General features: G+C 70.3%; 37 protein-coding genes (1 of these 37 running past the window's edge). 25 read left to right on the top strand and 12 right to left on the bottom strand.

Going from position 1 to position 43,688, the window contains the following annotated elements; genetic code table 11:
• Both DI005_RS27410 and DI005_RS27415 read left to right on the top strand, forming a co-directional pair.
• Positions 1-298 carry the 3' portion of a cupin domain-containing protein gene (locus DI005_RS27410; protein WP_112275752.1) on the top strand. The gene continues 158 nt to the left of window position 1, outside the view, so only the last 298 of its 456 coding nucleotides appear in the window; its start codon lies off the left edge, out of view; its stop codon occupies positions 296-298.
• Positions 286-696 (top strand): DUF1304 family protein, encoded by a 411-nt coding sequence (locus tag DI005_RS27415; RefSeq protein ID WP_233520329.1) that lies wholly within the window; start codon positions 286-288, stop codon positions 694-696. Before DI005_RS27410 ends, DI005_RS27415 begins: the two co-directional genes overlap by 13 nt.
• Positions 697-800: 104 nt before the next feature.
• On the opposite strand, the gene DI005_RS27420 is transcribed toward DI005_RS27415, so the two are convergent.
• The gene (locus DI005_RS27420; protein ID WP_113644069.1) at positions 801-2,231 is read right to left on the bottom strand and encodes a Na+/H+ antiporter NhaC family protein; all 1,431 of its coding nucleotides are present in this window, start codon (positions 2,229-2,231) and stop codon (positions 801-803) included.
• Between the two features lie 140 nt (positions 2,232-2,371).
• On the opposite strand from DI005_RS27420, the gene DI005_RS27425 reads away from it, so the two are divergent.
• A complete protein-coding gene (locus tag DI005_RS27425; RefSeq protein ID WP_113644070.1) occupies positions 2,372-3,814 on the top strand; it encodes an amidohydrolase family protein in 1,443 nt (480 codons plus the stop codon).
• Between the two features lie 103 nt (positions 3,815-3,917).
• Here the strand turns inward: DI005_RS27425 and DI005_RS27430 are convergent, their stop codons facing one another.
• Positions 3,918-5,594: a bifunctional 3'-5' exonuclease/DNA polymerase gene (locus tag DI005_RS27430; protein ID WP_112275758.1), complete on the bottom strand. Its 1,677-nt coding sequence runs from the start codon at positions 5,592-5,594 to the stop codon at positions 3,918-3,920.
• A gap of 95 nt (positions 5,595-5,689) precedes the next feature.
• On the opposite strand from DI005_RS27430, the gene DI005_RS27435 reads away from it, so the two are divergent.
• Positions 5,690-7,315 carry an acyl-CoA synthetase gene (locus tag DI005_RS27435; RefSeq protein ID WP_113644071.1) on the top strand — a complete coding sequence of 542 codons (1,626 nt, stop codon included), beginning with the start codon at positions 5,690-5,692 and terminating at the stop codon, positions 7,313-7,315.
• Positions 7,316-7,334: 19 nt separating this feature from the next.
• Here DI005_RS27435 and DI005_RS27440 read toward each other — a convergent pair whose 3' ends face one another.
• On the bottom strand, positions 7,335-8,186 hold the full coding sequence (locus DI005_RS27440; protein WP_112275761.1) for a hypothetical protein: 852 nt from the start codon (positions 8,184-8,186) through the stop codon (positions 7,335-7,337).
• A 221-nt stretch (positions 8,187-8,407) separates the two neighbouring features.
• On the opposite strand from DI005_RS27440, the gene DI005_RS27445 reads away from it, so the two are divergent.
• The 5 genes from DI005_RS27445 to DI005_RS27465 all read left to right on the top strand — a co-directional run bounded on the left by DI005_RS27445 (position 8,408) and on the right by DI005_RS27465 (position 13,725).
• Positions 8,408-9,595 carry a S8 family peptidase gene (locus DI005_RS27445; protein WP_113644072.1) on the top strand — a complete coding sequence of 396 codons (1,188 nt, stop codon included), beginning with the start codon at positions 8,408-8,410 and terminating at the stop codon, positions 9,593-9,595.
• 84 nt (positions 9,596-9,679) lie between these two features.
• Positions 9,680-10,432: an SDR family oxidoreductase gene (locus DI005_RS27450; protein ID WP_112275765.1), complete on the top strand. Its 753-nt coding sequence runs from the start codon at positions 9,680-9,682 to the stop codon at positions 10,430-10,432.
• Between the two features lies 1 nt (position 10,433).
• Positions 10,434-11,096, top strand: coding sequence for a histidine phosphatase family protein (locus tag DI005_RS27455; protein ID WP_112275767.1), 663 nt, complete (start codon positions 10,434-10,436; stop codon positions 11,094-11,096).
• A 9-nt stretch (positions 11,097-11,105) separates the two neighbouring features.
• Positions 11,106-12,041, top strand: coding sequence for an SMP-30/gluconolactonase/LRE family protein (locus DI005_RS27460; RefSeq protein WP_113644073.1), 936 nt, complete (start codon positions 11,106-11,108; stop codon positions 12,039-12,041).
• A 151-nt stretch (positions 12,042-12,192) separates the two neighbouring features.
• Positions 12,193-13,725 (top strand): DHA2 family efflux MFS transporter permease subunit, encoded by a 1,533-nt coding sequence (locus DI005_RS27465; RefSeq protein WP_113644074.1) that lies wholly within the window; start codon positions 12,193-12,195, stop codon positions 13,723-13,725.
• Between the two features lie 116 nt (positions 13,726-13,841).
• Here the strand turns inward: DI005_RS27465 and DI005_RS27470 are convergent, their stop codons facing one another.
• Both DI005_RS27470 and DI005_RS27475 read right to left on the bottom strand, forming a co-directional pair.
• Entirely contained in the window at positions 13,842-14,468 is a 627-nt protein-coding gene (locus DI005_RS27470) for a TetR/AcrR family transcriptional regulator (protein WP_113644075.1), read from the bottom strand.
• A 13-nt stretch (positions 14,469-14,481) separates the two neighbouring features.
• Positions 14,482-16,191: a GMC oxidoreductase gene (locus DI005_RS27475; RefSeq protein ID WP_113644076.1), complete on the bottom strand. Its 1,710-nt coding sequence runs from the start codon at positions 16,189-16,191 to the stop codon at positions 14,482-14,484.
• Between the two features lie 125 nt (positions 16,192-16,316).
• Between DI005_RS27475 and DI005_RS27480 the strand changes: the two genes are divergently transcribed.
• From DI005_RS27480 to DI005_RS27510, 7 genes are all read left to right on the top strand, one after another.
• On the top strand, positions 16,317-17,087 hold the full coding sequence (locus DI005_RS27480) for an ABC transporter ATP-binding protein (protein WP_113644077.1): 771 nt from the start codon (positions 16,317-16,319) through the stop codon (positions 17,085-17,087).
• Between the two features lie 3 nt (positions 17,088-17,090).
• Positions 17,091-18,971 (top strand): FtsX-like permease family protein, encoded by a 1,881-nt coding sequence (locus DI005_RS27485; RefSeq protein ID WP_113644078.1) that lies wholly within the window; start codon positions 17,091-17,093, stop codon positions 18,969-18,971.
• 131 nt (positions 18,972-19,102) lie between these two features.
• Complete coding sequence (locus DI005_RS27490; RefSeq protein WP_228714141.1) at positions 19,103-20,032, top strand: LysR family transcriptional regulator; 930 nt, start codon at positions 19,103-19,105, stop codon at positions 20,030-20,032.
• Between the two features lie 130 nt (positions 20,033-20,162).
• Positions 20,163-21,677: an APC family permease gene (locus DI005_RS27495; protein WP_233520330.1), complete on the top strand. Its 1,515-nt coding sequence runs from the start codon at positions 20,163-20,165 to the stop codon at positions 21,675-21,677.
• Between the two features lie 55 nt (positions 21,678-21,732).
• Positions 21,733-22,761 (top strand): aminotransferase class IV, encoded by a 1,029-nt coding sequence (locus tag DI005_RS27500; RefSeq protein WP_112275778.1) that lies wholly within the window; start codon positions 21,733-21,735, stop codon positions 22,759-22,761.
• 277 nt (positions 22,762-23,038) lie between these two features.
• Entirely contained in the window at positions 23,039-23,863 is an 825-nt protein-coding gene (locus tag DI005_RS27505) for a siderophore-interacting protein (protein WP_113644079.1), read from the top strand.
• Between the two features lie 11 nt (positions 23,864-23,874).
• Positions 23,875-25,107: a serine hydrolase gene (locus DI005_RS27510; protein WP_113644080.1), complete on the top strand. Its 1,233-nt coding sequence runs from the start codon at positions 23,875-23,877 to the stop codon at positions 25,105-25,107.
• On the opposite strand, the gene DI005_RS27515 is transcribed toward DI005_RS27510, so the two are convergent.
• Positions 25,104-25,523: a Rid family hydrolase gene (locus DI005_RS27515; protein WP_113644081.1), complete on the bottom strand. Its 420-nt coding sequence runs from the start codon at positions 25,521-25,523 to the stop codon at positions 25,104-25,106. The two genes, DI005_RS27510 and DI005_RS27515, sit on opposite strands and share 4 nt — an antisense overlap.
• A gap of 90 nt (positions 25,524-25,613) precedes the next feature.
• Here DI005_RS27515 and DI005_RS27520 point away from each other — a divergent pair, with 90 nt between their 5' ends.
• Positions 25,614-26,114: a MarR family winged helix-turn-helix transcriptional regulator gene (locus DI005_RS27520; protein WP_112268210.1), complete on the top strand. Its 501-nt coding sequence runs from the start codon at positions 25,614-25,616 to the stop codon at positions 26,112-26,114.
• 150 nt (positions 26,115-26,264) lie between these two features.
• Here the strand turns inward: DI005_RS27520 and DI005_RS27525 are convergent, their stop codons facing one another.
• Genes DI005_RS27525 through DI005_RS27540 form a run of 4 tightly spaced genes read right to left on the bottom strand, consistent with a single transcriptional unit; the run spans position 26,265 to position 31,050 of the window.
• The gene (locus DI005_RS27525; RefSeq protein WP_113644082.1) at positions 26,265-27,260 is read right to left on the bottom strand and encodes a TIGR03842 family LLM class F420-dependent oxidoreductase; all 996 of its coding nucleotides are present in this window, start codon (positions 27,258-27,260) and stop codon (positions 26,265-26,267) included.
• A gap of 11 nt (positions 27,261-27,271) precedes the next feature.
• Complete coding sequence (gene hydA, locus DI005_RS27530; RefSeq protein ID WP_113644083.1) at positions 27,272-28,657, bottom strand: dihydropyrimidinase; 1,386 nt, start codon at positions 28,655-28,657, stop codon at positions 27,272-27,274.
• Between the two features lie 13 nt (positions 28,658-28,670).
• On the bottom strand, positions 28,671-29,513 hold the full coding sequence (locus tag DI005_RS27535) for a nitrilase-related carbon-nitrogen hydrolase (RefSeq protein WP_112268204.1): 843 nt from the start codon (positions 29,511-29,513) through the stop codon (positions 28,671-28,673).
• Positions 29,464-31,050, bottom strand: coding sequence for an NCS1 family nucleobase:cation symporter-1 (locus DI005_RS27540; protein WP_113644084.1), 1,587 nt, complete (start codon positions 31,048-31,050; stop codon positions 29,464-29,466). The genes DI005_RS27535 and DI005_RS27540 overlap by 50 nt, the downstream gene beginning before the upstream one ends.
• 148 nt (positions 31,051-31,198) lie before the next feature.
• Here DI005_RS27540 and DI005_RS27545 point away from each other — a divergent pair, with 148 nt between their 5' ends.
• Positions 31,199-33,448 (top strand): tetratricopeptide repeat protein, encoded by a 2,250-nt coding sequence (locus DI005_RS27545; RefSeq protein ID WP_113644085.1) that lies wholly within the window; start codon positions 31,199-31,201, stop codon positions 33,446-33,448.
• A gap of 20 nt (positions 33,449-33,468) precedes the next feature.
• Here the strand turns inward: DI005_RS27545 and DI005_RS27550 are convergent, their stop codons facing one another.
• Together DI005_RS27550 and DI005_RS27555 are read right to left on the bottom strand one after the other, a co-directional pair.
• Positions 33,469-33,846, bottom strand: a complete 378-nt coding sequence (locus tag DI005_RS27550) for an SSI family serine proteinase inhibitor (protein ID WP_112268198.1) — start codon at positions 33,844-33,846, stop codon at positions 33,469-33,471.
• A gap of 35 nt (positions 33,847-33,881) precedes the next feature.
• Entirely contained in the window at positions 33,882-35,528 is a 1,647-nt protein-coding gene (locus tag DI005_RS27555) for a PucR family transcriptional regulator (protein WP_113644086.1), read from the bottom strand.
• A 114-nt stretch (positions 35,529-35,642) separates the two neighbouring features.
• On the opposite strand from DI005_RS27555, the gene DI005_RS27560 reads away from it, so the two are divergent.
• From DI005_RS27560 to DI005_RS27590, 7 genes are all read left to right on the top strand, one after another.
• Positions 35,643-36,938: an aspartate aminotransferase family protein gene (locus DI005_RS27560; protein WP_112268194.1), complete on the top strand. Its 1,296-nt coding sequence runs from the start codon at positions 35,643-35,645 to the stop codon at positions 36,936-36,938.
• Between the two features lie 17 nt (positions 36,939-36,955).
• On the top strand, positions 36,956-38,452 hold the full coding sequence (locus tag DI005_RS27565) for a CoA-acylating methylmalonate-semialdehyde dehydrogenase (RefSeq protein WP_113644087.1): 1,497 nt from the start codon (positions 36,956-36,958) through the stop codon (positions 38,450-38,452).
• A 58-nt stretch (positions 38,453-38,510) separates the two neighbouring features.
• The gene (gene hrcA / locus DI005_RS27570; RefSeq protein ID WP_112268190.1) at positions 38,511-39,536 is read left to right on the top strand and encodes a heat-inducible transcriptional repressor HrcA; all 1,026 of its coding nucleotides are present in this window, start codon (positions 38,511-38,513) and stop codon (positions 39,534-39,536) included.
• A 213-nt stretch (positions 39,537-39,749) separates the two neighbouring features.
• Complete coding sequence (dnaJ, locus tag DI005_RS27575; protein WP_112268188.1) at positions 39,750-40,910, top strand: molecular chaperone DnaJ; 1,161 nt, start codon at positions 39,750-39,752, stop codon at positions 40,908-40,910.
• Positions 40,907-41,659 (top strand): 16S rRNA (uracil(1498)-N(3))-methyltransferase, encoded by a 753-nt coding sequence (locus DI005_RS27580; RefSeq protein ID WP_112268187.1) that lies wholly within the window; start codon positions 40,907-40,909, stop codon positions 41,657-41,659. The genes dnaJ and DI005_RS27580 overlap by 4 nt, the downstream gene beginning before the upstream one ends.
• A gap of 457 nt (positions 41,660-42,116) precedes the next feature.
• Positions 42,117-42,485 (top strand): histidine triad nucleotide-binding protein, encoded by a 369-nt coding sequence (locus DI005_RS27585; protein ID WP_112268185.1) that lies wholly within the window; start codon positions 42,117-42,119, stop codon positions 42,483-42,485.
• Positions 42,486-42,578: 93 nt separating this feature from the next.
• Positions 42,579-43,625, top strand: a complete 1,047-nt coding sequence (locus DI005_RS27590; RefSeq protein WP_112268183.1) for a PhoH family protein — start codon at positions 42,579-42,581, stop codon at positions 43,623-43,625.
• Positions 43,626-43,688: the final 63 nt, after the last annotated feature.

Raw genomic sequence — 43,688 nt, forward strand, 5'->3', positions numbered from 1 at the left:
ACCCTGGCTCGTCACCCACTACGTCCTGCACGGGCGCATGGGCGTGTTCGTGGACGGCGAGATCCACGACCTCGGCCCGGGCGCCTCCGTCACCATCCCCGCGGGCACGCCGCACACCTTCACCGTGCACACGCCGTCGGTGCGCTTCCTCGCGCTCAGCACGGGCGACGCCATGGGCCGCTTCTTCCGCGACGTCCACGAGACCGTGCCGCGTAACACCCCGCTGGAGAAGGCCGCTGAGCTGCTGGGCGACGTCGTCGCCCGCCACGGCGTGACGCTGGCGGAGTGGTCGCCGTGAACGTCGTCGCGCAGGTCTTCGCGGGGCTCGCCGCGTTCGTGCACGTCCTCGTGTTCGTGTGGGAGGCCCTGCTGTTCCGCCGCCCCTCGGTGCACAGGGGCATCTTCCGGGTCCCCGGCGAGGACGTGCCCGCCGTGCTGCTGTGGTCGTTCGGCGTCGGCTTCTACAACCTCTTCCTCGCCTCGGGCACGGTCCTCGGGCTGGTGCTGCTGAACACCGGCGACGAGGCTGTCGGCCGCGCCCTGGTGTTCTACACCTGCGGGTTCATGGCGCTCTCCGGCGTCGTGCTGTTCGCCGCCGACCGGATGGCGCTCGGCAGGCCGAGGGGAGCGGGGCTGAGCGGCGTCGCCGGACAACTCGGGCCACCGCTCGTCGTCTTCGCGACGGCGTTCCTCTAGTGCCCGCCGCCGGAAGTCTGTTGCTTTCGTCGGTGGATCGAGGTTAACGCAGCCAGCGGGAAGCTGGGCCACCGAATTATGTGGCGAGCTTCCGGCGGGGGGCACTAGGAGAGCAGAGCGAGCTGGATGACGTACACGGCCAGCGAGGCGGCCAGCAGGATCCAGCCGCAGTAGATCATCCGCTTGAGCGCCGTTGACCTCGCGAACGCCATCGGCGAGATCATGTTGGGTCCTGGGAACGGACCGAAGGTATCGGCCTGGCAGGAGCACAGCAGCACCACCGCCCACGCCTGCACCGGCACGCCCAGCGCCTCCGCCGTGGGGCCGAACACGCGGTCGATCACGATCACCTGCGCCGCCGACGCGCCGGAGATGCCGAGCCAGCCGATCAGGGCCACCACGATGAGGAAACCCAGCACGCCGAGCGCCTTGAGATCCGAGCCGAACCGCTCCAGCAGCACGTCGTACGGCTTGAGCTCCTCGACCACGGTGAGTAGCGCCGCCAGCATCCAGAACAGCAGGAACATGTCGACGAGCCGGCCGCAGCCCTCGTAGATCGCCTTGAGGATGGCGTTGACGGGCATGCGGGCCGCGACTCCGGTGACCACCGCCATCACGATGAGGGCGACGACGGCGAACGACGTGCCCGCGCGCGTGACGACGCCGTAGGCCACCAGCACCGCGAAGGTCAGCAGGAAGGCGATCGTGCTCCGGCGCGCACTCGGCGGCAGAGCCGTGTCCTGGTCACCGATCTCGCGCTCGTCGTAGTAGTCCTCCGCCGACACGGGGTGCCGCTGGCACCAGCGGATCACCACGAAACCGACCGCGAAGCACACGATCGTCAGCGGGCCGCCCGCGGTGAGCACGTACTCGGGGTAGCTCACGCCGGAGTACTCACGGATGGCGACCATGGAGCCCACGAACGGAGCGACGAACATGCCGCACGCGCCCCCGATGAACATCATCAGCGCGGTGCTGGAGCGGGTGAAGCCCAGCCGGGCCGCGATCGGGATCACGATCGGCGCCGCGATCGCGAACGCGCCGATGAGCGTGCCCAGCGCGATCACCAGGACTCCGGAGGCGATCATGATGCTCAGCTGGGCGCGGACGGGGGTGTCCACACCGAACCGGTCCACGATCATGCGCACCAGGTACGTCGCGCCGCGCGTGCGGGTGAGCACCTCGCCCAGCCCGGCGCCGAGCATGATGATCAGTCCGATCTCGACGATGTCCGAGCCGAGCGCGCCCCCGAGCATGCTTGCCGCGTCGATCGGATCGCTGTGCAGCAGCAGGAAACCCGACACCAGCGCGGCGACGCTGGCGAGCATGATGTCGAGGCCGATGAGCACGAGGATCGCGTAGATCGCGATCGGCGCGAGACCCCACAGCGTCGGTCCGTCCACAGTGAACCCGACCACCAGGCTCATTCCGAGCGAGAGCACGGTCAGCGCGATCTGGGTCGCTCTGCGTGCAGGCGAGACCCGTTCCCCGCTCTCGGGTCGCGGCGGCGCCGCCTGCTGCTGGACGTCGGACATGGGGCGGTCTCCCTCGGTTGGTTCGTTGGCGGGGACGTTAGCTGGCTAAAGTTGCGTCTGCAAGAAGCTACGCAACAGATATTGCATTCGGGTTTCCGGCTGCCGTAGCGTCACCTCGACGCCACAGGAGGGAATCCCGCATGACCCGCACGCTCGACCTGATCGTCCGCAGCGCCCACGTCGTCGACGCCGAAGGGGAGCAGGGGGTGGCCGATGTCGGCGTCGCGGACGGCGTCATCACGGCCGTCGAGCCGGAGCTGCCCGCCACCGCCACCCGTGAGCTCGACGCCGACGGGCTCGTACTGCTGCCGGGCGTGGTGGACAGCCACGTGCACCTCACCGACCTCGCTGGCAGCGACCCGGCAGGCCGCTCACCCGCGCACGAGCGGCTGGCGCGGGCGGGCGTGACCACGGCGGTGGAGTTCTTCGATTTCCGCACCGTGCTGGACCAGTGGCACGCGTCCGCCGCCGGGCTCACCATCCTCGGCCTGCAGGGCCTGCCCGCCTACAGCGACGGCACGCCGGCAGGCCGCGTTCGCGACGACGTCGGCGCGGCGCTTCGCGACGGTGCCGTCGGGATCAAGCTGCTCGGCGGGCACTTCCCGAGCACCCCGGACGCCTCCGCGCGCGCGATCGCGGAGGGCGCCGCCGCGGGCTGCTACGTCGCGTTCCACGCGGGCACCACCGCACACGGCAGCAACCTCGACGGCATGCGCGAGGCGCTGCGGCTCGCCGACGGCAGGCCCCTGCATCTCGCGCACACCAACGCCTACCTGCGCGGCGCGGTCACCGAACTCGTCGAGGAGAACCAGATCGCGCTCGCCCTGTTGCGGGAACATCCCGAGGTGGTCAGCGAGGCACACCTGGCGCCGCTCAACCTGTGCCTCGGCGCGCTCGACGGGGATCGATTCACCGACCACATCGTGGTCAACTGCCTGCGAATGGGCGGCTACTCCACGGACAGGGCCGGGCTGTTGCGGGCCTTCGCCGATGGCTTCGCGCACTGCCTGCGGCAGGAGGCCGGGCAGGCGGTTCCGGTCACGGGCGACGCGGGACGCGAGGTGTGGGAGAGCGACCCCGCTCGCGCGTCGCTGTGCTTCCCGGTGAACCGGCGGCTCTCCGGGTTCATGCAGAGTTGCGCGCGCCGGGACGCGAGCGGGACGCTGCGCTTCGACGGCACCGGTGACTTCGTGGTGGACGCCATCTCCTCCGACGGCGGTTACTGGCGCAACCTCGTGCTGGACCAGGGGCTCGCGCTCGTCCAGTTCGGTGCGCTGAGCCTGCCGCAGCTGGCCCACAAGACGAGCCGCGCGCCCGCCGCGTTGTTCGGCCTGCCCGGCAAGGGCCGGATCGCGCCGGGCTTCGATGCCGACCTCGTCGCCGTCGACAGTGGACGGAGGTCGGTGCGGCTGACCGTCGCGGGCGGCCAGGTGATCTTCGACGGCGAGCGTGTGGTCGGCACCGGCGGCACGGTGCTCACCACCGAGCACGGCACGGCAGCGCTGCGGGCCCGCCGCATCCCGCACCGCGTAATCGACCTCGCGGACAGCGACTTCCTCACGCGCGGCACACCCGTCGCCTGACCGCAGTGAAGGCCACCATGCCTGCGCTCAACGCAGTGAAGGTGGCCTTGCCTGCGTTCAACGCAGTGAAGGTGGCCTTCACTGCGGTCGGGGCGGGAAACGGCTACTTGGCGTCGGAGTAGGCGTCCACGATCGCCGCGGGCATGGGGAAGCGCACCGGGCAGGACTGGCCGAACACCCGGGCCGTGGTCTCCGCGACCGCGTCGGCCAGGCACGTTCGTACCTGCTCGGCCAGCCCGGCCGGGGCGTGCACCAGCACCTCGTCGTGCTGGAAGAACACCAGGTGCGCGGGCTCGGGAAGGCGCTGGCGCAGGGTGGCCAGCAGCACCGCCGTCCAGTCCGCCGCGCTCGCCTGCACGACGAAGTTGCGCGTGAACCGGCCCCAGTCGCGCGCGGCCCTGCGGGCCTGCTCCTCGTTCGCCGTGCCGCCCGTCAGCGTTCGCCACGCCGCCGAAGGCGGGGGCGAGGTCCGGCCCAGCCGGGACCGGACGATCTCGCCGCGCTCCCCGGCCAGCGCCGCGTGCTCCACATAGGACACCGCGGCCGGAAACCGTTGGCGCAGCAGGGCCAGCAGCGACGCCGCCTCGCCCGCGGTGCCGCCGTACATCGCCGAGAGCATCGCGATCTTGGCCCGGCCGCGGTTCTCGCCGTCGGCGCCCCTGCCGGGGAACATCGCCTCCGCGAGGCTGGTGTAGAGGTCGGCCGAGGCGGAGACGTCGGCGAGCTGCCGGTCGCCGGACAGCGCCGCGAGTATGCGCGGCTCCAGCTGCGCGGCATCGGCGACGACCAGTTTCCAGCCAGGGTCCGCGCGCACGCACGAGCGCAGCACGCGCGGGATCTGCAGCGCGGCTCCGCCCCGGCTGGCCCAGCGCCCCGACACCACGCCGCCGACGACGTACACCGGCCGGAACCGGTCGCCGTGCACCCACTGCTCGAGCCACGCCCACCCGTGCGCCGAGTGCAGCCGAGCCAGCTCCTTGTACTCCAGCAGCGGCGCCACGGCGGGATGCTCGACGTCCCGCAGCACATGGGCTCTCGCCGACGGGATCGAGATCCCGGCCCGGCCGAAAGCGCGCACGACACTGCCGGGGTGGTCGGGGTTGAGCGCCCGCCCGCCGAACGCGTCCTGGACCCGCTCGGCGAGTTCGGCCAGCTTGCGGGGCCGCTGCCCGTTCGGCACGCGCGGGCCGAGCAGCTCGGTGAGCAGCGCGTCGTGCAGGTCGGCGCGCCACGGCAGCCCATCGGCCGACATCTCCGCGGCCGCGAGCGCGCTGGCCGACTCCGCGGCCACGAGCAGGCGGATCCGCTCGGGGTGGGGGAGCAGGCCGATCCGGCGCTGCTGTTCGGCGAGCACCACCTCCATCGCGTCGAGCGCGCTGACCCCGGGTGGCAACCCGGAGCCGCGCGGGTCGAACAGCGTCGGCTGCTCGTCGAGGCCGGGGTGGGCCGCCCTCGGCTCGGCGGGAGGCTCGAGCCCTCGGGCCCTAGCGTAGGCGGCGGCGAGGCTGCGGGACTGCTCGTGGCGGCCCTCGTGGGCCAGCAGGATTCCCTCGATCAGGGAAAGATCATGACAGCGGCGCACCCGGACACCGCCCTCAAGCAGCACCGGGTAGTCGTGCTCGACCGACGCGAACACCCAGCGCGGGCGTAGCTCCCGCTCCCAGCGGGCGGCGTGTTCCACCAGCTCACCGGGGGAGAGCCGGGGCGGGGCGGGAAGTTCTCCTTCGAGCGCGCGCACGGCATGGACACCCTCCGCTTCCCGCGCGACGATCAGCTGCACGGTCCGATTCTGCGTGCGGGCACCGACAGGTTACGGTCGACGGTCGTAGCTACTAGCCGGTAGGTTGTGCTCGTCGAGCTCGAGGAGGTGCCCTGATGAGAAGGCCGCCCACCGTGGCCGAGTTGGTCGGCCGTATTTCGGAAACGGCTCGCAGCGTCGAAGTGCTGTGGCGCGCGGGACTCGTCCCGATCCCGAGGGTCGACGAGGGCATCCGCTCGCTGTTCGCCACGCGCCGTTACGGCCCGCTCGCCGGCGCCGTGCGCATCGCGGCCCACCGGGACCCGCTGGCCGTCGGCATCGTCGACGAGCGAGGCCCGCTCACGTTCTCCCAGCTCGACCAGCAGTCCAACGCGCTCGCTCGCGCGTGGTCCGAGCGCGGCGTGCGGCCGGGCTCGGCCATCGCAGCGCTCTGCCGCGACCACCGCGGCCTCGTCGTCACCATGCTCGCCGCTGGCAAGCTCGGCGCGCCGCTGCTGCTGATGAACACCGGCTTCGCCAAACCGCAGCTCACCGACGTCGCCGCCCGCGAGAAGGTGGAGGTGCTGGTCTACGACGAGGAGTTCACCGCGCTGCTCGACGGCATCGAGGGCGTCGACCGCTACCTCGCGTGGACCGACTCCGACCTGGCTGGCCACCAGGTCCCCGTGCTTGAGGAGATCATCGCGAGCACCGACGACCGGCCGCCGCCCGCGCCGGAGAAGCCGGGCGGGCTGGTGCTGCTCACCAGCGGCACCACGGGCACCCCGAAGGGCGCGCCGCGGCCCAGGATCTCTCCGCTGCACTCGGCGCAGTTCCTCGACCGCATCCCGCTGCGGGTCGGCGAGGCGACGTTCATGGGCGCGCCGCTGTTCCACGGCACCGGCATCTCGCAGTTCATCCTGTCCCTCGCGCTCGGCTGCAAGGTGGTGCTGCGGCGCAGGTTCAACGCCGAGGAGACGTTGCGCCAGGTCGCCGAGCACAAGTGCACGGCGGTCGTACTGGTGCCGACGATGCTGCAGCGCATCATCGACCTCGGTCCAGAGGTCATCGGCAGGTACGACACCTCCAGCGTGCGGATCATCTTCGTCGCGGGCTCGGCGCTGCCGCCGGACGTGGGCAACCGCGCCACCGAGATCTTCGGCCCGGTGATCCACAACCTCTACGGCTCCACCGAGGTCGCCGTGGCCACCGTGGCCACGCCCGAGGATTGGCGCAAGGCGCCGGGCACGGTCGGCAGGCCCCCGGTCGGCTGCCGCGTCGCGCTCTACGACGAGCAGGGCAATCGCATCACGAAGCCGCACGTCACCGGGCGCGTGTTCGTCGGCAGCGGGCTCGCGTTCGAGGGCTACACCGACGGAAGGCACAAGGAGATCATCGACGGCCTGCTCTCCAGTGGCGACGTCGGGCACTTCGACGAGGACGGTCTGCTGTTCATCGACGGCCGCGACGACGAGATGATCGTCTCCGGTGGCGAGAACGTGTATCCGGTCGAGGTGGAGAACCTGCTGGTCGAGCACGAGAACGTGGCCGAGGCGGCTGTGATCGGCGTGCCCGACGAGGAGTACGGGCAGCGGCTCAAGGCGTTCGTGGTGCTCACGAAGGGTGCCTCGCTGGACGCCGACGCGGTGCGCGACTTCGTCAAGCGGAACCTGGCCCGCTACAAGGTGCCCCGCGACGTCGAGTTCCTCGACGAGCTGCCCCGCAACGCCACGGGCAAGCTGCTGCGGGGTGAGCTGAGCTGAGCGTGCCCGACGAAAGTCGCTAGGCCCAGCCGATCCCGAAGATGCCGGGGCCGAAGTCCAGCGCGATGGCGTGCACGCTGTTGCCCTCGTCGACCTTGAGCGGGCGGGACTCGGGCTCGTCGGCGTCCTCGGGGCGGGCGTACTGCCAGCATTGCGAGGGCGTGGAGCCCATTCCGAAATGCACCTCCAGCAGGTACTCCGGAATGGGGTGCCAGAACTCGCGGAAATGCGCTTTGCGACATTCCGGTCCGGGTGCGTGGTCGTAACGCAGTGCGTATTCGACGAGGTAGGTCTCGCCGGTGTCGATGGGGTGGCCGAAGAGCAGCTCGGCGAGGGTGAGCCCCGCGTCGGCGTCCACCTCGACCCTGCCGATGCTGCAGTTGCGCAGGGGTCGCAGGTTCGGGGCGCGCTCGCCGGAGCCGTCCTGGCGGTAGGCGAGAAGCCAGCGGTCCTGCCCATCGGCTCCGGCCTTGAATACCGCGGTGGCCGTCACCGCGCTCTGTCCGCCGTCAGCGGAGATCTCGCACCGGTCGTGCAGGCCGACCAGGGTGATGCCGGAGTGCGCGTCGAGGGTCAGCGGGCGTGCGGTGTCCTCGGCGCGCCTGCGGGAGGACGACGTGCCTCGCGGCCGGGGCGGTGGCAGGAGGCCGAGCAGTGCCCCCGAGGGCAGCTCTAGGATCTGCTCGAGCGCGCGGACCGCGGAAATCGAGCTCTGCCGCTCTGGCTGCCGTTTTCCGGACTGCCAGTAGCTCAATGCGGTGACACTCACCGAAATGCCGTGTTCCTGCAGCCGTGCCTGAATACGGTCGAGCCCGAGCCCGCTCGTCGAAATGGCCCCTCTCAGGGCCGACGAGAATGCGGTGCCACCCAATTTCCGGCTCGCCCCCCGACGATAGTGGCCATAACGATATGGACAAGGTTAGCAGCGCTCTGTAACGACCGAGTGCTGGCTGCGCAGGGTGACCGTACACCCTAATGGTCTACCCACGTGTGGGCCAAACGGCCTACAACTGGTAACTGTGAATTATTGCCCAACTGCATCCCACCCAGTTTGCATGGCTCACGTACTGCTGGGGACGAGGAAGGAAGCCAATGGGCAACTCACGGAAGCTACGGCGAAGCCTCACCACGGGAGCGGTGCTCGCGGGCATCACGGGCGTGGTCGCCGTCAACATGGGAGCGGCACAGGCGGCCCCGGCCGAGGGCGCGATCCTGTCGGCCGACACGTCGAACGCGGTCTCGGACAGCTACATCGTGGTCCTGAAGGACAACGTCGTCACTTCCACCGTCTCGGCACTGGCGAACTCCCTCGCCGGTGCCTACGGCGCCGACGTCACGCGCACCTTCGGCAGCGCCCTCGACGGCTTCTCCATCAAGGCGACCGAGGCCGAGGCCAAGCGGCTCGCCGCCGACAGCGACGTCGCCTACGTCGTGCAGAACCAGCGGATCCACACGCAGCAGACGGCCTCGTGGGGGCTCGACCGCATCGACCAGACCGACCTCCCGCTGGACGACGCCTACAACGTCACCAACAAGGCCGACAACGTCACCGCGTACGTCATCGACACCGGTGTGACCGCCGACCACCCCGACTTCGGCGGGCGGGTCACCGGCGGCGCCGACTTCATCGACAACGACGACGACCCGACCGACGAGAACGGCCACGGCACCCACGTCGCGGGCACGATCGGCGGCGAGACCTACGGCGTGGCCAAGGGCGTCCAGATCGTCCCGGTCCGTGTGCTCGACGCCAACGGCAGCGGCACCACCGAGCAGGTCGTCGCCGGAATCGACTGGGTCGCGCAGAACGCGAGCGGACCGTCCGTCGCCAACATGAGCCTCGGCGGCACCGCCGACCAGGCGCTCGACGACGCCGTGCGCGGCGCCATCTCCGCGGGCGTCACGTTCGGCATCGCGGCGGGCAACGAGGGCCAGGACGCCGGCAACACCTCGCCCGCCAGGGTCACCGAGGGCATCACGGTCGCCGCGAGCGACAACCAGGACGCCCAGGCCGACTTCTCCAACTTCGGCGAGGTCGTCGACCTGTACGCCCCGGGCGTGGACATCACCTCGGCCTGGCACGACGGCGGCGAGAACACCATCAGCGGCACCTCCATGGCGACGCCGCACGTGGTCGGCGCGGCCGCGCTGTATCTCTCGGGCAACCCGGAGGCCACCCCTGCCGACGTCGAAAGCGCGCTGACCTCGGCCGCCACGCCTGACAAGATCACCAACCCGAGCGCGGGCACGCCGAACCGCCTGCTCTTCGTTGGCGAGTGACCCGGAGGAACGCCTGACGAACGGTGGCCCGGCGCGAGCTTCGCGCCGGGCCACCGTTGTGTTACCAGGCGGTAGGGTCAGCGCATGGTCTACCGGAAGAACATCGTGATCACCGGCGCCAGCGCGGGCCTCGGTGAGGGCATGGCCAGGCGGTTCGCCGCCGACGGCAGGAACCTCGCGCTGTGCGCGCGGCGCACCGAACGGCTCGACGCGCTCGCCGGGGAGCTGACCGCCGCCCACCCCGGCATCCGGGTGGTCACCCGCCAGCTCGACGTCAACGACCACGACCGCGTCTTCACGGTGTTCCGCGAGTTCCGCGACGAGCTCGGCTCCCTCGACCGCGTGATCGTCAACGCCGGGCTCGGCAAGGGCCAGCCCATCGGCAGCGGTCATTTCGCCGCGAACCGGCAGACCGTGGAGACCAACCTCGTCGCCGCGCTGGCCCAGTGCGAGGCGGCGCTGGAGACCTTCCGCGAGCAGCGCGCGGGTCACCTCGTCGTGGTGTCGTCGTTCAGCGCGCTGCGGGGTATGCCGCGCAACCTCACCGCCTACGCCGCGTCGAAGGCCGGCGTCGCGACACTCGCCGACGGCATCAGGGCCGACGTGCACGGCACGCCGATCGCCGTCACGACGCTGCTGCCCGGCTACATCGCCTCCGAGATGACGGGCAGGGCCGGCCGGACGCCGCTGCTCGCGAGCGCGGAGCGCGGCGGCGACGCGCTGGTCAAGGCCATCGAGAGCGAGAAGGCGAAGGCGTACGTGCCGACTCTGCCCTGGGCGCCGCTCAGCGTGGTGGTGCGGGTGCTGCCGGCCGGGCTGTTGCGGAGGTTCACCTGACATGGGCGCCATCTACCTGGTGAGGCACGGGCAGGCGTCCTTCGGCGCCGCCGACTACGACGTGCTCTCCGAGCGCGGTCACGAGCAGTCGCGGCTGGCGGGCGCCGAGCTCGGCAGGCGGGGCGTCCGCGCCGACGAGGCGTGGTGCGGCACCCTCTCGCGGCAGCGCGCGACCGCGGCCGAGGCGCTCGCCGGGTTCGCGCCCGGTGTGGTCGCCAAGGAGGACCCGCGCTGGAACGAGTACGACCACGTCGACATCGCCGCCCATCACGGCGGGGGAGCGGCCCAGGACAGCGCCGACCCGAGGGCGTACCAGGCCGCGCTGGAGTCCGCGCTCGCCGCGTGGACCGCCGCGGGCGCCGACAGCGGCGCTGACGAGACGTGGCCCGGCTTCCTCGCGCGGGTGCGCGGCGCCTTCGAGGAGCTGGCCGCACGGGTGGGCAGCGGCGAGCAGGCGGTGGTCTTCACCTCCGGCGGCGTGATCGCCACACTCTGCGGGCTGCTCACCGGTGACCCGGCGGAAGGGCTGATCACGTTCAACCGGGTGGTGGTGAACGCCGGCATCACGAAGTTCGTCACCGGCCGGTCGGGAACGACCCTGCTGTCGTTCAACGAGCACGGGCACTTCGAGGGTGAGGCCAGGAAGCTACTCAGCTACCGCTAGGAGGACGGCATGGCGCGGTTCGGCAAGGTCGAGCTCATCCAGGTCAACGGACGTGGCCCCGAGGACGTGCTGGTGGACGCCGACGGCGGTGTCTACACCGGACTCGACGACGGCCGCATCATCCGCGTGGGTCCCGGCGGCAGGCGGATCGACGCCGTCGCCGACACCGGCGGGCGGCCGCTGGGACTGGAGTTCCTCGGCGACGAGAGCGAGCTGCTCGTCTGCGACGCGCGCAAGGGCGTGCTCGCGGTGTCGGTCGCGGACGGCTCCGTCCGCACTCTGGTGGGCGAGGTCGAGGGCGAGCCCATGCTGTTCTGCAACAACGCGGCCGTGGCCGGCGACGGCACGATCTACTTCACCGACAGCTCCACGGTGTACCCGATCGAGAAGTGGCGCGACGATCTCATCGAGCAGACCGGCACCGGCCGGCTCTTCCGCCGCACGCCGGACGGCGCGGTGGAGCGGATCGCCGACGGGCTGCAGTTCGCCAACGGCGTGGCACTCGCGCCAGACGAGTCGTTCGTGACGGTGGCCGAGACCGGGGCGTTCCGGTTGCGCCGAATTTGGCTGGCCGGACCGAAAACGGGCACGGAGGACATTTTTCTCGACGACGTTACCGGATATCCGGACAACATCTCCACGGGCAGCGACGGCCTGATCTGGGTGACGCAGGCGAGCCCGAAGGTGGCCTCGCTCGATCGCGTCCGGAAGCTGCCCTCGCCCGCGAGGGCGGTGGTACGCAAGCTCCCCACCTGGCTGCAGCCGTCGCCGACGCGCACGTGCGGCGTGCTCGGAGTGTCCGCCCTCGGCGAAATCGTGCACCGGCTCGAAGGCGAGATCGAGGGCTTCCACATGCTCACCGGGGTGCGGGAGCGCGCCGGTCAGCTGTACTTCGGCAGCCTCGTGCTGCGATGCCTCGCGGTCACGCGCGTGCCCCGGAAGTGATGCCGGAAGTGATCCCGGACACGCCTTGACGCGTTGTAGACCGAATTCCGGCACGGGTACGATTGTCCACTGAAGTGGGGGAAATTCTTCTTGGCGCCTCTTGTTTTTGGTGCCTTTTTCACGAGAAACGGTTTTGATGACGACTTCGGAAATGAGTGCCGGTGACAGACCGTCGCCGGCCGATGACAAGCTCGACCGGGGTGTACTGAAGATCGCGAGCGTCGTGGTCGTGGGCGCCATCATGGCGATCCTCGACACGACCGTCGTCAACGTCGCGCTGCAGCAGCTGACGCTGGAGTTCGAGACGTCGTTCGACACCATCCAGTGGGTCGCGACGGGGTACATGCTGGCGCTCGCCACGGTGATCCCGGTGACGGGCTGGGCGGCCGACCGGTTCGGCACCAAACGCCTCTACATGCTCGCGATCGTGTTGTTCCTCGTCGGCTCCGTGGTGGCGGGCATGGCGTGGAGCATCGAGTCGCTGATCGCCTTCCGGGTGGTCCAGGGTCTCGGCGGCGGCATGCTGATGCCGGCGGGCATGACGATCATGACGAGGGCGGCGGGCCCGCAGCGCGTCGGCCGTGTCATGGCGGTGCTCGGGGTGCCGATGCTGCTCGGCCCGATCGCGGGCCCGATCCTCGGCGGCTGGCTGGTCGACTCGGTGAGCTGGCGCTGGATCTTCTACATCAACGTGCCGATCGGTGCGGTCGCGTTGTACCTCGCATGGCGCCTGCTGCCGAAGGACGAGCCGCAGCCAGCGGGCCGGTTCGACTTCCCGGGCATGCTGATGCTCTCGCCCGGCCTGGCCCTGCTGATCTACGGCGTGTCCGACATCCCGGCCGCCGGTGGGATCGGCGAGACGAGCGTGTGGCTGCCGATGTCGCTCGGCGTCGTGCTGATCGCCGGGTTCATCGTCCGCGCGCTGCGCGTGGAGAACCCGCTCGTGAACCTGAAGCTCTTCCGCGACCGGACGTTCTCCATCGCGGCGATCACGATGTCGCTGTTCGCGATCGCGTTCTTCGGGGCGATGCTGCTGCTGCCGACGTACTTCATCCTCGTGCGCGGCGAGACGGCACTGCGGGCCGGACTGCTGCTGGCGCCGCAGGGGCTCGGCGCGATGGTGATGATGCCGATCGCGGGCAGGCTCGCCGACCGCACGGGCGCGGGCAAGATCGTGCTGCCGGGCCTCGTGGTGATCCTCGCCGGGCTCGCCGTGTGGGCGCAGGCCGCCGCCGACACGCCGTACTGGCTGCTGATGGTGTCGCTGTTCGTGCTGGGCCTCGGCATGGGCTCGTCGATGATGCCGATCATGTCGGCAGCGCTGCAGACGCTGAGGAAGAAGGACGTGGCGCAGGCGTCGAGTGCGCTGAACATCATCCAGCAGACGGCCGGTGCCGTCGGCGCCGCGGTGATGTCGATCATCCTCGCCGCGCTGCTGGCCGGGAAGTTCGGTGTGGAGACCAGCCAGGGTCAGCTCGCGGCGACGGCGGCGCTGCAGAACCCGCAGACGCACGACGCCGCAGCGGTGCTGGCGGCCGACTCGTTCGCGTCGACGTTCGTGTGGTCGCTGCTGCTGGTGGCGCTCTGCATCATCCCGGCGCTGTTCCTGCCGAAGCGCCCGCCCGCCGCCCCGCCGGTCGGCGACGACGAGGGTGCCCCCACCCCGCCGATGCTCGCCCACTGACCCGAAGCCCACTCGCGTTACCGGCCCCCAAGGCCACCTTTGTTGCACTCAACGCAACAAAGGTGGCCTTGGGGGCCGTTTCTCGAGGCTTGCCCCTGGGTGCTGTCGGGCGGCGGCTATCGCGGGGCGGGGCTGATCTGGGGGAGTACGTCGGTCACCAGGGTCAGCAGCTGGGTGCTCAGCAGCTTGTGGACCTGCTCGCGGCTCAGCGTGCCGCGCACGAGCCATTCGCGTCCCGCGGCCTTCACCATGCCGCCGTAGGCGCGCACCAGCGCGTTGAGCTGTTCCCAGCGCGGGTCGTCCTCGGCGAAGCCCATCGCCTCGAGTACGCGGTCGGCGGAGCGACGGTCGGCCTCGTCGACGATCTGCTCCACCTCCAGGTCCCGTCCGATGCCCTCGGGCGTGATTGCGGCGAGCCACATCTTCTCCTGTTTGCTCACCATGTCGAGGAACCATTCGACCGCGGCATCGGTCCGTTCCTCTACGGAACCGGACGGTAACTGTGCCACCGCGACATGCGGCACGGTGAGTGCCCTTTTGACAACTGCCAGATAAAGTTCGCGCTTCGTCCCGAAATAGTGGTTTATCAGACCACGCGCGACGCCGGCCCTGGCTGCGATGTCCGATGTAGACACCTCGGCATACGGCCGTTCACCGAACAACTGCGCCGCGCACTTGAAGATCTGTTCCCTGCGCTCGTCCGGCTCGAGCCGTCGCCATTTGGGTGCCGATTCCGCGGTCATGTTGTGCAGTTTCTCACGCCGGTTCCGATTTCGCCGGAAAGAGCGGCAGCCGCAGTGCGCCAGGCGCGGAATCGGGCACGACCGGGTGTTTCGGTGCCACCGGAGCGACTCGTCGGTAGCTTTCCCCGAGCGGGGGCCGCGGATCCTCCTCGCCCTTGTTCGGCCACATCGCCACGGCCCGCTCCGCCTGTGCGGTGATGGTCAGCGACGGGTTCACGCCGAGGTTGGCCGTGATCGTGGAGCCGTCCACCACGTGCAGGCCCTCGTAGCCGTACAGCCGCTGGTACGGGTCCACGACGCCGGTCTCGGGGGAGTCGCCGATCGCGCAACCGCCGATGAAGTGCCCGGTGAGCGGGATGTTCGCCAGGTCGTTCCAGCCGCCGCCGGGCAGGCCGCCGATCTTGTCGGCGACCCGGCGCGTGACCTCGTGTCCCGCCGGGATCCACGTCGGGTTCGGCTCGCCGATGCCCTGCTTCGTCTTCAGCCGCCTGCCGAAGAGGCCCCGCTTGGTGTAGGTCGTCACGGAGTTGTCGAGGGTCTGCATCACCAGCAGCGCGATGGTCTGCTCCGACCAGCGCCTCGGGTTGTGCAGCGCGGGCAGCGACCTCCGGTGCTTCCACATCTGCCTGAGCCCGAGCACCCAGCGCCGCTTGCCGGGCACGGGGTCGGTGAGCACCGCACCGAGCAGGCCGAGGAGGTTGCTGCCCTTGCCGTAGCGCACGGGCTCGACGTGTGTCACCTCGTCGGGATGGATCGAGGACGTGATCGCTACGCCGCGGTGGTACTCCGTGTCCTTGCGCGTGGTGCGGGCGGCGAGGATCGCCTCGGAGTTGGTGCGCGCGAGCACCCCGACCCTCGGCGAGAGCCGGGGCAGCACGCCCCGGTCGCGCATCTTGTGCAGCAGCCGCTGGGTGCCGAGCGCCGCGGCGGAGAAGATCACCTGCTCTGCCGTGAACGTCCGGCGCCGCCAGGGGCGTCCGGTGTGGACGGTGGCTACCGAGTACCCGCCACCGGGCAGGGGCCGGACCTCGGTGACCGTGGTCATCGGGTGCACGCGCGCGCCCGCCTGCTCGGCGAGGTAGAGGTAGTTCTTCACCATCGTGTTCTTCGCGCCGTGGCGGCACCCGGTCATGCACTCGCCGCAGTGGGTGCACGTCCGCCGCTGCGGTCCCACGCCGCCGAAGAACGGGTCGGGCACGCGCACGCCCGGCTTCGTGCCCTCCTCGCCGAAGTACACGCCGACGGGCGTCGGGCCGTACGTGTGGCCGATGCCCATGTCCTCGGCGACCGCGCGCATCACCTCGTCCGCGGGCGAGGTGAGCGGGTAGCGGGTCACGCCGAGCATGCGCTTGGCCTGGTCGTAGTACGGCGCGAGCTCGGCCTTCCAGTCCGTGATGTGCGCCCACTGCCGGTCGGCGTAGAAGGCGTCCGGCGGCTCATAGAGCGTGTTGGCGTAGACGAGCGAGCCACCGCCAACGCCGGCGCCGGTGAGCACGAGCGCGTCCTTGAGCGGGGTCATCCGCAGGATGCCGGTGCAGCCGAGCGCCGGCGCGAAGACATAGTCCCGCAGCCGCCACGACGTCTTCGGCAGTTCCTCGTCGGCGAACCGCCTGCCCATCTCGAGCACGCCGACCCGGTAGCCCTTCTCCGTCAGGCGCAGTGCGCTGACGGAGCCGCCGAAGCCGGAGCCGATGACCAGGACGTCGTAGTCGAACTGCGTCATGCGGACACGTTGACCGCTTGTTGGCAATGTGTCAAGAGGAGTCACTCCCACGGTAGGGCGGCCCCTACCCAGATCCGGGGGCGGACACCGCTGACCCGGGCGCTCGCCGACGGTGAGATGGAGCCATGACAGCACCCGCAGGGACCCGGTGGCAGCAGACGGCGGGCCGCACGCCCGCCGCCGTCGAGCTACGAGGCGTGAGCAGGCACTACGGGGGCAAGCACGCCCAGGTCCGCGCGCTCGACGACGTGAGTGTCGCGTTCGCGCAGGGCTCGTGGACGGCCGTGATGGGCCCGTCCGGCTCGGGCAAGTCGACGCTGCTGCACTGTGCGGCCGGGCTCGAACGCGTGAGCGCGGGGCAGGTGCTGCTCGGCGAGCACGACCTCACCGCCGCCGACGACGCGGAGCTGACGGCGTTGCGGCGCAGTGAGATCGGCTTCGTCTTCCAGAGCTTCAACCTCATCGCCTCGCTCACCGCCGAGCAGAACGTGACGCTGCCGCTCAAGCTCGCCGGGCAGCGGGTCTCGGCCAAGGCGGTGCGACAGGTCCTCGCGAGCGTCGGGCTCGATGAACGCAGGCGGCACCGGCCCCGCGAGCTTTCCGGCGGCCAGCAGCAGCGCGTCGCGATCGCCCGCGCCATGGTGACCCGGCCCCGCGTGCTCTTCGCCGACGAGCCCACCGGCGCGCTCGACTCGACCTCCGCCCGCCAGGTGCTGCGCCTGCTGCGGGAAATGGTCGACGGCGTGGGCCAGACCATCGTCATGGTCACCCACGACCCGGCCGCGGCCGCGAGCGCGGACTCCGTGATGTTCCTGTCCGACGGCCGCATCGTCGACCACGCGCACGCGCCCAGCGCGGCAGAGGTGGCCGAGCGCCTCGCGCGGCTGGAGGGCTGAGCCGTGCTGCGGTTGTCCTGGAGCACCTTCCGCGAACGCTGGCAGCTCTTCATCGGCGCGATCGTCACCGTGTGCCTCGGCGTGGCGCTGGTGCAGTCCTCACTCCTGATCCTCGTCACGGCGGCGACGTCCGGGCTCGTCGAGGCGATCGCGCTGCTCGCGATCACCCTGGGCGTCTCGACGTTCCTCGCCGTCTTCATCGTCAGCTCCACCTTCGCGTTCACCGTCGCCCAGCGCAGGCGCGACCTCGCGCTCCTGCGGCTCGTCGGGGCGGGCCGGGGGCAGGTGCGCAGGCTCCTGCTGTCGGAGGCGCTGCTGCTCGGCGTGCTCGGCACGGCGTCGGGCGTGCCGCTCGGCCTCGTCGCGATGGACGTGCAGACGTCGCTGCTGACCTCGCTCGGGTTCGTGCCGCCGGACTTCGCGGCGCGCTGGCGGGACTGGATTCTCGGCGTCTCGGCCGGCGTCGGGGTGGGCGTCGCGCTGGCCGGTGTGCTGGCCGCCTCCCGCAGGGCGGGCAGGGTCCGCCCGCTCGGCGCGCTGCGCGACACCGGCGAGGGAGCCAGGGTGATGACCGGGGCCCGGTGGTTCTTCGGACTGCTGTTCCTCGCGGGCACGGTCGCGCTCGTGACCGTCTCCGCGTTCGTCGGCCCGGAGGGCGCCATCCCGCTCACGATCAACGCGGCACTTACCGCCTCTGTGGCGCTCAGCGCGTTGAGTCCCCTGGTGGTGCCGCTCGTGGGCCGCCTGCTCGGGCTCCTGCTGCGCGGCAGCACGCTGGGCACGCTGGCCCAGGCCAACCTCCGCGACGGCGTGCGGCGCAGTGCCTCCACAGCGGCGCCGCTGCTCGTGCTCGTCGCATTGCTCGTCGGCCAGACCGGGGTGCTCGCCTCGATCGACCGGGCCAGCGAGCACGAGCAGCGCCGCGACCTCGCCGGCGACCTCGTGGTCACCTCGACCGGGCCGGGCGCGGCCGGGTTGGAGTCGGTGCCCGGCGTCGCCGTGGCCGCCGAGCGGCTGCGGGTGCCGATGACGGTCACCACGCGCACCGTCGACGACGGCGAAGTCGAGACCGAGACCGAGGACTTCGACGCCGCGGTGGTCGACCCGGCGGCCTACGCGCAGACGTACCGCCGCGCGCCCGAGGCCGGGTCGCTCGCCGACCTGCGTGGCGACACCGTGGCGGTCGGCTCCGGCCGCTACCCGCTCGGTGCCGAGCTGGAGGCGGGAATCGGCGGGCGCACGGTCACCCTGCGCGTGGCCGCGGTCCTGCCGCAGACCATGGGCGGCGGCGAGGAGATCCTGCTGCCACCGGGCCTGGTGCCGGATCCGGTCGCCTCGGCGGCCACGGCGGAGACGATCGTGCGGGTGGAGCCCGGCGCCGACACAAGCGATGTCGCCGAGGCGATCGGGGCGCGCGGGCTCGGCGAGGTCAGCACGCTCGACGAGTGGATCACGGCCTCGGCGAGCAGGCAGCAGGACACCAGCTCCGGGATCATGACGGTCGTGCTCGGCCTTTCGGGCCTGTACGCGCTGATCGCGGTGGTCAACGCCGTGGTGATCGCGGCCGCGGAGCGTCGCCGGGAGTTCGCGGTGGCGAGGGTGAGCGGACTCAGCAGGGGCCAGGTCGTGCGCATGGCGCTTGTGGAGTCGTGGGCCGTCACCGCGGTCGGGCTGCTGCTCGGCGGAGTCGCCGCCGCGGGCACCCTCGCGGGCATCGCGGGCGCCACGGCCCGCATCTCCGGCGTGGCGACGGTCGTGGTGCCGTGGGAATTGCTCGGGCTCACAGTCGCCGGTGCGCTGCTGGTCGTCGGCGGCACGAACGTCTGGACGACGCTGGCGGCCACGCGGTCACGGCCCGTAGCCCTCGTTGGTGCCGGCGAGTGAGTCGACCTGTTCGAAGCCAGGGTGCGTCTTCGGCAGGATCCGCCGAGTGCGCACCGGGGGTTAGGATCAGCTGCTCTAGCGTCGCCAAAAGGCCCTGAACAGGTAATATCCGGCCAATCGGATTTCGAGCCGTGCGGGAGGCAGTCGTCAACAACGCCGCGGTCACGCTGAGGCAGCTGCGATACGCCGTCGTCCTCGGGGAGGAGCTGAACTATCGCCGGGCTGCCGACAGGCTCTTCATCACGCAGCCCGCGCTCTCGACTGCGATCAAACAGCTGGAGCGCCAGCTCGACGTCGTGTTGTTCGCCAGGAACACCAGGGAGGTATCGCTGACGGAAGTCGGCGCGGCGTGGCTGCCGACCGCCCGTGAAGCGCTGCAGCATGTCGACGCCGCCGTCGACCAGCTCGTCGCGCTCGCCCACCCCGGAGCCGGTCGTATCAGGCTCGGCTATCTGATCGGCACCGGAGCGGACCTCCTGTTCCGGATGGTTCGACACTTCGAGATCGCGCATCCCGAGATCACCGTCGAGGCGACGGAGTTCGACTTCTCGGATCCGACGGCGGGTTTGGCGGACGGGACGGTCGAGCTGGCCCTCATCCGTCCGCCGGTGGACCTTCCCCGTCATCGCGTACACGTCGTCGATTCGGAGCACTGGGTGGCGTGCCTGCCCCGCGACCATCGCCTCGCGGGCCGGAACGAGGTCGAGATCGGCGAACTGCTCGACGAACCGATCGTCGCCGCACCGGACACGGCGGGCAGCTGGCGCGAACACTGGCTCGCGATGGATGCCAGGGGCGGGCGCGCGCCCACGATCGCCGCCACGGCGGCGACATACGAGGCGGAGACCACCTACGTCGCCAGGGGCCTTGGCATCAGCTTCACGACCGAGGCATGTGCGCGACTGTACGAAAGACCGGGTGTGGTCTACGTGCCCATCACGGGACGGCCCCCGAGCGACACGGCTTTGGTCTGGGATCCGGGCCTGCTGACCCGGGAAGGTGACTTGTTCGTGCGACACGTTCAGCAGAACTGGGGCAGCGACGGGCTCGAAGAGCACTGAGGCCGATAAACCCAGGCTATTGATCCCATGAGAAGAAGGAACTTCCCTCACGCCCGAGTCTCCGGTGTGCTGGCTCCAGTCAGCAGACGCGGCCGCCCGACGCGGTCCGCCCGTCCGAACTGGAGCGACCATGAGCAACGCCGAGATGTTCCGGGCAGGCGCGCCGTCCTCCAGCGCCGATGGCGCTGACGACGAAGACGCCCGCCTCGCGGAGTTCGGCTACACACAGAAGCTCGATCGGTCCGTCGGTCCCCTGGCCTCCTTCGCCATCGGGTTTGCCACGATCAGCGCCACGACCGCGGTCTTCACCGGCTTCGGCGCCGGATACACCAGCGCGGGCGCGCCCTTCGTCTGGACGCTCCTGATCGCGGGCGTGGTGTTCGCGGTCTGGGCCGCCATCGCAGCCGACCTGGCGGCGAAGATCCCGCTTGCCGGCTACGCCTACCAGTGGACGAGCAGGATCAACGGCCCGACCCTCGGGTGGTTCACCGGATCCATCGCGCTCGCCGGATGGATCTGTGGCATGACCGGCGTCGGCTATGTCCTTTCGGGATACCTCGGCGGTCTGTTCGGTTGGAACATGAGCCAGGCGGCGCAGATCCTGGTGGCCATCGGCGTCGTCGCGGTCTGCGTCCTGATCAACATCTACGGTGTGCGTTTCGCGACGATGGTCAACAACATCGGCGTCAGTCTCGAACTCGCCGTCACCATCGGCGCGACGATCCTGGTCGGGGTGCTCGCGTTCTCGGCCCCGGACCGGCATCAACCACTGTCGGTCCTGTTCACCGCCGGCGGTTCCGGCGAGGAGGGCAGCTACGCGGTCGCCTGGCTGGCTGCCGCGCTCGGGCCGTTCTTCGGGCTGCTGGGCGTCGAGTCGTGCGCCGACGTCGCCGAGGAGACGAAGAACAGCCGGCGTGTCATCCCCAGGACGATGTTCTACGCGCTGGCCTCGTCCATCGTTATCGAGCTGCTGATGTACATCGTCTACGTGTTGGCCATCCGGGACAGCGACGCGGTGCTCGCCCGCCCCTCGGCCCCGATCGAGGAGATCATCACCCAGCAGGCCGGACCGGTGGTCACCAAGATCGTCGTAGCGGTCGCGCTGACCAACATCCTGGCGTGCCTGCTGGCGAACATTCTGGTCGCCACCCGGCTGACCTACTCGATGGCCCGCGACAACATGCTGCCCTTCTCGCGGGTCTGGCGGCACGTGTCGCCGACCAGTCTCACGCCGACCAACGCGGTCATCGGTCTCGGCTGCCTTTCCACACTGCTGCTGCTGTCAGCGTTGATCAACGAGACCGCGTTCACCTATATCATCGGGATCGCATCGCTGGCCTTCTTCACGGTCTTCATCCTGCAGACCATCGGCCTGATCATCGGGGCGCGCCGCGGCACGATCCCCGCTGGTGACCCCGGCACCTTCGACCTGGGTCGCCTCCGGATGCCGCTGTACGTGGTGAGCCTGGTCGTGTTCCTGGTCGTCGCCGCGGTCCTGATCTTTCTTCCGCAGTTCGCGGGCAACGGTTGGGTTTTCCTCGGCGTCGTGGCCGTCGCGGCGGCGTGGTGGGCGTTCGGGCTGCGCGGCCGGCTGCGTCGCCGCTTGGCCGGCGCCGGTGTCGTCCGCGACGACCAGGCGGCCTGACCCCACCGGTCTCCCTTGTTCGCTGATATCCGCACGTTTCAGGAAAGGACTCATCATGGCGATCACCGACTCCGCAAGCGATTCCGCCACCACCAACCTCGTAAGCGTGGAACCCGGAGCCATCCGCGAGGACACCCCCGCGGGTTCGGTCATCCAGTACAGCGACTACGCACTGGACACCTCCAGCCGGTTCGCCGGGGGAGCGGCGTGGATCGAGGGCGAGTACGTCCCGGCCTCGGAGGCGCGAATCTCGATCTTCGACACGGGATTCGGCCATTCCGATCTGACCTATACCGTGGCGCACGTCTGGCACGGCAACATTTTCCGTCTCGGCGACCACATCGACCGGCTGCTCGACGGCGCACGGAAGCTTCGGCTGCCATCGCCGCTGACCAAGGCGGAGCTGGCGAGCATCGCGAAGCGTTGCGTCGCGCTGTCCCAGCTTCGTGAGTCCTATGTGAACATCACGCTGACTCGCGGCTTCGGCGCGCGCAAGGGCGAGAAGGACCTGTCCAAGCTGACCACGCAGGTGTACGTCTACGCGATCCCGTACCTGTGGGCCTTCCCGCCACATGAGCAGATCTTCGGGACATCGGCCATCGTTCCCCGGCACGTGCGACGGGCGGGCCGCAACACGATCGACCCGACCGTGAAGAACTACCAGTGGGGTGATCTGACCGCCGCCAGCTTCGAGGCCAAGGATCGTGGTGCGCGGACCGCGATCCTCCTCGACGCGGACGGCTGCGTTGCCGAGGGGCCGGGTTTCAACGTCGTGATCGTGAAGGACGGCCGGCTCGTGTCGCCGTCGCGTAACGCGCTCCCCGGTATCACGCGCCGAACCGTGTTCGAGATCGCGAACGCCATGGGCATCGACGCCGAACTGCGTGACGTGACCAGCCAGGAGCTCTACGACGCGGACGAGCTGATCGCCGTCACAACCGCGGGAGGCGTCACCCCGATCACGTCCCTGGACGGTGCGCCGGTGTCGGACGGCACCCCTGGCTCCATCACCGTCGCGTTGCGGGACCGGTTCTGGGCCCTCATGGACGAGCCGTCGCCGCTCGTCGAGGCGATCGACTACTGACGGCTCGCGGCGCGGACGGGTGTCCGCCGGCTCAGTGCTCGCCGCGGAGCCCGCATCGGTCCGGGACGCTCGGCTTCAACCCGGCCGCCGCGTAGCGTCATGGGGTGCCGGCCGCGCGGCCGGACACGCCACGAGCACAGAGGAGCCGCGGCACCGCCTGGTGACCCAACCGCGCAGGTGGGAGCCAGCTACGACAGCAGACCAGACGGGCTCGTGGTGGTAGATGTTAGGCTAGCCTTATCTACATACGCTTTTCCGCGCTGCAGAGGAGTCACGCATGGCGGACCCACGCGATCGCAACCGCCCGGTGATCCGGTTGCGGGTGCTGCGCACCGAGCGCATCACGCCCCACATGATCAGGGTCGTCTCGGGTGGTGAGGGTCTTGCCGCTTTCCGGCCGAACGAGTTCACCGACGCCTACGTGAAGGTCGCCTTCCCGTCGCCCGGCGTGACCTACCCGGAGCCGCTGGACATGCGGACCATCAAGGCGGAGCTGCCGAGCGAGCACTGGCCCCGCCTGCGGACGTACACGGTGCGTTACTACGACGCTGCCGCCGGTGAGCTGACCATCGACTTCGTGCACCACGGCGACGAGGGCCTCGCGGGGCCGTGGGCGGCGAGCCTGCGGCCCGGCGACGAGGTGTGGCTGCTCGGACCCGGCGGCGCCTACGCCCCCTCGGCCGACGCCGACTGGCACCTGCTCGTCGGCGACGAGAGCGCGTTGCCCGCGATCGGCGCCGCGCTGGAGGCGATGCCGGCGGGCGCGCCCGTGCGCGCGTTCGTGCTCGTGGAGGACGCCGCCGAGGAACAGCCCCTGGCGACCAAGGGCGACGCCCAGATCTGCTGGCTGCGCCGCGCCGAGGGGGACGACCTCGTCGCCGCCGTGCGGGAGCTGGAGTTCCCCGAGGGCGACGTGCACGCGTTCGTCCACGGCGAGGCCGGGTTCGTCAAGGAGCTGCGCAGGCACCTGCTCGACGAGCGCGGCGTGCGGAAGGACCGGCTCTCGATCTCCGGCTACTGGCGCCGCGGCCGCACCGACGAGGTGTGGCGGCAGGAGAAAGCAGCCGAACGGGCGCAGGAGGAAGCCGCCGCCGTCCGGTAGAACCTTCAGACATGACGGATCTCAAGGTCGAGGCAGACCCCGCCGAGCTCGGGTTCGACGCGGACCGGCTTCTCCGCGTCGACCGCCGGATGTCCCGCTACGTCGACGACGGCCTGCTGCCCGGCTGGCTCACCGTGGTTGCGCGGCGCGGCAAGATCGTCCACCTGTCCGCGTGCGGGCGGCGCGACCTGGAGGCCGGGCTCCCGGTCGAGGTCGGCACCCGCTGGCGCATCTTCTCGATGACCAAGCCGATCACGTCGGTCGCGGCGATGATGCTGTTCGAGGAGGGCGCCTTCGACCTCACCGACCCCATTCACCGCTGGCTGCCCGAGTTCACCGAGATGCGGGTCTACACCAAGGGCTCGTCGCTGCGGCCCGTCACCGAACCCGCTACTGAGCCGATCCGCGTGTGGCACCTGCTCACCCACACCGCCGGGCTCACCTACGGCTTCCACCACGCGCACCCGGTCGACGCGCTCTACCGCGCGGCCGGGTTCGAGTGGAGCACACCGCCCGGCAAGGACCTCGCCGCGTGCTGCGAGGCGTGGGCGAGCATGCCGCTGGTGTTCCAGCCGGGTTCGGAGTGGAACTACTCCGTCGCCACCGACGTGCTTGGCAGGCTCGTCGAGGTCGTGTCGGGACAGCCGCTCGACGAGTTCTTCGCCGAGCGGATCTTCGGCCCGCTCGGCATGACCGACACGGCGTTCGCCGTCGAGGGCCAGGCGCAGGAGCAGCTGGCCGCGCTCTACGTGCCCGAGCCCGGCACCCGCCGCGCGGTCCGCAACGACGCCTTCGGCGACGGCATCAAGCGCAAGCCCCTGTGCCTGCAGGGCGGAGCGGGGCTCGCGTCGACCGCCGCCGACTACCACCGCTTCACGCAGTTCCTGCTGCGCGGCGGCGAGCTGGACGGCGTGCGGCTGCTCGCCCCGCGCACGGTGCGCGCCATGGCGAGCAACCACCTGCCCGGCGGGGCGGACCTGGAGCAGTTCGGACGCCCGCTGTTCGCCGAGATCCCGTTCGACGGCTTCGGCTTCGGGCTCGGCTTCTCGGTGCTGCAGGACCCGGTGAAGGCGAAGACCCTCTCCAGCGCCGGAGAGTACGCGTGGGGCGGCGCGGCCAGCACGGCGTTCTGGGTGGATCCCGTCGAGGAGCTGACCGTGCTGTTCTTCACCCAGCTGCTGCCCTCCAGCACCCACCCGCTGCGCCAGCAACTGCGCCAGCTCGTGTACCAGGCGCTGGTCTAGGCCGAGCCGACGATGGCCGTGGCGCGGATCTCCACGCGCATCTTCGGGGCGCCGAGGGCCGCGACGCCGATCTCCGTCCAGATGGGTGCGCGGTCGCCCATCCGCTTGCGCAGCTGCTCCACCATGACGCGGTTGTGGACCTCGCCGATGAAGTCGGCGGACTCGGGGATGTGGTAGGAGTCCACGGCGATCACGTCCCGCCACGTGGCGCCCGCCTGGGCGAGTGTCCGCTCGACGTTGTCGAAGGCGCGCACGATCTCGTCCTCGAGCGACTCCGGGAAGTTCCAGTCGTCGTCCCAGCCACCCTGCCCGGAGATCTCGACGCGGTCGCCGATGCGCACGGCCTGGTTGTAGTGCATGTTCGCCAGCTGCGTCTCACCGTATCCGGGCGTGGCGAAGAACTCCGGCTCACTCATCGCAATCCTTTCGATTCACTTCATGCGTGAAGTCAACCTAGCACACTTCACTTCATGCATGAAGTCATGACCCCTGGGTATGGTGCCCCCATGGCCAGTACCGCGATCCCGGACTCCGGCGACGACGCCGCGGACGAGCCGTTGTGGCTGACCCCGGACGAGAAGGAGGCGTGGACCGGGCTGGTCTCGCTGGTCCTGCTGTTGCCGGGGCGGCTGGAGTCGCCGCTGCAGCACGCGGCAGGCCTGACCCTCTTCGAGTACCTGGTGCTCAGCCACATCTCCGAGGCGCCGCAGCGCCGCCTGCGGATGAGCGAGCTGGCCTACCTGGCCAGCGGCTCGCTCTCGCGCCTGTCCAACGTCGTCAAGCGGTTCGAGCAGCGGGGCTGGGTGGAGCGGTCGCCGGACCCGGACGACGGCCGCTACACCGTCGCCACGCTCACCGACAGCGGTTACGAGGTGGTGGTCGCCGCCGCGCCCACGCACGTCCGCTCGGTGCGGAAGTTCGTGCTCGACCCGCTCACCGCCGCCGACCAGAAGGCGCTCGCCCGCATCGCCGCCAAGCTCCGCATCCGCCCGAGCGACCTGCAGTGAAGGCCACCATGCCTGCGCCCGCCCGTCTCCCACCGCCACCCAAACGGAGACGCTGCGCGCCACTGTGTTGGTTCAACGCAGTGAAGGTGGCCTTCACTGCAGCTGGGACGGACTTGCCGGCAGCGTCGTCCGAAGCGGGCGCTCAGGTGATCACCCCAGTTTCCCGATGATCTCCTCGCCGTAGGCGGTGAGCGTCTGCTCGCGCTGGTCGTGCATCAGGTACACGGCGAACTGGTCGACCCCCAGGGCGGCCAGTTCCTCCAGTCGCGCGACGTGCGCGGCCGCCGGGCCCAGCAGGCAGAACCGGTCGACGATCTCGTCGGGCACGAAGTCGGTCGACGGGTTGCCCGCCTTGCCGTGGTGGGCGTAGTCATAGCCGTGCCTGCCCGCGATGTAGTCGGTCAGCTCGTGTGGCACGGGCCCCGAGTCGCCGTAGCGCGCCACCAGGTCCGCGACGTGGTTGCCGACCATCCCGCCGAACCAGCGCAGCTGCTCGCGCTGGTGCGGCAGGTCGTCGCCGACGTAGGCGGGCGCGGCGACACACACCGTGATCCCGGCAGGGTCCCGTCCCGCCGCACGGGCCGCCTCCCGCACGGAGCCGATCGTCCAGCGGGCGATCGCCGGGTCCGCGCACTGCAGGATGAACCCGTCAGCCTGCTCACCGGCCAGCTTCAGCGCCTTCGGGCCGTAGCCGGCCATCCACATCTCCAGCCGCCCGTCGCGCACCCACGGGATCCGCACCGGAGTGTCGCCGAACGCGACCTCCCGGCCCTCGGCCAGCTCCTTGACCGCGTGCATGCAGTCCCTGAGCGTGGCCAATGTGGACGGTGGCTTGCCGACTACCCGGTGTGCGGAGTCACCCCTCCCGATCCCGCACACCGTGCGGTTGCCGTACATGTCGTTGAGCGTCGCGAAGAGCGAGGCCAGCACCGACCAATCGCGCGTGCCGGGGCTGGTCACCATCGGCCCCACCACCATCGACGACGTCGCAGCGAGGATCCGCGAGTAGATCACGAACGGTTCCTGCCACAGCACCACCGAGTCGAACGTCCAGCCGTAGCCGAAGCCCTGCTCCTCGGCCGCCGTCATCAGCCGCACGACCTCGCTCGCGGGCGGGTCGGTCTGCAGCACCACACCGAAGTCCACTGTCCCGCCCCCTAGTTGAGGTACTGGCACAGGTCGCGGGAGAGGAACCGGCCGTGCCCCGCCGATCCGTGGTACTCGCCGCCGTCGACCACCACGCGGCCACGGGAGAGCACCGTCGACACCGCGCCGGTGATGCGCATGCCCTCGTACGCCGAGTAGTCCACGGCCATGTGGTGCGTCGCCGCCGAGATCGTCTGCTCCGCCTTCGGGTCGTAGACGACGATGTCGGCGTCGGAGCCCGGCGCGATCACCCCCTTGCGCGGGTAGAGCCCGAACATCCGCGCCGGCGTGGTCGAGCACGTCTCCACCCAGCGCGCCAGCGAGATCTCCCCGGCCACCACGCCCTGGTGCAGCAGGTCCATCCGGTGCTCGACGCCCGGCATTCCGTTGGGAATCTTGGAGAAGTCGCCCCGGCCGAGCTCCTTCTGGTCCTTGAAGCAGAACGGGCAGTGGTCGGTGGACACCACCGACAGGTCGTTGGTGCGCAGCCCCCGCCACAGGTCCGTCTGGTGCGACTTCTCGCGCAGCGGGGGAGAGGCCACGTACTTCGCGCCTTCGAAACCCGGTTTCGCGAGGTCCTCGATGGACAGGTAGAGATACTGCGGGCACGTCTCGGCGAAGACGTTCTGCCCCTCGTCGCGCGCACCCGCGACGGCCGCGAGCGCCTGCGCGGCCGAGAGGTGCACGATGTAGAGCGGCGCGCCGGTGACCTTCGCGAGCGTGATGGCCCGCGACGTGGCCTCGCCCTCCAGCTCCGGCGGCCTGGTGTAGCCGTGTTGCACGGGCTCGCCCCTGCCCTCGGCCAGCGCCTGCGCGACCAGCTGGTCGATCGCGATGCCGTTCTCGGCGTGCATCATGATCGTCGAGCCGGTTTCGGTCGCCTTGCGCATGGCGCGCAGGATCTCGCCGTCGGTGGAGTAGAACACGCCCGGGTAGGCCATGAACATCTTGAAGCTGCTCACCCCGGCGTCCACACAGGACTCCATCTCCTTGAGCGTCGCGTCGTTGACGTCGGAGACGATCATGTGGAAGCCGTAGTCGATGGCGCAGTCGCCTTCGGCCTTCTCGTGCCACTTGTCCAGTGTGGACAGCAACGAGGTTCCCTTGACCTGAACGGCGAAGTCGATGATCGTGGTGGTTCCGCCGAAAGCGGCCGCGCGCGTGCCCGTCTCGAACGTGTCGGCAGAGAACGTGCCGCCGAAGGGCATCTCCATGTGCGTGTGGGCGTCGATCCCGCCCGGCAGCACGTACTTCCCTGCCGCGTCGAGCACCGTTTCGGCCTCGGTGAACACGCCAGGCGCGGTGACCGCGGCGATCGTTTCGCCGTCCACCAGCACGTCGGCGGCCACGGCGCCGGTGGAGCTGAGCACCGTGCCGCCCTTGATCAGTGTCCGCATCCCACTCACCGCCTCACGGGTTGACGAGCGTGGTGTAGGAGTCGGGCCTGCGGTCGCGGTAGAACGCCCACAGCTGCCGCACCTCGGCCAGTTTGTCCATGTCGAGGTCGCGGACCACGACCTCGTCCTCGGTGTCCGAGGCCGCGTCGCCGACGAGCTCGCCGCGCGGGTCCACGAAGTAGGTCTGGCCGTAGAAGTCGTTGTCGCCCAAGGGTTCCACGCCTACTCGGTTGATCGCGCCGACGTAGTACTCGTTGGCGACCGCCGCTGCGGGCTGCTCAAGCCGCCAAAGGTACTGCGAGAGGCCCCGGCTGGTGGCCGACGGGTTGAAGACGATCTTCGCTCCGGCCAGCCCGAACGCGCGCCAGCCCTCGGGGAAGTGCCGGTCGTAGCAGATGTAGACGCCGATCCGGCCGACCGCGGTGTCGAAAACGGGGTAGCCCATGTTGCCGGGCCGGAAGTAGAACTTCTCCCAGAACCCCTTCACCTGTGGGATGTGGTTCTTGCGGTACTTGCCGAGGTAGGTGCCGTCGGCGTCGATCACGGCGGCGGTGTTGTACAGGACGCCGGGCTGTTCCTGCTCGTACATGGGCACCACGAGCACCACGCCGTGCCGCTCGGCGACCTCCTGCATGAGCTTCGTCGTCGGGCCGTCCGGGATGCCCTCGGTGTAGGAGTAGTACTCGGTGTCCTGCACCTGGCAGAAGTAGGGGCCGTAGAACAGCTCCTGCAGGCACACCACCTGCGCTCCCTGCGACGCCGCCTTCGCGATCGCGTCGACCGCGCCGGCGATCATGGAGTCCTTGTCACCCGTCCACCGTTGCTGGACCAAGCCGGCTCTCACCAGTTCGCTCACTTGTCTCCTCCTCCGGAATGGGAACGTGCGCCTGCCGCATGTTCGGCAGCGACAGCGCCAGGTACACCACGAGCGCGCCGGCCAGGCCGACCGCCCAGCTGTAGTCGTAGAGCGCCTTGATCGGCGGGATCAGCCCGTCCTCGGGGAACGGGCCCGCGCCCGGCGCGGAGTACGCGCCGCCGACCGCGAGCAGCGCGCCAACCGCGGTGGCCACGAGCGCCCGCCAGTTCCAGCCGCCGTCGAACCAGTACCGCCCGCCGCGGTCGGCGAAGAGGTCGGCCAGCGCGAGCCTGGTCCGCGTCTGCACCCAGTAGCCCGCGACGAGCACGCCGGCCACCGCGGCGAGGATGCCGCCGTAGAAGTTCAGCCACGCGAAGATGTAGATGTTGGGGTCCGAGATGAGGTTCCACGGCTGGATCGCGATGCCGATGACCCCGGTGATCAGGCCACCCACCCGGAAGCTGATCTTCTTCGGGAAGGCGTTGGAGAAGTCGTAGGACGGGCTCACGACGTTCGCGGCGAGGTTGGCGGACACCGTGGCCAGCGTCAGTCCCACGAGCGCGATCACGATCACGACCGGCGAGGAGAACCGCGCCGCGAGCAGCACCGGATCCCAGATCGCTTCACCGTAGATCACGATGCCGCCCGAGGTGATCATGATCGACACGATCGCCATGAACGACATCGTGGTCGGCAGGCCCAGCACCTGCCCCCACGCCTGCTTGCGCTGGCTCATGCCGAAGCGTGTGAAGTCGGGCATGTTCAGCGACAGCGTCGCCCAGAACGCGATCATGCCCATGAGCGACGGTGCGAAGACCGACCAGAACTCGGTGCCCCAGCCCAGCTCGCTCGGCTGCGAGAAGATCGGCCCGAAGCCGCCCGCCTCCACCAGCACCCAGCCGAGCAGGATCAGGAACCCCACCGTCACCAGTGGTGCGGTCCAGTTCTCGAACCGGCGCACCGCGTCGATCCCGCGCCAGATGATGAGCATCTGGAACGCCCAGAACGCGAGGAAGCCGAGCCACATCGTCCACGGCTGGCCCAGCACCGCTGGCGCGGTGGTCCAGCCGTCGCCGACCAGCTCACCGAGGATCACGAAGATCGCCTGCCCGCCGACCCAGGTCTGGATGCCGAACCAGCCGCAGGCGACGAAGCCGCGCAGCAGCGCGGCGAGGTTGGCGCCGCGCACGCCGTAGAACGCGCGGGCGAACACGGGGAACGGAATGCCGTACTTCGTGCCCGCGTGGCTGTTCAGCAGCATGGGAATGAGCACGATCAGATTGCCGAGGGTGATCGTCAGAAAGGCCTGGACCCAGTTCATCCCGATGGCGATCAGGCCGGAGGCGAGCAGGTACGAGGGAATGTTGTGGGCCATTCCCATCCACAGCGCGAAATAGTTGTAGGTGGTCCAGGTTCGTCGCTCGACGGGCACCGGGGCGAGTTCGGCGTTGAAATACCGGCTGCCGTGGAGAGACGACACATCGCGTAGTTCCACCCGGCCGTCCGGGTGCCGAAGCTGTGCGGTGGTCGGCTCCATTGCGGCATCCTGCTCGCCTCGCGCACGCGCCCGGCACTGGCAGAGTGTTCACTCTTCCCGGTGCCGAACGACAGTGTGTCGATTGCGCCGCCGTCGCCGTGGTGGTTGTAGTGCCCGTGCAATATCGCCGAAACAATGAGATGAAGAAGTGGTGGCGACTGGCGGCGAGGGCGGCACCCACTACGAACGCCTCCGGCGCGCTGGGCACGAGGCCCTCGCAACGGGGAATGTCGAGCAGGCGGCCGAGGCGTTCGGCCAGGCCGCGCGGCTGGCCCCATGGCGGCCGGAGGCCCATTGCGACCTCGGGCTCGCCTTCCGCGCCGGGGGTCGGTTCGAGGCCGCGCGCTTCGCCTACCGCGGAGCGCTCGAGATCGATCGGGTGAACTCGACGGCACTCGCCGGGCTGGAGGCGCTGCCGCCGGAGCCGCCCGGAAGGGCCAACTTCAGGGCCGGCCAGCGGCTGCGCGGAGGGCGTGACGGCCACTGGCTCGTGCACGGCGTGAAGCAGGGTGGTTTCGGCGTCGTCTACGCCGTCACGGAGGAGGGCAGCGGGCAGCTGCGCGCGCTCAAGACGTTCGACGCGAGACTGCTGTGGAGCGACGAGGACCGCAGGCGGTTCGAACGCGAGGCCGTCACGTGGCTCATGCTCGATCCGCATCCCAACATCGTCACCGCGCGCTGGCTGGAGTACATCGAGGGTTTTCCGTGCCTGGTGATGGACTTCGCCGAGGGCGGCGACCTCGGCACCCTGCTCGAGGGCGGGCCGCTGGAGCCGCACCTGGCCATGCAGCTCGGCCTGCAGTTCTGCGACGGTATGCGGCACGCCCACGACCAGCTCGGTCTGGTCCACCGCGACATCAAGCCCGCCAACTGCCTGCTCTCCCGTGACGGCATGCTGATGATCACCGACTTCGGGCTGGCCCGCGTGTTCGGCCACGCCGACGGTCCGACGGTGCCCACGGCCGCGGCGGGCGCCGACACCACCATCGTCGGAACCCCGTCCTACATGGCGCCCGAGCAGTTCCGGCCCGGCGCCCGGCTCGATACGCGCACCGACGTCCACGCGTTCGGCGTGTTGCTGCTGTGCCTGCTCACCGCCACCACCCCGCCGCCGAAACGGGCTGCGGAGTACGTCGAGGAGTGCGCGCTGCCCGGTCCGCTGCGGGAGCTGATCGGAGGCTGCGTCCAGCCGGACCCCGGCGACCGGCCTGCCGGCTTCGCCGAGGTGCGGGCGTGGCTGCAGGATGTTTACCGGTCGGTGGTGGGCATGCCTGCGCCGCCGCCCGCGCGTGCGAGCGGGCCGGTGCCGCAGGACTGGGTGGACAAGAGCCTCGGCTTCCGGCACCTGGGGCGGTTCGACGACGCGGTGGCCTGCGCCGTGCGTGGCCTGCGGGCGGTGCCCGGCGACCGGCCGGAGGTGGAGTCGCAGCTGTGGCACGTGCTCGGTCTCGCGCAGACCGACCGGGGCACGCACGCCGACGCGATGGTGAGCTTCGACCGCGCGCTGCGGCTCGACCCGGCAGAGCCCAGGCTATGGCTGTCGCGGGGAGCGGCGTTGCACCGCGCGGGGCGGACCGAGGAGGCGCTGCGCTGCTACGAGAGCGGTCTCGCCCACGCTCCGAAGGACGGTCACCTGTGGCTGGCCCGGGGCCGGCTGCTGCGGGTGTTCGGCAGGTACGACGAGGCGGAGCGGGTCCTGCGCCGCGCGGCCCGGTTGCTGCCGGCCGACGCCGAGGTGGTGTATGAACAGGCCGTCCTGTGGTACACCATCGGCGCCCACCGCGAGGCGCTCGACGGGGCGAGGGCGGTGCTGCGGGTCTCGCCCCGGCACACCGCGGCGTGGGTATTGCGGGGCGACGTCCTGTTCACGCTCGGCGACCTCGTCGAGGCCGTGGCCGCCTATGACCGGGCGCTGGAGATCGAGCCGCTGCGGCACCTGGTGCTGGTGTCGAAGGCGCGGGCGCTGGGTGAGCTGGGGCGCCACGACGAGGCGATGGCGTGCTTCGACCGGTCGTTGCGGATCGAGGAAACCGGCGCCGCGTGGAACGGCAAGGGGCTCACGTACTCGGGCATCGGCAGGCCGGCCGAGGCGCTCGCGTGTCACGACCGGGCGATAGAGCTGGCGCACACGGGCGAGAACTGGAACCACCGGGGCGTCGCACTGTGCGAGCTGGGCCGATTCGACGAGGCGCTCGCGTGCTTCACGCGCTCGCTTCAGCTCGGACCGGGGCAGGCGTTCGTGTGGCGCAACAAGGGGCTGGTCCTCACGCGGCTCGGCAGCCCGGGCGCCGCGCTCGCGTGTTACGAGACGGCGTTGCGCCTGGAACCGCAGGACGCGGGCGCGCGCGAAGCGAAGGAGCACCTGCAGAGGCGGTTGAGCGGCGGCCAGCCACAGTGACACCGCGGACCGGGTGAAACTCAGAAGGCGAAGACACCTGCCGACTCGGCGTCGGCGACGCAGCTGTTGGAGTACTCGGTGCGGAAGTCGACGCGCTCACCGCGCCAGTGGCCGTGCGCGCGGGCGTCCAGCGGCGCGTAGATCATCGGGCACGGCTGGTTCTTCGGGGCGAGACGCTCGAAGTCGCCGTCGGCGCCCTCCAGCGCCTCGCACGCGTCGCGGGCCTTCGGGTGTGTGCCCGAGTCGGGGTCGCACACCAGCTGCACGGCACGCGCGGCGCCGTCGGCGGTGTGGAGCGTGAGCGTCAGTGACGATTCGGGGGTGACCGGCGCGGGCCCTCCGGCGCACAGCATCGTGAGCGTGCAGGCGGCGAGCGATCCGGCAGCGAACATGGGCATGCTTCGGATATCGGCAGGGCCGCGCACGACATGTGTTACTCGGCCGGGTGATCGGGGTCGCTCGATCGGGCGAGCACGTCGTGCACCAGGAGTGCCATATGGAGCGACAACATCGATTCCGGATCCTCCAGTTGGACGCCGAGCACCTGCTCGACACGGGCCAGCTGCTGGTAGTAGGCGGTGCGCGAGGTGTGCGCCGCCGCGGCGGCCGCCGACTTGTTGCCGCCGTGCTCGCAGAAGTGCCGCAGCGCCTGCAACAGCCTGCTGCCCGACGCGGCGTCGCGCGCCAGCAGCGGGCCCAGCTCACGCGCGGCGAACGCCGCCAGGCGGTCGTCGTCGCCGAGCAGGTGCAGCAGGCCGCGAAGCCGCACGTCCTCCAGCCGGTGGTAGCCGCAGCGGGGCTCGTCGTCGCGTTGCAGTGCCGCGGCCGCGACGTGGGCGGCCTCGGTGAGGCTGCGGCCCGCGTCGGTGGCCGACTCGACGGGGGTGCCGACCGCGATCACCACCGGCACCGTCGGCTTGGCCTGCTGGATCTCCCTCGCCAGGCGCCGCACCACCGCATCCGTGTTGGCCTGCGGGGACAGCGACAGCAGCGCGCGCACGCTCGTGTCGTCGACGCTGCCCACCAGCGCCGAAACGCGAGCCCGCCGGGTGGCCAGCGCGGTCGCCTCGGCGAGCTCCCGCAGCAGCGGCTGGCTCGACGCCGAGGCCGGCGGGCCAGCGGATCCGGTGAGCCGGGGCCGGATCGCGGCGCCGACGAGCCTGCGGCCCGTCAGCGGCACCCGCAGCGCCGACGCGCGCGCGGCCAGCTCCGCCGGGGTCGTCGGGGAGGCCAGCAGCTCGGCGAGCACGCCCCGGTGGGCCTGCCGTTCGAGGGTGTCGCCCTCGCGTGCGAGCAGGTGGTGCACGGCGAGTGCCGACGCGGCCCGCTCGGCCACCACCACGTACCGGTGTGGTGGCGGCTCCGCGCACGCCACCACCAGCCGTCCCCAGTCGTGGCCGCGCGCGCCGACGATCGTCACCAGCCAGCCCGCCTTCGCGTCGTACCCGGTGCGCTCGCCGAGCCGCACCGCGCGCGAGCGCGGCTGCCAGTCGGTCAGCAGCTCCGCCGGGTCGGCTCCGGTCGCGTCGTAGGCGAGCACCTCGTGCGACAGGGTCTCCAGCACCACCGGCTGCCCGGTCAGCCTCGCCACCTCGCGCAGCACGACGTGCGGCTCGGCGCCGGACACGGTGAGCGCCGTGAAGGTCTCGTGCACCTGTTCGGCGGCCTTCAGCTCGGCGACCTGCGCGTCGACGATCAGCCCGTTGACGGCCTCGGTCACCGTGACGTACCTGGTCTCGCGGGAGAGCGTCACCAGCGGCAGGCCGTGTTTGTCGGCGGCCTCGACGAGTGCGGCAGGCAGCCGGTCGTTCCAGTGCCGCACCAGCTCGACGACGAGCCCGGTGACCCCGACCCCGGCCAGCTCCTCGACGTAGCGGGCGAGCGCGGCGTCGTCGTCGGGCAGGGCGATGCCCGTGGTGAGCACCAGCTCGCCCCCCTTGAGCAGGTGCGCGATGTCGGCGACCTCGGCCACGTGCACCCAGCGCACCCGCCCGTCGAGCCCGGCCGCGCCCGCGACCACCCGCGGACCACCGTGGCGCACCACCGGCAGTGCGAGCACCTCCGCGACGGTCGGGTACATCCCGCTCCTGTCCTCGCCGAACACCAGCCGAAAAGCAGACTGTACGGCGATGAGCGGTACTCGGTACATATTGTCGGTGGCGTTCTCACCGGCACCCCCGTGAGACTCGGACGCATGACGGAACCGGACCTCCTCCGCCGCCACCGGGCCGTGCTGCCGGACTGGCTCGCGCTGTACTACTCCGACCCGATCGAGATCGTCAGCGCCGAAGGCAGGCACGTCACCGACTCGCAGGGACGCACCTACCTCGACTTCTTCGCGGGCATCCTCACCAACGCGATCGGCTACGACGTCCCGGAGATCTCCGACGCGATCCGCCGCCAGCTCGACACCGGCGTGCTGCACACGTCCACGCTGTACCTCATTCGCAAGCAGGTGGAGCTCGCCGAGCAGATCGCGGAGCTGTCCGGGATTCCCGACGCGAAGGTGTTCTTCACCAACTCCGGCACCGAGGCCAACGAGACCGCGCTGTTGCTGGCCACGCAGTACCGGCGAAGCAACCAGATCCTGGCCCTGCGCAACTCCTACCACGGCCGGGCTTTCGGCACCGTCGGCATCACCGGCAACCGCGGCTGGTCGGCCAGCTCGCTGTCGCCGGTGAAGGTGAGCTACGTGCACGGCGGCTACCGCTACCGGGGCCCGTTCGCGCACCTGTCCGACGCCGGCTACATCGCCGCGTGCGCCGACGACCTGCGCGACGTACTCCAGACCACCACCTCCGGCGACGTCGCCGCGCTCATCGCCGAGCCGATCCAGGGCGTCGGCGGGTTCTGCACACCGCCGGACGGGCTTTTCGCGTCGTTCAAGGAGATTCTGGACGAGCACGGCATCCTGCTGATCTCCGACGAGGTGCAGACCGGCTGGGGCCGAACGGGCGAGCACTTCTGGGGCATGGACGCGCACGGTGTGAAGCCCGACATCATGACGTTCGCCAAGGGCGTGGGCAACGGTCTCGCCATCGGCGGCGTGATCGCGCGCGGTGAGATCATGGACTGCCTCAAGGCGAACTCGATCTCGACCTTCGGCGGCAACCCGGTCGCCACCGCGGGCGCCAAGGCCACTGTGGACTATCTGCTCGAGCACGACCTGCAGGGCAACGCCGCGAAGCTGGGCGACCGGCTGCTGTCCGGCCTGCGTCAGATCGGTGCCCGGCACGACATCGTCGGCGACGTCAGGGGCAAGGGCCTGATGATCGGCATCGAGCTCGTGCGGCCGGGCGGCACGGAGCCGAACCCGCCGGCCGCGACGGAGGTGCTGGAGGAGACGAGGAGCAGGGGGCTGCTCGTCGGCAAGGGCGGCCTGTACAACAACGTCATCCGGCTCGCCCCGCCGATGACCCTCACCGGCGACGAGGCGGAACAGGCACTGGACATCCTCGGCGAGGCCATCACCGCCGCCGACCACCGCTGACGAAGGAGAACGCTCGCGTGACGAACCGGATCAGTCATTGGATCGACGGCAAGAGCTGGGCTGGGGTCGCTGAACGGACCGGGGAGGTGTTCGATCCCGCCACCGGCGAAGTCCGCGCATTGGTGGACTTCGCCGGTGACGGGCAGGTCGCCGAGGCCGTGAACGCCGCTGCCGCCGCCTTTCCCGGCTGGCGCGACACCTCGCTCGCCGCGCGCACGAAGATCATGTTCGCGTTCCGCGAGCTGCTCGTGGCGCGCAAGGAGGAGCTCGCCGCGATCGTGACGAGCGAGCACGGCAAGGTGCTCTCGGACGCCGCGGGCGAGGTGCAGCGGGCGATCGAGAACGTCGAGTACGCGTGCGGTGCGCCGCAGCTGCTCAAGGGCGGGTACAGCGAGAACGCGTCGCGCGGGGTCGACGTGTACTCGCTCGCCCAGCCGCTCGGGGTCGTCGGCGTGATCTCGCCGTTCAACTTCCCGGCGATGGTGCCGCTGTGGTTCGTGCCCAACGCGATCGCGTGCGGCAACACCGTGGTGCTCAAGCCGAGCGAGAAGGATCCGTCGGCCGCCAACTTCATCGCTGAGCTGTTCGCCGAGGCCGGCCTGCCGAGCGGCGTGCTGAACGTGCTGCACGGCGACAAGGTCGCGGTGGACGGTCTGCTGAAGCACCCTGAGGTGAAGGCGATCTCGTTCGTCGGCTCCACACCGATCGCGCGCTACGTCTACGAGACCGGCACGGCGGCGGGCAAGCGCGTGCAGGCGCTCGGCGGCGCGAAGAACCACATGGTGGTGCTGCCCGACGCCGACCTCGACCTCGCCGCGGACGCCGCGGTGTCGGCCGGGTTCGGCTCGGCGGGGGAGCGGTGCATGGCCGTGTCGGTCGTGGTGGCCGTGGAACCGGTCGGCGACGAGCTGGTGAGCAAGATCACCGAGCGGATGGGCAGGCTGCGGGTCGGCGACGGCCGCAGGCCCGACTCGGAGATGGGACCACTCGTCACGGCGGCCCACCGCGAGCGCGTCGCGTCATATCTCGACGCCGGTGTCGAGGCCGGGGCGCGGCTCGTGGTGGACGGCAGGGAGGCGGGCGTCGACGGCGACTCGGGCGGCTTCTGGCTCGGCCCCACGCTGTTCGACCAGGTCGAGCCCGGCATGTCGATCTACACCGACGAGATCTTCGGGCCCGTGCTGTGCGTCGCCCGCGCCCACAGCTACGACGCCGCGCTGGCGTTGATCAACGCCAACCCGTACGGCAACGGCACGGCGATCTTCACCAATGACGGCGGGGCTTCTCGGCGGTTCCAGAACGAGGTCGAGGTGGGCATGGTCGGCGTCAACGTGCCGATCCCCGTGCCCGTTGGCTACTACTCGTTCGGCGGCTGGAAGAACTCGCTGTTCGGCGACAGCCACGCGTACGGTCCGGAGGGTTTCCACTTCTTCACCCGCACCAAGGTCGTCACCTCGCGCTGGCTCGACCCCTCCCATGGAGGCGTCAACCTGGGCTTCCCGCGCAACGTCTAGGCGACAACACGTTCGGGCACCGTAAACTCGTTGTCAAAAGGCGACGGAGGAGGTGCCGGTGGCCATCGCGGACGAGCGACGTTTCGAGGTGCTACGCGCCATCGTGGCCGACTACGTGTCGAACCAGGAGCCCGTCGGCTCCAAGGCACTGGTCGATCGCCACAACCTCGGTGTGTCGAGCGCCACTGTGCGCAACGACATGGCCGCGCTGGAGGAGGACGGCTACATCACGCAGCCGCACACCAGCGCCGGCCGCATCCCCACGGACAAGGGTTACCGGCTCTTCGTCGACCGGCTCTCCGAGATCAAGCCGCTGTCATCCGCCGAGCGCAGGGCGATCAGGCAGTTCCTGGAGGGCGCGATCGACCTCGACGACGTCCTGCGCCGCTCGGTGCGGCTGCTCGCGCAGCTCACCCGCCAGGTCGCCGTCATCCAGTACCCGACGCTGACCAACTCGACGGTGCGCCACGTCGAGGTGGTCCCGCTGACGCCCGCTCGGCTCATGCTCGTGCTGATCACCGACACGGGCCGGGTCGACCAGCGCACCGTCGACCTCGGCGACGTGGTCACCGACGACGCCGTGGCCAGGCTGCGCGACGTCCTCAACGGCACGCTCGCCGGGCACAAGCTCGCCGAGGCCGCCGCGAAGGTCTCCGAGCTGCCCGAGTCGAGCCCGAGCGAGCTGCGGGACGTGATGACCAGGGTGTGCACGGTGCTGGTCGAGTCGCTGGTCGAGCACCCCGAGGAGCGGCTGGTCCTCGGCGGCACGGCCAACCTCACACGCAACGTCGCCGACTTCCCCGGCTCGCTGCGGCAGGTGCTCGAGGCGCTGGAGGAACAGGTCGTGGTGCTCAAACTGCTCGCCGCCGCCCGCAACCCCGGTGCGGTCACCGTGAGTATCGGTGAGGAGAATGAGGACGAGCAGATGCGGAGCACCTCGATCGTGTCGATCGGGTACGGCTCCGACCAGCTGCTGCTGGGGGGCATGGGTGTGGTCGGTCCGACCAGGATGGACTACCCGGGCACGATCGCCGCGGTACGCGCGGTGGCCAACTACGTGGGCCAGATCCTGTCCGGCAAGTAGCCGGACCGTTGTGGCTCGTTACTAGGAGGACGAGTGTCAACGAACTGCCGGCTGGCGAGGCGAGCACAGGTCGCGCTCCAGCCGAAGGCCCCGCGATCGTGGCGGCGGGGCGCCGAGGCGGCGCGAACGGACACCGCGTAACCAGGTCAGAGCCCCGGCGGCGCGATCGCGTCGCGCGCGGGGTCGGCAAGAACACAGGAGGACGTCAAGACGGTGGCGAGGGACTACTACGGCATTCTGGGCGTGCCGAAGAACGCGAGCGACCAGGAGATCAAGCGCGCGTACCGCAAGCTCGCCCGCGAGCTGCACCCCGATGTCAACCCGTCCGAGGACGCGCAGCACAAGTTCAGCGAGGTCACCACCGCCTACGAGGTCCTCTCCGACCCGCAGAAGCGCAAGATCGTCGACCTCGGTGGGGACCCCATGGACAACGGGGCCGGCCGCGGCGGTGGCGGTGATCCCTTCGCGGGCTTCGGCGGGCTCGGCGACATCATGGACGCCTTCTTCGGCGCCGCCGCGGGCGGCGGCAGGGGCCGTGGGCCGCGCAGCCGCGTGCAGCCGGGCTCCGACGCGCTCATCCGGCTGAGCCTCTCGCTCGAGGAGTGCGCCACCGGCGTCGACAAGGAGATCACCGTCGACACCGCGATCCTGTGCGACCGCTGCCGTGGCGCCGGAACGGCGGAGGGCGGCTCCGTCACCACGTGTGACACCTGCAACGGGCAGGGTGAGATCCAGTCCGTGCAGCGCTCGTTCCTCGGCCAGGTGGTCACCGCCCGTCCGTGCCCGGTGTGCCGCGGCTTCGGCGAGGTCATCACCGACCCCTGCCAGCAGTGTGGGGGCGACGGCCGCGTGCGCGCGCGCCGCAACGTCACCGCCAAGATCCCGCCCGGCGTCGGCGACGGCATGCGCATCCGGCTCTCCGGCCAGGGCGAGGTCGGCGCGGGCGGCGGCCCGGCGGGCGACCTCTACGTCGAGATCGACGAGGAGCCGCACGACGTCTTCGTCCGCCAGGGCAACGACCTGCACTGCCACCTGCGCATCCCGATGACCAGCGCCGCGCTCGGCGCCGTCGTGCCGCTGGAGACGCTGATCGACGGCGAGCAGGAGATCGACATCGAGCCCGGTACGCAGCCGAACACCGAACTCGTGCTCACCGGAAAGGGCATGCCGAGACTGCGCTCCTCCGGCCGCGTTGACGGCAGGGGCGACCTGCACGTCCACGTCGAGGTGGTCGTGCCGACCAAGCTCGATGACGAGCAGTCCGGGCTCCTGCGCGAGCTGGCCCAGCTGCGTGGCGAGGAGGCGCCGATGCTCGCGGGCAACGGCACCAAGCACGGCGGGCTGTTCTCGAAGCTGCGCGCCAAGAGCCGGTGACCGAGACCACCCCACCGGTCTTCCTGGTCGAGGCGCTGCCACCCGGCGGCCACGTCGTTCTCGACGGCGAGGAGGCCCGCCACGCCGTCACCGTCCGCCGCACGCGGGTCGGCGAGCGGCTGACCCTGTCCGACGGGAACGGCGGCGTCGCCGACTGCGTGGTGGACGCCGTCCACCCCGGCAGGGACGCCCGGCTGGAGCTCACCGTCGAGACCCGCCGCGACGAGCCCGAGCCCGCGCTGCACGTCACGATCGTGCAGGCGCTCGCGAAGGGCGATCGCGGCGAGCTGGCCGTCGAGCTCGCCACCGAGGCCGGAGCCGATGCCGTGCTGCCCTGGCGCGCCGCGCGCAGCATCGCGCGCTGGGACGACGGCCCCCGCGGCGCCAAGGCGCTCGCGCGCTGGCGCGGCACGGCCCGCGCTGCCGCCAAGCAGGCCCGCAGGGGGCGGGTGCCCGAGGTCGGCGACCCGGTGAGCACCCGGCAGCTCGCGGCGCTGCTCGCCGACGCCGACGGCGCGCTCGTGCTGGAGGCGGGCGCCGAGCACCTCCTCACCGAGGTACCCCTTCCACAGCAAGGGAAGCTGTACGTCGTCGTGGGCCCGGAGGGCGGCGTCACGGCCGAGGAGCTCGCCGCGTTCCGCACCGCGGGCGCCGTCGAGGTGCGGCTCGGGCCCACGGTGTTGCGCACGTCCACGGCAGGCGCGGTCGCGCTCGGTGCACTCGGTGCCCTGACTGCGCGGTGGCGGTAGCCCGAATGGACGCGGGCAATCCTGCCCACACGGCTGTTTGGACCCTTTTTCTCGGTGATTTCTGGCGCATCTCGGCAACCAGCCGTTACTGTTGTTAACGATCGGACACACACGGATGGCCGTGTGCTGACGACCCCGCCGGACACCTCCCCCCTCGGTCCGGCGGCGCCGCGGTGGCGAGTGGAGCGACCCCCAGGCTTCACCGCCCCGCGGCTTCTTAGTCGGGTGGCCTCCGGCCACCCTCCCCATTGGCGGTGTCGCTGTGTTCTCTGGGGGGACACCCCCCAGACCCCCGAACCGCCCCGCGGCTTCTTAGTCGCTCCGGGCCTCCGGCCCTCCGCTCCCTCTTCGCGGTGTCGCTGTGTTTTCTGGGCGGCATGTGGTCGTGGGGTTGCCCTTCTTGTGGTCGGCGGTCCGGCGGTCGGCCTTCGGGTGTGGTGGACGTTAGGGTTTGGCCATGAGTGATGCCGATACCTTGTTCGAGCGGATCATTGCTCGAGAGATTCCCGCCGACATCGTGCACGAGACCGAGACGACGCTGGCATTTCGCGACATTCAGCCGCAGGCCGCCACGCACGTGCTGGTGGTGCCGAAGAAGCGGTATCGGAACGTCGCCGAGCTCGCCGCGGCCGACCCGCAGTTGCTCGCCGACGTGATCGCCACCGCGGCCAAGGTCGCCGAACTGGAAGGCCTCACCGAAAACGGCTACCGGGTGGTCTTCAACACCGACTCCCACGCAGGTCAGACCGTTTTCCACGTGCACGCGCACGTGCTCGGAGGGGAACAGCTCGGCCACTTCGGGCGTTACTCGGGTGAGGCCGGGTAATCTAGCCGCCCTGATGTGTCGATGCCGTTAACATCGACAGGGCAAGCAGCAACGACGAGTGGCACGTACGTGCAGAAAGAGGCCAGAGGCCACGTGGCCGGAACCGTTCCGCAGCAACCAGCAGACGCCGTCTCGCAACCAGCGGCTCAGTCGGCACAGTCGAAGTTCCCGATTCCCGACGCCGCCGCGCTCGTTCTGCTCGGCTCTCGTGACGAGAACCTCCGCGCCGCGGAAGACCTCCTCGATGCCGACGTGCACGTCAGGGGCAATGAGGTCACCCTCACCGGCGCGCCGTCCGACGTCGCCTTCGCCGAGCGCGTCTTCGCCGAGCTCGTCACCCTTGCCACCCGCGGCCAGCAGGTCGGGCCCGACACCGTCCGGCGCACCGTCGCGATGCTGTCCACGGGCACGTCGGAGTCGCCGGCCGACGTGCTGAGCATGGACATCCTGTCCCGCAGGGGACGGACGATCCGGCCCAAGACGCTGAACCAGAAGCGGTACGTCGACGCCATCGACAAGCACACGATCGTGTTCGGCATCGGCCCCGCCGGCACCGGCAAGACATACCTCGCCATGGCGAAGGCGGTGCAGGCCCTGCAGGCCAAGCAGGTCAACCGCATCATCCTCACCAGGCCGGCTGTCGAGGCGGGGGAGCGGCTCGGCTTCCTGCCCGGCACGCTCTACGAGAAGATCGACCCCTACCTGCGGCCGCTGTACGACGCGCTGCACGACATGGTCGACCCCGACTCGATCCCGCGCCTGATGCAGGCGGGCACGATCGAGATCGCGCCGCTGGCCTACATGCGCGGTCGCACGCTCAACGACGCGTTCATCATCCTCGACGAGGCGCAGAACACCACGCCCGAGCAGATGAAGATGTTCCTGACCCGCCTCGGCTTCGGTTCGAAGGTCGTGGTCACCGGTGACATCACGCAGGTCGATCTGCCGAGCGGGCAGCGCAGCGGGCTGCGGATCGTGCGCGACATCCTCGAGGGCGTCGACGACCTGCACTTCGCCAGCCTGAACAGCCAGGACGTGGTGCGGCACAAGCTGGTCGGCGACATCGTCGACGCGTACGAGAAGTGGCAGGCCACCCAGGACGCCGCCACGGGCAACGGAAGGGCCGTCAGCGGTCGATGAGCGATGACGAGCGCAGCGAGGAATCGCTCCGTTGGACACAGTGCGTTCGTGCCTCGCGGGTGT

The organism is Prauserella sp. PE36, from assembly GCF_003311655.1.
Lineage (GTDB): Bacteria > Actinomycetota > Actinomycetes > Mycobacteriales > Pseudonocardiaceae > Prauserella_A > Prauserella_A endophytica.

Bases quoted from the DNA above. Each gene is read 5' to 3' on its own strand.
- DI005_RS27515 (WP_113644081.1), bottom strand. From the start codon at position 25,523: ATGAGTGAGCCGGAGTTCTTCGCCACGCCCGGATACGGTGAGACGCAG.
- DI005_RS27420 (WP_113644069.1), bottom strand. From the start codon at position 2,231: ATGTCCGACGTCCAGCAGCAGGCGGCGCCGCCGCGACCCGAGAGCGGG.
- DI005_RS27455 (WP_112275767.1), top strand. From the start codon at position 10,434: ATGGGCGCCATCTACCTGGTGAGGCACGGGCAGGCGTCCTTCGGCGCC.
- hydA (WP_113644083.1), bottom strand. From the start codon at position 28,657: ATGCGGACACTGATCAAGGGCGGCACGGTGCTCAGCTCCACCGGCGCC.
- DI005_RS27520 (WP_112268210.1), top strand. From the start codon at position 25,614: ATGGCCAGTACCGCGATCCCGGACTCCGGCGACGACGCCGCGGACGAG.
- DI005_RS27585 (WP_112268185.1), top strand. From the start codon at position 42,117: ATGAGTGATGCCGATACCTTGTTCGAGCGGATCATTGCTCGAGAGATT.
- DI005_RS27435 (WP_113644071.1), top strand. From the start codon at position 5,690: ATGAGAAGGCCGCCCACCGTGGCCGAGTTGGTCGGCCGTATTTCGGAA.
- DI005_RS27550 (WP_112268198.1), bottom strand. From the start codon at position 33,846: ATGCCCATGTTCGCTGCCGGATCGCTCGCCGCCTGCACGCTCACGATG.
- DI005_RS27450 (WP_112275765.1), top strand. From the start codon at position 9,680: ATGGTCTACCGGAAGAACATCGTGATCACCGGCGCCAGCGCGGGCCTC.
- DI005_RS27500 (WP_112275778.1), top strand. From the start codon at position 21,733: ATGGCGATCACCGACTCCGCAAGCGATTCCGCCACCACCAACCTCGTA.
- DI005_RS27495 (WP_233520330.1), top strand. From the start codon at position 20,163: ATGAGCAACGCCGAGATGTTCCGGGCAGGCGCGCCGTCCTCCAGCGCC.
- DI005_RS27555 (WP_113644086.1), bottom strand. From the start codon at position 35,528: ATGTACCCGACCGTCGCGGAGGTGCTCGCACTGCCGGTGGTGCGCCAC.
- DI005_RS27510 (WP_113644080.1), top strand. From the start codon at position 23,875: ATGACGGATCTCAAGGTCGAGGCAGACCCCGCCGAGCTCGGGTTCGAC.
- DI005_RS27480 (WP_113644077.1), top strand. From the start codon at position 16,317: ATGACAGCACCCGCAGGGACCCGGTGGCAGCAGACGGCGGGCCGCACG.
- DI005_RS27445 (WP_113644072.1), top strand. From the start codon at position 8,408: ATGGGCAACTCACGGAAGCTACGGCGAAGCCTCACCACGGGAGCGGTG.
- DI005_RS27540 (WP_113644084.1), bottom strand. From the start codon at position 31,050: ATGGAGCCGACCACCGCACAGCTTCGGCACCCGGACGGCCGGGTGGAA.
- DI005_RS27505 (WP_113644079.1), top strand. From the start codon at position 23,039: ATGGCGGACCCACGCGATCGCAACCGCCCGGTGATCCGGTTGCGGGTG.
- DI005_RS27475 (WP_113644076.1), bottom strand. From the start codon at position 16,191: ATGACGCAGTTCGACTACGACGTCCTGGTCATCGGCTCCGGCTTCGGC.
- DI005_RS27425 (WP_113644070.1), top strand. From the start codon at position 2,372: ATGACCCGCACGCTCGACCTGATCGTCCGCAGCGCCCACGTCGTCGAC.
- DI005_RS27470 (WP_113644075.1), bottom strand. From the start codon at position 14,468: ATGACCGCGGAATCGGCACCCAAATGGCGACGGCTCGAGCCGGACGAG.
- DI005_RS27560 (WP_112268194.1), top strand. From the start codon at position 35,643: ATGACGGAACCGGACCTCCTCCGCCGCCACCGGGCCGTGCTGCCGGAC.
- DI005_RS27465 (WP_113644074.1), top strand. From the start codon at position 12,193: ATGAGTGCCGGTGACAGACCGTCGCCGGCCGATGACAAGCTCGACCGG.
- DI005_RS27460 (WP_113644073.1), top strand. From the start codon at position 11,106: ATGGCGCGGTTCGGCAAGGTCGAGCTCATCCAGGTCAACGGACGTGGC.